Source organism: Pseudomonas sp. GD04019 (assembly GCF_029837695.1).
Classification (GTDB): Bacteria; Pseudomonadota; Gammaproteobacteria; order Pseudomonadales; family Pseudomonadaceae; genus Aquipseudomonas.
In genome coordinates, this window is sequence record NZ_JAOEEA010000001.1 from 220,303 (window position 1) to 277,973 (window position 57,671).

Genomic DNA, 57,671 nt, shown 5'->3' on the forward strand with positions numbered 1-57,671 from the left:
AGCGCAGCCAGCCGCAACGGCGCCTGCGCCTGGTGCTGGTGGGCGACGGCCCGTTGCGTGCGCAGCTGCAGGAGCAGTTGCCGGATGCCCTGTTCTGTGGCGTGCAGCGTGGCGATGTGCTGGCCGCGCACTATGCCAGTGGCGATCTGTTCCTCTTTCCCAGCCTCTCCGAGACCTTTGGCAACGTGGTGCTGGAGGCTCTGGCCTCGGGCCTGGCGGTGGTGGCCTTCGACCAGGCCGCGGCGGCCCAGCACATCCGCCACGGTCACAACGGCGCCCTCGCCACCCCGGGCGACGAGCAGGCCTTTATCGAGGCCGCGCGCTGGCTGCTGGAGGATGCCGAGCTCTTCCGCCGGGTGCGCCTGAACGCCCGCCAGCACGCCGGCAAGCAGGGCTGGCCGGCCATCGTCGAGCAGTTCGAGGAACACCTGCGGCAGGCCCGGCAGGTATAAAAAAAGCCCCGGTGTGCTGGGGCTTGGAAGGGCGCGTCAGAGACGCGCCGGGGTAAAGCGAATGCTCAGACCAGCTGCTTCAGGGCCTCGCGGCTGAACGGCAGGATGTCGCTCTCGCGGCCATCGCGTACCTTCACCGCCCAGTCCGGGTCGACCAGCAGGGCGCGGCCCACGGCCACCAGGTCGAACTCCTGCTTGTTCAGGCGCTCCAGCAGCTTTTCCAGGCTGGCCGGCTCGGCCACCTTGTCGGTGTTGACCATGAACTGCAGGAACTCGCCGTCCAGGCCCACGCTGCCCACGGTGATGGTCGGCTTGCCGGTCAGCTGGCGGGTCCAGCCGGCCAGGTTGAGGTCGCTGCCTTCGAACTCCGGCTCCCAGAAGCGGCGGGTCGAGCAGTGGAAGATGTCCACGCCGGCATCGGCCAGCGGCTTGAGGAAGGCGCCCAGCTCCTCGGCGCTCTGTACCAGGCGCGCGGTGTAGTCCTGCTGCTTCCACTGCGAGAAGCGGAAGATGATCGGGAAGTCCGGGCCAACGGCGGCACGCACGGCCTGGATCAGCTCGATGGCGAAGCGCGAGCGCTGGGCCAGGTCGCCACCGTATTCGTCGGTGCGCTTGTTGCTGCCTTCCCAAAAGAACTGGTCGATCAGGTAACCGTGGGCGCCGTGGATCTCCACGCCGTCCATGCCGATGGTCTTGGCGTCCAGGGCGGCCTGGGCGAAGGCGGCGATGACCTCATTGATGTCCTGCTTGGTCATGCCGTGCACCACGACATTGCCTTCCTTGATCTTCTCGCTCGGGCCGTAGCCCGGCACGCTGGCGTCCGGCTCCGTGCCGGCCTTGCGCACATTACCCACGTGCCACAGCTGCGGGACGATCTTGCCGCCTTCGGCGTGCACGGCATCGACCACCTGCTTCCAGCCGGCCAGGGCGTCTTCACCGTAGAAACGCGGTACATGCGGGTAACCGTTGGAGGCCTTGTGACCAACGGTGGTGCCCTCGGTGACGATCAGGCCGACACCGGCGGCGGCGCGACGACGGTAGTACTCGACCACCTTGGCATTGGGCACGCCGCCCGGGGAGAAGGAACGGGTCATCGGCGCCATGACCACGCGGGTCGGCAGTTCCAGGTTGCCCAGGCGGAAGGGCTCGAACAGGGCTTTAACGGTCATGGGTACTCCTTTGGGCCGGCCAGCTGACCGGTCGTCTCGTCAATGGGCAAAAAAACAGTCAGGGCCGCAGCAGCAGCTCCAGACGGTGAATGAAGGCTTCCAGCGGTTGCAGGCTGCGGCCGACCTTGAGGCGCGCCAGCACGCCCTGCCAGGCGTTGGCGATAAAGGTCGCCAGGTTCTCGCAATCCTCATGGGCGGCCAGCTCGCCGGCCGCCTTGGCCTGCTCCAGGCAGCCCTGCAGGATCTCCACCGAGGCCTGCTGGATGCGCTCGACCTCGGCGCCGATGGCCGGCAGCACTTCGCTCATCTCGAAGCTCAGGCTGCCGATGAAGCAGTGATATTCGGGTTGCTCCTGACGGCTGAAGTGCGCCAGCAGTTCGGCGTAGTAGCCGACGATACGTGCCCGCGGGCTCAGCGCCGGGTTGCTCAACGCTTCGGTGTAGCGCGTCAGGCGTGGTCCGTAGACGAACTCCAGGGCCTGCAGGGCGAAGTCTTCCTTGCTGGCGAAGTAGTGGTAGAAGCTGCCCTTGGGGATGCCGGCGGCCTGGACGATCTCCATCACGCCGGTGCCGTGGTAACCACGACGCGTCATCACCTCCGAGCCCTTGGCCAGGATCAGGTCACGCTTGTCGAGTCGGACTGTGTTGTTCATGGCGAAGAGCATATGACCGGTCGTCTCGCCCCGCCCAGCACTATTGATTCGGGTGATTGGGGGGCATGCGGAAGGCGGCGCTTCCCTCACCCTGGCCCTCTCCCGGAGGAAGAGGGGACTGACAACCTGCAACCTCAGCCCGTACCGGACACTGCCTTCCTCTCCCCTTGAGAGAGGGCAGGGGGTGAGGGCGCGTCGCTACAACCAGGTGACGTGCTGCTCCAGGGGGAAGCGCAGGCGCGGGTTGTACACGCCCTTCTCGCCCTGGCGTCCGACGGCCAGCAGCATGATCGGGATGGCCTGGCGCGGGATATCCAGCACCTTGCGCAGGCGCACCTCGTCGAAGCCTTCCATCGGGCAGCTGGCGTAGCCATGGCTCTGGAAGGCCAGCATCAGGTTCTCTGCCGCCAGCGCGGTGGATTTCACCGCCCAGATGCGCATGTCAGCCTTGCTGTTGGGTTTGCGCATCAGCGGCTTGCGCAGCGCGGCCAAGCGCACCAGCTGGCGCTTGAACAGGCCGAGCAGGCCCAGCGGGCCCTGGTTGTACTGGAATGGCGCGGTCTTGGCGTAGAAGCTGCGGATGCGCAGGGGCACCTCAGGCTCCGGCCAGTACTCCACCACATTGGCGCAGGCCTGCTTCCAGGTATCCGGACGGGCCAGCACGGCAATGATCAGCGGCGCCTTGGCCGCGCTCTGGCTCATGCACACCGGGTGCAACCGCGCCAGCAGCGCCGGATCGCGCACCACCTGAAAGCTCCACGGCTGCAGGTTGCAGGAGTTGGGCGCCAGTACCGCCAGCTCCAGGCAGTCGCGGATCACTTCGTCCGGCACCGCTTCGGCGGTGAAGCGGCGTACCGAGCGACGGCTCTCGATCAGCGCACGCAAGGCCTCGGGCGAGGCCGTGGGGCTGAGATCGTCAGGGGAGAAACTGGTCATCGCGGGCCTCCTCGGCAGATGCCCCGATTAGGCTATCGGGGTGCCGAGAGGGCAAGACGGCGGGGAGAGATCGGCCGGATGAATGGCGCAATCAGCCTAGGGCTTTTTCGATGGCCTGGATCAGCGCCGGATCGTCCGGCGTGGTGCGCGGCGAGAAGCGCGCCAGCACGCGACCGTCGCGGCCGACCAGAAACTTCTCGAAGTTCCAGGTGATGTCGCCGGGAAACTCGGCGCCCTCGCCCGCCAGCAGGCGATACAGAGGATGGCGACCGGGGCCGTTGACCTCCAGCTTGCTGCCCAGCGGAAAGGTCACCCCGTAGTTGAGGCTGCAGAACTCGCGGATCTCGTCTTCGCTGCCCGGTTCCTGGCCGGCGAACTGGTTGCACGGCAAACCCAGCACGGTGAAGCCGCGCTCGTGGTACTGCTGGTGCAGCGCTTCGAGGCCGGCGTACTGCGGAGTCAGGCCGCACTTGGAGGCGACATTGACCACCAGCACAAGCTGGCCCTTGTACGGCGCCAGTGGCAGATCCTGGCCATCCAGCGCGCGCAGATTGAGATCGTGAAAGGCACTCATGACTGACTCCTTGAGCCTGCGCAGGGGACAAAAAAGGCGCCCGTGGGCGCCTTTTCGGTTAACTCAGCTTAGCAGCCGGGGCCTGGCTTGGAACGACCATAAGTCGTATTGCTGGGCCCGATCACAGATCAGTGATGGTGGCCGCCTTCGCCATGGATGTGACCATGGGCGACTTCTTCGGCGCTGGCTTCGCGCACGTTGACCACCTTGACCTGGAAGTTCAGGCGCTGGCCGGCCAGCGGGTGGTTGCCGTCGACGACCACGTCGTCGCCGTCGATATCACGCACGGTGACGATCTGCATGCCGCCGTCCGGGCCGGAGGCGTGGAACTGCATGCCCACTTCCAGCTCGTCGACGCCCTCGAACATGCTGCGGTTCAGGGTGGCGACCAGTTCGGCGCTGTATTCGCCGTAGGCTTCGGCCGGCTCGATGGCCACGCTCAGCTCGTCACCTACCTGCTTGCCCTCGAGGGCCTTTTCCAGGCCGACGATGATGTTGCCCGCACCCTGCAGATACACCAGCGGGGCGCCGCCGGCGGAGCTGTCGATCACCTCACCGGCATCGTTGGTCAGGGTATAGTCGATGGAGACAGCCTTGTTGGCGGCGATCAGCATGGAGGGGAAACCTTTTGCTAGAGATTGGAAAGGGAGCAAGTTTACCCGCCATACCGGCCGAAAGCGACCGCGCGCCTGACGGACGGGACGCGCCGGCCATCCTGCTGCTGGGCTTTCACCAGGACGAGGATGGCCACTGGGTGGCCGACCTGTCCTGCGGCCATACGCAGCACCTGCGGCATCAGCCGCCGTGGCAGAATCGGGACTGGGTCATCGACCCCGTGCAGCGCCAGCGTCATCTGGGCCAGCCGTTCGCCTGTGGCTGGTGCGCGCAATCGAATAGGGAATAGTCATGCCGGCACGCAATATCCTGGTCATCAACTGCGGCAGCTCGTCGATCAAGTTCGCCCTGGTCAACGAGGCCCACTCGCAATTCACCCTCAGCGGCCTGGCCGAGCGCCTGGGCAGCCCGGACGCTGTGCTGCACTGGCAGCGCGGCGGCGAGAAGGACAGCCTGATGCTGCCCGGTGGCGACCACCGCACCGCACTGCATCAACTGCTGCCGCTGGTCCAGGGCGCCGCTGGCGGCAAGCTGCACGGCATTGGCCACCGGGTGGTGCACGGTGGCGAACAGTTCACTGCCGCCTGCCGCATCGATCCCCACAGCCTGCAGGCGATCCGCGCCACCGCACCGCTGGCACCGCTGCACAACCCGGCCAACCTGCTGGGCATCGAGGCGGCGCTCAAGCTGTTCCCCAATCTCACCCAGGTCGCGGTGTTCGACACCGCCTTCCACCAGAGCATGCCCGAGCATGCCTATCGCTACGCCGTGCCGGAGCACCTGTACCGCGAGCACGGCGTGCGCCGCTATGGCTTCCACGGCACCAGCCATCGCTTCGTCAGCCGCCGCGCGGCGGAGATGGCCGGGCTGTCCAGCGGCGACAGCAGCTGGCTGTCCGCCCACCTGGGCAATGGTTGCTCCACCTGCGCCATCGTCGATGGCAAGAGCCGCGACACCAGCATGGGCCTGACTCCCCTGGAAGGCCTGGTGATGGGCACCCGCAGCGGCGACATCGACCCCAACCTGCACGGCCACCTGTCCCGCACCCTGGGCTGGAGCCTGGAGCAGATCGACAACATGCTGAACAAGGACAGCGGCCTGCTCGGCCTGTCCGGCCTGTCCAACGACATGCGCAGCCTCGAGCAGGCCCGCGAGCAGGGCCACCCCGGCGCGACCCTGGCCATCGAGGTGTTCTGCTACCGCCTGGCCAAGTCCCTGGCCGCCATGAGCTGCGCCCTGCCCCAGCTGGACGGGCTCATCTTCACCGGCGGCATCGGCGAGAACTCGCCATTGATCCGCAGCAAGACGGTGGCCCACCTGAAGCTGTTGAATCTCGCCCTCGACAAGGAAGCCAACGCGCGCTGCATCCGCGGCGTCGCCGGCAACATCCAGGCCCACGGCCACTCACGGGTGCTGGTGGTGCCGACCAACGAGGAACGGCAGATCGCCCTCGACACCCTGGCCCTGCTCACCGCCTGACGGCGAGCGGTACGAACCAAGGAACGCCCATGCATACCTTCTTCATCGCCCCCACCGGATTCGGCGTCGGCCTCACTTCCACCAGCCTCGGCCTGGTCCGCGCCCTGCAGCGCGCCGGGCTGAAGGTCGGCTTCTTCAAGCCGATCGCCCAGCCGCATCCTGGCGACTCCGGCCCGGAGCGCTCCAGCGAACTGATCGCGCGCACCCACGGCCTGCTGCCACCCAAGTCGCTGCCACTGGCCCAGGTCGAGCGCATGCTCGGCGACGGGCATCTGGACGAGCTGCTGGAGGAAATCGTCAGCCTGCATCAGCAGGCCGCCCAGGGCATGGACGTGCTGATCGTCGAGGGCATGGTGCCGACCCGTCACGCCAGCTATGCCGCAAGGGTCAACGTGCACCTGGCCAAGAGCCTGGACGCCGAGATCATTCTGGTCTCGGCGCCGGAGGGCGAGGAGCCGGAAAACCTCACCGAGCTGTCCGACCGCATCGAGATCCAGGCCCAGCTGTTCGGCGGACCGAAGGACCCGAAAGTGATCGGTGTGATCCTCAACAAGGTGCGCCATCCGGAAGGCGTGGAGGCCTTCACCGAGCAGCTCGGTCAGCTCTCGCCGCTGCTGCGCGGCGGCGACTTCCACCTGCTTGGCTGCATTCCCTGGCAGGACGAGCTGAACGCCCCGCGCACCCGCGACGTGGCCGAATTGCTCGGCGCGCAGATCCTCAATGCCGGCGACTACGAACAGCGCCGCGTGCAGAAGATCGTGCTGTGCGCCCGCGCCGTGCCCAACACGGTGCAGCTGCTCAAGCCCGGCGTGCTGGTGGTCACTCCTGGTGACCGCGACGACATCATTCTCGCCGCCAGCCTGGCCTCGATGAACGGCGTGCCGCTGGCCGGCCTGATGCTGTGCAGCGACTTCCCGCCGGACCCGCGCATCCTCGAACTGTGCCAGGGCGCCCTGCAGGGCGGCCTGCCGGTGATGAGCGTGAGCACCGGCTCCTACGACACGGCGACCAACCTCAACCGGATGAACAAGGAAATCCCGGTGGACGACCGCGAGCGTGCGGAGAAGGTCACCGAGTTCGTCGCCGGGCATATCGACCACGACTGGCTCAAGCAGCGTTGCGGCACCCCGCGCGAACTGCGCCTGTCGCCGCCGGCGTTCCGCTACCAGCTGGTGCGCCGCGCCCAGGCCGCCAACAAGCGCATCGTCCTGCCGGAAGGCAGCGAGCCGCGCACCGTGCAGGCCGCCGCCATCTGCCAGGCCCGCGGCATCGCCCGTTGCGTGCTGCTGGCCAAACCGGAAGACGTACACAACGTGGCCAAGGCCCAGGGCATCGAGCTACCCGAGGGGCTGGAAATCCTCGACCCGGAGCTGATCCGCGAGCGCTACGTGCAGCCCATGGTCGAGCTGCGCAAAGGCAAGGGCCTCAACGCGCCCATGGCCCTGGCCCAGTTGGAGGACAGCGTGGTCCTCGGCACCATGATGCTGGCCCTGGACGAGGTCGACGGCCTGGTCTCTGGCGCCATCCACACCACCGCCAACACCATCCGCCCGGCCCTGCAGCTGATCAAGACAGCGCCCGGCTACAAGCTGGTGTCCTCGGTGTTCTTCATGCTGCTGCCGGACCAGGTGCTGGTGTATGGCGACTGCGCGGTGAACCCCGACCCCAACGCCGCCGAGCTGGCCGAGATCGCCCTGCAGAGCGCCGCCTCCGCCGAGGCCTTCGGCGTGCCGGCACGGGTGGCGATGATCAGCTATTCCACCGGCGATTCCGGCAGCGGCGCGGAAGTGGAAAAGGTGCGCGACGCCACCCGCCTGGCCCGTGAAACCAACCCCGCCCTGCTGATCGATGGTCCGCTGCAATACGACGCCGCCGCCATCGCCAGCGTCGGCCGGCAGAAGGCGCCGGACAGCCCGGTGGCCGGGCGCGCCACGGTGTTCGTGTTCCCCGACCTGAACACCGGCAACACCACCTACAAGGCAGTGCAGCGCAGCGCCGACTGCGTCAGCGTCGGCCCCATGCTGCAGGGCCTGCGCAAGCCGGTGAACGACCTGTCGCGCGGCGCTCTGGTGGACGACATCGTCTACACCATCGCCCTCACCGCGATCCAGGCAGTACGCGAAAGCTAAGGCCCTTCGTAGGCGGGTGGAGCCGACTCGGGTTTCACCCGTCTACGAGATGCTGCGCTAGAATCCGCCCGCCCGTCGCGCCTGGCCGGCAACGCCTGGCTGACCCTCAAGTCAACCGCAGCACTTGCCGTTCAGTGTACAAGCGTTAACCTTGGCGCCGGACCGACTTGCCGCAAGGAGTGCTGCAGGTATCTCGACCGCATCGGGGCGCACAGAAAGCCCCCTGACCAGGAGCCATTCGAGCCCATGCTGCAATTCCTGCCCGCCCCTCTGCGCGGTGTCATCAGCGCGCTGCTGTTGGCCCTCAATACCCTGATCTGCTGCTGGCCGCTGTTCGCCGTGGCGCTGCTCAAGCTGCTGCTGCCGATCCCGCCGATTCAGCGCGGCCTGCGCTTCGTGATGCACGGCATCGCCGAGTTCTGGATCAGCGTCAACAAGTTCTGGATGAACCTGGTGCGCGACACCCGCTGGGATGTCGAGGGCATTCAGGGCATGGACATGCGCCACTCCTACCTGGTGACCAGCAACCACCAGAGCTGGGTGGACATCCTGGTGTTGCAGTACCTGCTCAACCGGCGCATGCCGCTGCTGAAGTTCTTCCTCAAGCAGGAGCTGATCTGGGTGCCGGTGATCGGCCTGTGCTGGTGGGCGCTCGAGTTCCCGTTCATGAAGCGCTACAGCAAGGAATACCTGGCCAAGTACCCGGAGAAGCGCGGCCAGGATCTGGCCACCACGCGCCGCGCCTGCGCGCGCTACAAGAGCAACCCGGTGTCGGTGTTCAACTTCCTCGAAGGCACCCGCCTGACCCCGCAGAAGCACACCCAGCAACAATCGCCGTTCAAGTACCTGCTCAAGCCCAAGGCCGGCGGCATCGCCTTCGTGCTGGACGCCATGGGCGAGCAGCTGGACGCCATCGTCAACGTCACCATCCACTACCCGTCCGGCAATCCGGGCTTCTGGGACCTGCTCTGCGGCCGTCTGGACCAGGTGGTGGTGCGCTTCGACAAGCTGGCCATTCCCGCCGAATTCATCGGCCGCAACTACGACCAGGACGAGCAATACCGCCTGCAGTTCCAGCAGTGGGTCAATCAGCTGTGGCAGGCCAAGGACGCGCAGCTCGGCGAGCTGCACCAGCAGTTCCCCGGCCGCGGCTGAACCTCAGCGCACCACCAGCGGCGGCTCGTCGGGCCGCCAGCTGGTCCAATCCAGGCGCGGCGGGAACGCGCCGGCGCGCTCCACCGGCAGCCCCGGCGCCACCAGGAAGCCCTGCATGGTGGTGCAGTGATGAGCGATCAGCCAGTCACGCTGCTCCAGGGTTTCCACCCCTTCGGCAACCACTTCCAGCCCCAGGTGGCGTCCCAGGTCGATGATGGTGCTGACGATCGCCGCGTCCTTGGGCGAGTCGAGCATGTTGGCGACGAACAGCCGGTCGATCTTCAGGGTGTCCAGTTCGAAGTGGCGCAGGTAGGCCAGGGACGAGTAGCCGGTGCCGAAGTCGTCGATGGCGATGCGCACACCCAGCTCGCGCAGCTGGCGCAGCTGCTCGCGGGTGGTGTCGAGGTCCTGCATCAGCGCGCTCTCGGTGACCTCCACTTCCAGCTGTGACGGCTTGAGCTGGTGCAGCTCCAGCATCCGCCGCAGATCGTCCACCAGCTGCGGCATGCCGAACTGCACGGGACTGACATTGAGGCTGAGCAGCAGCTGCTCGCCGAACTGGGCGCGCCAGGCCCGGCACTGGCGGATGCCCTGGTTGAAGATCCAGTCGCCCAGGCGATTGATCAGGCGGGTCTCCTCCAGCAGCGGGATGAACACCCCCGGCGAGATGGTCCCGGCGACCCGGTGCTCCCAGCGCAGCAGTGCCTCGAAGCCACGCAGGCGACCGCTGGCCAGATCGATCTGCGGCTGGTAGACCAGCACGAAGTCGTCCTGCTCGATGGCCGTGCGCAGGCTCTCCTCCAGCATCAGTCGCGAGCGGGCGCGGCCGTTCATTTCCGGCGAGAAGAAACGGTACTGCTGGCGGCCGGCGCGCTTGGCCTCGTACATGGCCATGTCGGCCGAGCGCAGCAGGCCGTCCACCGTCTGCCCACATTCGGGGAAGCAGGCGATGCCGATGCTGGCGCCCAGGGTGACCTCCACGCCGTCCAACTGGTGGCGTACCGAGATCAGCTCGATCAGCTTCTCTGCCACTCGCGCCGCGTCCTCGGGATGGTCGAGGGTATCGAGCAGCGCGGTGAACTCGTCGCCGCCCATGCGCGCCACGATGTCGTAGGGGCGCAGGCAATGCTTCAACTGCTCGGCGACCTTGCGCAGTATCTGGTCGCCGGCATCATGGCCGAGGGAGTCGTTGATGCGCTTGAAACCGTCCAGATCCAGGTACAGCACCGCCATGCGCTTGCCGCTGCGGTCGACACGCGACAAGGCGGTGTCCAGCGCCTGGTGGAAGCCGCGGCGGTTGTACAGGCCGGTCAGCGCATCGGTGACCGCCTGGGATTCGAGCTGGGCGTGCAGGTTGCGCACCACCGACATGTCCAGGGCGATCAGCACCATGGAGTTCTGGTACTGCGGCAGTGGCGAGCAGGACAGCGCCGCCGGCAGATACCCACCCGCCAGGGTGCCGAGGACCGCGTCGTGGATGCGGTAGGTCTGGCCGGCACGCCAGTGCTGGTAGAACTCGCTGTCCTGCCATTCGCCGGGCATCTCCGGCGACTTGAGGTAGGACAGCAGCGCGCTGCCCTGCAGGTCCGCCACCTCGCCCTGGAGCATCTGCGCCATGGCCGGGTTGGCGAAGCGGATCAAGCCGTCCTTGTCGATCACCAGGATGCCTTCGGAAGCGTTGTCCAGCACCGAGGCATTGAAGGCCCGCTCGCGATCCAGCTGCTGGGTCAGCTGCAGCAGCTCGTGGCGATGGCGCTCCTGCTCCAGCAGGGTACCGATCTTGTGCTTGAGCACCTTGGGGTCGAAGGGTTTGAGGATGAAATCCACCGCACCGATGGCGTAACCCTGCAGCACCGAGGCCTCGGTGTGGGCGATGGCGGAGAGGAAGATGATCGGCGTATGCCGGGTATGGGGGCTACCACGCATCAGGCGGGCCACCTCGAAGCCGTCCATCTTCGGCATCTGCACGTCGAGCAGGACCAGGCCGACGTCCTCGTCCATCATGCAGCGCAGCGCCGCCTCGCCGGAATCGACGGTGCGCACGTTCCACTCGCCGTCGCCGAGCAGTGCCTCCATGGCCACCAGATTCTCCTCGCGGTCGTCGACCACCAACAGGATCTGCTGGTCTTCCAGCGCCTCAAGTTGCATCTGCGCCATGCAGCCCTCCTCTCCTCGGCATCGCCTTCCTCTCAGCCCCTCGCCTGGTGACGTGGTTGCGCCGACGCCGCCAGCCAGCGGTGGAGCATTTCCAGCAACTCCTGGCGCCCCACCGGTTTGGCCAGGTAGTCGTCGCAGCCAGCGGTGATGCACTTCTCGCGATCGCCCTTCATGGCATGTGCCGTGAGGGCTATGACCGGGACGCCGCAGCCACGTTCATCTTTCAGGATGCGGGTGGCGGTGTAGCCATCCATGTTGGGCATGGCCATGTCCATCAGCACCAGGTCGAAGGGCTCGCGGTCGAACGCCACCAGTGCCTCTTCGCCATCCTTGGCCGGCACCACCGCCAGGCCGAGTTCGTCGAGCAGGGCAGTCATCGCGTAGATATTGCGGATGTCGTCGTCCACCAGCAGCACGCGCTTGCCGGCCAGCTCCGAGCCATCGGCCTGGGGTTCGCGCACGGTGGAGAGGAAACCCTGCAGCGCGGCGCTGAGCGGGCTGAGGTCGTCGCCGCTCTTGCGCACCACCACCGCCGAGTAGCGGCGCAGGCGCTGCAAGTCCTGGCGGGTGATGTCCACGCCGGTGTTGATCACCACCTGGGCGTCCTGCAGGGCGCGGTCGCGATGCAGCGTCTCGAGCAGGTCGAAGCCATCCTGGTCGGGCAGGTCGAGGTCGATCACCAGGGCGTCGAAGACCTGTACGCCGTAGGCCTGGCGTGCCTGCTCGGCACTGGGCACGGCGGTGACGCGGAAGCCCATCTGGATCAGGTGCTCGCGGTAGTGCTCGCGCTCCACCTCCACGTCTTCCACCAGCAGCAGACTGCGGTCGGGCGAGCCGGCCAGGGCAATATCCTCGAATACCCGCTCCAGATCCTGGCGCGCCACCGGCTTGACCAGGTAACGCGTGCCGTCGCCATGCCAGTCCTGCGGTTGCGGCACGCAGGAGACGATGTGCACCGGCACGTCGCGGTACTGCAGCAGCCCGCGCAGGCGCCGATAGATCTGCCAGCCGCTGATGTCCGGCAGCAGGATGTCGAGGATCACCGCGACGAAGCGCTCGCTCTGCAACAGGCCGATGGCCTGCTTGCCGTTGCGGCAGTGCACGCTTGCGAAACCATGGGCCTGGGCCTCCTCGGCGATCACCGCGGCGAAGTTGGGATCGTCCTCGACGATCAGCACCGCCGGCCCGCTGCCGCTGCGCTGCGGCGTGGCACTGAGCGATTCGTCTTCCTTCTCCGCCGGGTTCAGCGCCACCACCGGCAGCCGCACGATGAAGCGCGAGCCCTGCCCCGGCGTGCTCTCCAGGCTGATCTGCCCACCCAGCACTTCCACCAGCTGGCGCGTGATGGCCAGCCCCAGGCCGGTGCCGCCGAAACGCCGACTGGTGGAGCCGTCGATCTGCTGGAAGGCCTGGAAGATGCGCTCGTGCTGCGCCGGGTCGATGCCGATGCCGCTGTCGCGCACCACGAACTGCAGGGTCTCGCGCTCGTCGTCGAGGGATACCGGCGAGTGGCCGATGCTCAGCTCCACATCGCCGTGCTCGGTGAACTTGAGCGCGTTGGACAGCAGGTTGCGCAGGATCTGCTGCAGGCGCCCACGATCGCTGTGGATCACCCGCGCCACGCCCGGCTCCAGGTGGGTGAGCAGGCGCAGCCCCTTGATCTCGGCCATCGGCCGCAGGCTGGAGTCCAGTTCCACCAGCAGATCATGGATGTTCAGCGGTTCGAGCTTGAGCTGCACGCGGCCGGCCTCGATCTTGGCCAGGTCGAGCACGTCGTTGATCAGTTGCAGCAGGTCGTTGCCGGCCTTGTAGACGATGTCCGCGTGCTTGACCTGTTTCTCGGTCAGGTTGCCGGCCAAGTTGTGGCGCAGCTGTTCGCTGAGGATCAGGATGCTGTTGAGCGGCGTGCGCAGCTCGTGGGACATGTTGGCGAGGAATTCCGACTTGTAGCGGTTGGCCAGGGCCAGCTGCTCGGCCTGCTCGCGCAGGCGCTGCTCGGCGGCCTTGCGCTCGCTGATGTCGATGATCACCGCCTGCACCAGGCGCTCGCCGTCGGCACGGATCGGCGACAGGCCGACTTCCAGGGGAATCAGGCGACCGTCGCGGTGCTGGCCGAACAGCTCGCGGTTGCCACCCATGCGCCGCGGCGACGGGTCATTGATGAAGCCGTTGCGCAGGTTCGGGTGCTGGGCACGGGCGGCTGCCGGCAGGAGCATCTCCACCGGCTGGCCGAGCATCTCGGCGCGCTCATAGCCGAACATCTGCTCGGTCTGGCGGTTGACCATGCTCAGCCGGCCCTGGCCGTCGACCAGCACGATGGCGTTGGGCGAAGCCTCCACCACCAGGCGGAAACGCTCTTCGGCGGCCTTGCGCTCGCTGATGTCGATGATCACCGCCTGCACCAGCATCTCCTCGCCGACGCGGATCGGCGCCAGCCCGACCTCCAGGGGAATCAGGCGACCATCGCGGTGCTGGCCGAACAGCTCGCGGTTGCCGCCCATGCGCCTTTGCTCGGGGGCCTTCATGAAGGCCTGGCGCATGGCCGGGTGGCCCTGGCGCAACTGTTCCGGCAGCAGGCGCTCCACCGGCTGGCCGAGCAGTTCGTCGCGCTCGTAGCCGAATAGCAGCTCCACCTGGCGATTGACCATGACCACCTTGCCGCTGCCATCGACCAGCACGATGGCATTGGGCGAGGCCTCGACCACCAGGCGAAAGCGCCCCTCGCTCTCGCGCAGCTGTTGGCGCTGCCGCTCGCTGTCGCCCAGGGCGCGGTCGCGCAGGAACAGGAAGCCGCCGACCAGCAGCGACAGCAGCAACGCGGCCAGCAGGCCGGTGCCCAGGCTGATCGGCAGGTCGCCATTGTTCAACGTCGCCTCATAAGCCGCGGTACTGCGCACCCGCAGCTGCCAGGCGCGACCGTAGATATCGAGCTGGCGAAGGGCCTCGAAGCGCGGGGTGTGGGAGATCGCGCCATTGCGCGAGAGCAGCGGATTGCCGGCATCCTCCGGGTCGACCAGCTCGATCTCGAATTGCGCGGCGTTGTTGCCGAGGATGCCGTGCATCAGGTCGGCCATGCGGAACGAGCCGGAAACCATGCCCAGCATGGCCTGCCGGCGCTCCTCGACCGTACTCAGCGGGGTATTGAGGCGGAATACCGGCAGGTAGAGCAGCACGCCGGTCTGCACATCCTTCTCGGTCTCCTGCTTGAGCTTGAGCGGCCCGGTGAGCGCCGCCTCGCCGCTGTCACGGGCCGCCACGATCGCCGTGCGCCGGGTTGCCTCGCTGTACATGTCGAAGCCGAGCACGCGGCGGTTGCGCCAGTCCAGCGGGTTGATGAACTCGATCACCATGTAGGCTTCGCGCTCGCCCGACGGGTAGGTCTGGAAGTCGCTGCGCCCCGCCGCGCGCGCCTGCTCGACGAAGGCGCTCAGCTCGCCGGCACGCAGGTAGCGCCCCCAGGCCAGGGCCTGGATGCCGGGGTAGTGATCCTGCAGTTGCAACTGATCGGTGGCGCGCTGCCACTCGGCGTCGGAGACCTGGTCGCTGCCGGCCATCAGTCCGGCCATGCCGCGCAGCACCATCTCGTAGGCGCGCATGCGCTCGCGCACGCTGAGTTCGACGCCGTCCACCGCCAGGGCGAAACGCTGCTCCTGGGCCTGACGGTTGCTGTGTTCGAGGGTGCGCCATTGCCAGAACACCAGGGCACCGAGACCGATCAGCAGGACCAGGCTGATCAGCAGAGGGATCCAGGGTTTGCGGGAGTGGAAGATGGGAGCGGCGCCGTCCATGAAGTCTCCTGATCCTGCCCCGGCACGCCTCGTTCACCTTGGGCGCGCCGACTCACACGCGGCTGAGCACGTCGTCTGCTGAGAGTGTAGTCAGGAATTTACCTAGGTAGACCCGCACGACAGACGGCATTTGGCCACCATCAGCAACGCGAAAGGCCCCTCGCGGGGCCTTTCCTTTTCCAGCGTGAAATCAGTACTGGGCGCCGGGCAACGGACGCAGTGTGACTTCGACGCGGCGGTTCTGCGCGCGACCATCGGCCGAGGCGTTGCTGGCGACCGGCTGATCCGGGCCGGCACCACGGGTGCTCAGGCGCGAGGCATCCACGCCCTGAGCCATCAGGTAGTTGGCCACGCTCTGCGCGCGACGCTGCGACAGGCCCATGTTGTAGGCATGGTTGCCGGTGCTGTCGGTGTGGCCGACGATCTCGATGCTGTTCTGGTTGTACTGGCGGAAGGACGTGGCCAGATTGTTCAGCGGGCTGTAGAAGCTGCTGGCGATGTCCGCCGAGTCGGTGGCGAAGGTGATGTTGCCGGGCATGATCAGTTGGATGGTGTCGCCCTGGCGCTGCACCTCCACGCCGGTGCCCTCCATGCTGCGACGCAGTTCTTCTTCCTGCTTGTCGGCGTAGTAGCCGTAACCGGCACCGGCGGCACCGGCCACCGCGGCGCCGATCAGCGCGCCCTTGCCGCGGTTGTCGTGGTTGATCGCGGCACCGGCCACGGCGCCGGCCAGCGCGCCCAGGCCACCGTACTTGGCGGTCTTGTTCACGCCTCCGGAGCTCTGTTGGGGCTGATTTTCATAGGGATTCTGCGAGGCACAGCCAGTCAGCAGCGCCAACAACAGGGCGGCGAGAGTCAGGCGTGAGGGGGTAGACATGGGAATACTCCTGGAGCGGGGTTGGCAGTCGCACGGACCGGCAACGGGTTAGAGCGAAGCGGCAGACAAAGATTCCCGGTCAGGCGCGAATGAACGGATTCTCGCGCATCTCGTCACCCAGGCGGGTATCCGGGCCGTGGCCGGTTACCACGGTGGCGTCCTCGTCCAGGGTGTAGAGGCGCTTGATCGAGCGCTCGATGGTGGCGTAGTCGCCGCCCCACAGGTCGGTGCGACCGATGCCACGACGGAACAGGGTGTCGCCGGCGATCAGCAGCTTGGCCTCGGGGAACCAGAAGCTGGTGGAGCCGGGCGTGTGTCCAGGGGTGTGCAGGGCCACGCCGCAGCCGCAGGCCAGTTCCTCGTCGTCAGCCAGCCACTGGTCCGGCGCCGGCACCGGAGTGTAGGGCACGCCGAACATCTGGCACTGCATCTCCAGGTTGTCCCAGAGGAACTGGTCTTCCTTGTGCAGGTGCAGGCTGGCGCCGGTCTTCTCCTTCATCTGCCCGGAGGCGAGGAAGTGGTCGAGGTGCGCATGGGTGTGGATGATGCTGACCACCTTGAGGCCGTGGGCCTCCAGACGCGCCATGATCAGGTCCGGGTTGCCGCCCGGGTCGACGACTATGGCCTTCTTGCTCACCGGGTCGCCGATGATGGTGCAGTTGCACTGCAGCGGGCCGACCGGGAAAGTCTCGCGGATCAGGCTGGGTTGCGGTGTGGTAGTCATCTGGCGGTTTCCTCGGTTGGCACGGGCCGCGCACGATAATCCTTCGGTGCCCTACCCGTCCATTTGCGGAAGGCCCGGCGGAAGTTGGACGGGTCGCTGAAGCCCAGCAGCAGGGCGATCTCGAACAGCGGCAGGTGGGTGGTCTCGAGGTATTGCAGGGCCAGGCGCTTGCGTACCTCGTCCAGCACTTGCTGATAACTGGTGCCGGCGGCGGACAGATGCCGGCGCAGGCTGCGCCCGCTGGTGTGCAAGGCGCTCGCGGCGCTATCGAGATTGGGAAAGTCGCCGGGGCGGGCCAGCAGCAGGCGGCGCAGGCGACTGAGCAGCCCCTCCTGCACATCCAGGGTGGCCAGCAGCGCCTCGCACTGCTGCTCGCACATCTGCATGGTGGCCGGGTTGGCCAGAGCCATGGGGCGATCCAGATAGTGACGCGGCAGGCGGAACCAGTGCCAGGGCTGATCGAACTGGGCCGGCACGCCGAAGGCTTCGCCGTAGCGCGCGGCATGTTCGGGGGCGGGATAGGCGAAGCCGACTTCCACGCCCTGCGGGCGCTCACCGAGCAGGAACTGGGCAATGCCGTACAGGCTGCCGAACAGGCCCTCGGCGGCGAAGCGACCGAGCACCCCCAAGGGAATCGACTCGCTGGCGCGCAGCTCCAGCGAATCCTGGTTGTCCACCAATTCCAGCTCGAAGGTCAGCCCCAGCACCCGGTAGTACCTGAGTGCGAACTGCACGGCACGCCCGAGGTTGGCGCTGGACAGCAGGGCGTAGCCGAGAATGCCGTGGGCCGAGGCGTTCAGGCGCAGGCCGAGCAGCAGGCCCAGCGCCGGCTCGTCGCACAGCAGCAAGGCGGCACCGGCCAACTGGTGAAAGTCGGCCAGAGACAGCCTGCCGGTAGGGTTGAGCAGCAGCTGCGCACGCAAGCCGGCGGTGCCGAGCAGGCGCTCACGCTCGACACCGAACTCGCCGGCCAGCTGCAGCAAGGCCTCGGCATAGGTGATCGGCACCAGTTCGGAATGCAGGTTCAGGGGTTTGCTCATCAGCGTTCGCCGCAATCGCCAGTGGCCGGATATGACCTGAATATTGGCTGAAGATAACCTTGTCCGCGAAAAGCCGGCAAGCCCATAGTCCGACCACGTCATAACAACAAGATGGGAGGCCGTATGCACAGCCCCACCCCGCACGACCTGCAGATCACCCCGCGCCAGCCCGAGTTCAACCTGCCCTCGCCCTGGGCTCGCCACTGGCACGGCGGCGACGCGTTCAAGAGCCATTTCTTCGACGCCATGTCGCTGCTGTTTCCCGATGGCGAGCGCTTCTTCATCGACTCGGTGCGCGCCTACCGCGACCAAGTGACCGACCCGCAGCAGTTGGCGCAGATTCGTGGTTTCATCGGCCAGGAAGCGCACCACAGTCGCGAACACCAGCATTACAGCGACGCCCTGCGCGCCAGCGGCTATGACCTGGACTACCTGGAGCGTCGCCTGAAACGGCGCCTGGCCTTCGTGCGCAAGCACCTGCCGCCCAAGGTTCACCTGGCGGCCACCACGGCAGTGGAACATCTGACCGCGATCATGGCCGACGCCATCCTGCAGAACCCCGACTGGCTGGCAGGCGCCGACCCGGACATGGCCCGTCTGTGGCGCTGGCACGCTCTGGAGGAGAGCGAGCACAAGGCAGTAGCCTTCGACCTCTACCAGCAAGTCTGCGGGCAACTGTGGATGCGTCGCCGCGCCATGCTGCAGAGCACCTTCTTCTTCACTCTGGATACGATCAAGGGCCTGGTGCACATGCTGCGCCGCGACGGGCTGCTGGCGAGCTGGCGAATCTGGCGCGACGGCCTGGTTTGGCTATGGGGTAGCCGCGGCATCCTGCGCCCGCTGGTACGCGCCTACTTCGACTTTTACCGGGCGGACTTCCACCCCTGGCAGCACGACAACCTGCAGCTGATCCTGGAGAAACGCCGCGAGTTCGACTCCGTGGCCGAGGTCAGCTGAGCAGGCCCAGGCTCTTGGCCCTGGCCACCGCCTGGGTGCGGCGCTCGACGCCGAGCTTGCTGTTGATGTGGCGGGCGTGGGTCTTGACCGTGTGCAGGGAGATGAACAGGCGCTCGCTGATCTCCTGGTTGGAGCAACCCAGGGCGATCAGGCGCAGCACCGCCAGCTCGCGGGTGCTGAGCGCTTCGGTCGCTCCGCCGGGCAGCGGCTCGGCCTCGACTTCCGCCGGCAGGCGCTGGCGCAGGGCCTCGCTCAACGGCGTCGGCGGCGCCGTCTGCAACTGCGCCCGCAGCCATGTCGGCTGGTGGGCGAGCAGCTCGTAGAACGGCAGCAGCGTACCGCCCCGGGCGGTCTCGAAGCTGGTCAGCAACTGCTGCTGGGCGTCGCGCTCGCGCCCACCGGCAAACAGCAGCAGACTCAACTGCACTTGGGCGAATACGCCCAGCAACTGCCCGCCCTGGGCCTGGGCACGCAGCACCAGGGCGCGCAGGCGGCGCTCGGCGGCCTCGGGCTGACCCTGGCGGCGCTCCAAGGCCGCGCGCTGCAGCTCGATATGCAGCGGCAACTGCGGATGGAATTCCGGCGCCGCGGCCGCCTGTTCACCGCCATAGGTTTCCGCCAGGCGCAGCAGCCAGGCGTTGGCAAGGTCGACCTGGCCCTGGCTGAGCCACAGCTCGCACTTGGTCACGGTGATCATCGCCAGGTAATACACCGGCGGCACATCCCAGATATGCATCAGGCGCTCGGCCTCGGCCAACTGGGCGAAAGCTTCATTGAAACGACCCGCCCTGCCCTCCTGGCTGGCCAGGATGCAGTAGCCGATCAGCAGGCTGATATCTCGGCAGCTGCGCGCCTCGGCGATGCCGGCCTGCAGGCGGCAGCTGGCCTCCTCCGGCTGCAAACGTAGGGCGAGCAGGAAACCTTCATAGAGGGTCAGGCGCGCGCGCACTGCATAGACACGCTGCTGCGACAGGCCGCGCAGACGCTCCAGCCCGGCACGCACCTCTTCCAGCGCGCGCAGTATCTCGCCGCGGGCCAGCAGGACGCGGCCACGATCGTAATGGCAGAAGGCCTCGAACAACGGGTTGTCCTGACGCTGGGCCAGCTCCAAAGCCTCGCGATTGAGGCCACGCGCGCGCCACAGGTCGCCACGCACCACCGCCAGGTTGGCCAGAGTGGAGAGACACAGCAGCCGCGAGCCGTAGTGTTGCGCCGGCATGCCGGCCAGGGCCTGGGTGCAATAGAGTTCGGCCTTCTGGCTGTCGCCACGGCCACGGGCGATCACTCCGCTGACGGCCAGCCACTGGGCCAACAGCGATTGCTGCTCGGCGGGCGTCGGCGCCGGCAGGAAGCGCACCAGGTGATCGGCCAGATCCTCCGCCGCATCCAGCTGGCAGGCCAGTGCCAGGGCCCAGCTGTACAGCAGGATCAGTCGCGGCGTGCTGGTGAGCAGGCTGTCCGGAAGGTCCATCTTCCAGCGCAGCAGCATGGCCACGTTCTGCTCGGCCAGCAGGTGTTCTTCGGAGAAGTTCTGCACCAGGCTGGCCGCCACGTCCGGCTGCCCGGCACGCAGTGCCTGCTCGACCGCCTCGTCCAGTTGGCCCTGACTGCTGAACCAGCGGCAGGCACGCAGATGCAGGCGTGCCGGAGGCTGCGACAGCTGGCTGGCCGGATTGGCACGCAGCAAGTCGGAAAACAGGTGGTGATAGCGGAACCAGCGACCCTGATCGTCCAGCGGCACCAGGAACACCTGATGGGCCTGCAGGTGCTGGAGGATGGCGGTGCTGTCGTGGCTGTCGCGCACCGCATCGCACAGTTCGGCGCAGAAGCGCTCCAGGCAGGCGGTGTCATAGAGAAACGCTTGCAGCTCGGGAGGCTGCCGCTCGATCACCTCTTCCAGCAAGTAATCGCGGATCATGCCCTGGGCGCCGTGCAGATCGCGCTCGCCCTCGCTGGCGGCCAGCAGCCACAGGCGCAACCCGGCAACCCAGCCCTCGCTGCGCTGCAGCAGGCTATCCAGCGCCTCGCCGGGCAACTCGGCACCCTGGGCGCAGAACAGCTCGCGGGTCTCGTCCAGAGTCAGGCGCAGGTCCTGCTCCTGCAGCTCCAACAGCTGCCGCGACAGGCGCAGACGCGCCAGATGCCAGTCGGGACGCTGGCGGCTGGTCACCAGCACCAGCATGCCGGCCGGCAGATGGTTGAGGAAGAACTGCAGGCAGCGATCCAGTACCGCGCCCTGAGCCAGATGGTAGTCGTCCAGTACCAGCAACAGTGGATTGTGTGGATCGAGGTACTCGCCCAGTTCGTCGAGCAGGCCGTCCAGCCATTCCTCGAAGGCGAAGGGCTGATGACGCTGACGCATCTTCAGCATGCCCAGGGCCTCGTCGCCAATCCGCGGGAAATGCTGGCGCAGCCCCTCCAGCAGACGCTCGAGGAAGCGCCCGGGATCGCTGTCGCGACGATTCAGGCTCAGCCACAGGCTCTGCCACTGGGCGGGCAGACGCTCGCAGAACTCCACCGCCAGGGAACTCTTGCCAAAGCCGGCCGGGGCGCAAACTAGCAGCAGGCGACCGTTCATGCCCTGTTCCAGACGCTCGCACAGGCGCGGCCGACGCACATGGCCAGCCGGTAGCGGAGGTCTGAAGAAACGTGGCTCGCCGGTGGAAACCGGGACGCTGGCAAGGCCGGGCGAGCTGGAAAGATCGGTCACTGGGGGCGGTCTGGGCTGGACGTGAAATGCCCGCAGCCTATCCCCTTGCGCCGCGCATTTGAAGCCCAGCCCGTCCGCCACAAAAGAAAAAGCCGGCGCGAGGCCGGCTTTTTCAGGGGTGGAGCGAGGATTAACGCACGCCGGCCTGACGCAGAGCAGCCGGGGTGTAATCGGTGGTAGCGGCCTTGTAGTTGAAGTCGTAGGACTGTTTCTCCTCGTTCTTCATGCCCAAGGCCAGGTAGCGACCGGAGATGATGTCGTGCAGGGTTTCCACGGTGTACCACGGCACTTGCTTGTCGTAGTAGTACTGGGAATGAGCCTCGGCGACACGCCACAGGGCGCCACGACCGTCGTAGTGGTCGATGACCGCGGCCTGCCAGCTGTCCTCGTCGATGAACACATCACGCTTGGCGTAGATGTGACGCTCGCCGGCCTTCAGGGTACCAGTCACGTGCCAGACGCGGTGCAGCTCGTAGCGAGTGTGCTCCGGGTTCAGGTGGCCAGCCTTGATGATGTCGGCGTATTTCAGCTTCGGCGAGTCCAGCTTGTAGGAGTTGTACGGAATGTAGATCTCCTTCTTGCCGTTCAGCTTCCAGTCGTAACGGTCAGGAGCACCGTTGTACATGTCGAAGTTGTCGGAAGTACGCAGACCGTCGGCAGCGGTACCCGGACCGTCGTAGGACACCTGCGGAGCACGGCGCACGCGGCGCTGACCGGCGTTGTACAGCCAGGCCAGACGCGGCTCCTTCACCTGGTTCAGGGTCTCGTGGACCAGCAGAACGTTACCGGCCAGACGAGCCGGAGCGGTTACGCGCTGCTTGAAGTAGAACAGGATGTTGCTCGGCTTGCTCGGATCGTAGTCAGTCAGGCTGGTCGGGAAGGTGAACTCATCCTGGAAGTAAACCAGGCTGTAGGAACCGTTGGCCTGCGGAGTAGCCTGGGTCACCAGACGACGCACGCTGCCACCGCGATAGCGGGTGATCTGGTTCCAGATCGCTTCCAGGCCGTTCTGCGGGATCGGGAAGGGGTAGGCGGTCTTGAAGCCTTCCAGACCGTTACCACCTTCGACCAGCTTGGTGGTGGTGGCGTTGGCCTTCACGTCGTCCAGCACGCTCTGCGGGGCAGTGGCGGAGCGATGGGTCGGGTACACCGGGATCTTGAAGCTGTCCGGGTAGCGCTTGAACATGGCCTGCTGACCGGGGGTCAGCTTGTCCTTGTACTGATCGACGTTCTGCGCGGTGATGGTGAACAGCGGCTGCTCACTGGCGAAGGGGTCGGACAGGAAGCCACGATCATCAGCGGTGCCGGCGTTCTGCGGCAGACCGCCGGTCCACTCGGGGATAGAACCATCGGCATTACCGGCCTTCTCTGCGCCCAGCGGAGTCAGGGTGGTGCCGAGCTTGGCGGCTTCATCGGCAGAAACGGCAGCCATTACGCTGGTGGCCAGCATGGAAAGCGCCAGGACACCGGATTGCAGCATGTACTTTGTTGTTTTCATTTGCATGTGTTTCCTCAGAGGATCCTGGTCGCTTAGAAGCTGGCGCCGACGCTAAAGGCTACGAAGTCACGGTCAATCGAGGTGTTGTAGTCGCCACCGAAGAAGTCGGTGTAGGACAGGTTGGCCGTGTAGGTGTTCTGGTACTCGGCTTCGAGACCAAGACTGACAGCCTTACGACCTTCTTCGAAGTTGGCACCCGGACCTGGGGAGTAGCCATCCACGTCATGCGACCAGGCCACGCTCGGACGCAGGTTGATACCGGCGAACACGTCCGGGTAATCCCAGATGGCACGGGTACGATAGCCCCAGGAGCTGTGGGTGGTGAAGCCGTCGTCGTTGCAGTCCTTGGTAGCGTTGCTGTAATCGGGATTACCTACGGCACCGGCGACGGTGACATTGTTCAGACGCTCACAGGTCCCATTCGGTAGCTCGCCCGGGCCGAAGACTGGATCACGACCGTAACGAGCGTCGCTGGTGTGCTCCAAGCCGCCAACGAAGGTCATACCGACCTCACCCACCAAGGTCAAACGGCTGGCACCCATCACCTGATCGAAGAAGTGTGTGAAGGTGGTCTGAATCTGGGTAACTTCCTTACGGTTGTAGCCATGGCGAGTTGCCCCCGGAGCAGCGCTTAGCACAGAAGCATCAGCGTAAGGGTTAGCTACTGAAGGGTTATTCAGTGGACGTACAGCCGAATACAGAACGTCAGTGGTATTCAGCGCAACCGGGGCGTTCGGACGATAACTGACCTCACCGCTCCACGCTGTACCTGTAGGCAGAGTGGTGGAGAAACTCAAACCGTACAGACGAATATCCTCCGGATACTCCATGAAGTAGCTCGAGTTACCGGCAACAGCCAACGCGGAAGCGGAACCACCACTAACACCAAGAATGGAGTTGGCTACGTTATATACCGCTTGATCCGGAGCTTGCGCGCTAAGGATCGGCGCACGGCTGTGATAGTTCATGGCATAGGCGCCGAACTCAGTATCCAGTGGCTCGAAGAAATAGCGGAACGCCAAGCCCCACTGCCCGCTATCACGCGCATCGTGATCGCCAGATCGAGCGACCAGATTTCCTTCCGAGTCGATGTCCAGAGCAGTCAGACCGCGAGAAGTCAGAAGCGGGTTCAGTACGCCATTAACCAAAGCAGTGTTATTGGTCAGCAGACGCAGATTGTCATCGCAGCCATCCGCCGCAACGTCAACCTGAGAGAAGAAGGTGCCGCAGTTGTCGACTACGGTCTGCTCCCACTCCAGTTGGTAGAAGGCTTCCATGGACAGGTTGTCGGTCAGGCTCTGAGAAACGTAGAACATGTTGACCGGAATCAGACCTTCCTTGATCTCGGCACCCGGACGACGGAACGCGGCCACGTCCACCGGGTTCACGGCGTTTATGCCGTTCTGAATGAAGGTACTCTCACCCCAGCTCACAACCTGCTTACCAAAACGCACGGAGCCTGGCTGATCGGCGATGGCGTAGTTGTGATAAACGAAGGCGTCGAGGATTTCGGCACCGGAAGCCTGAGCGCCTTCCTTGCGGTTGGAGTCGTCAATGTCCTTGAACAGACGGTTCTCATCCTTCAGCTCGAAGTCGTACCAGTACTTGCCACGGACAAATACGCCGGTGTCGCCGTACTTCAGTTCGAGGTCGTGGATACCCTTGAAGATCTTCGAGAAGGTCTCACCCTTCTTGAAATTCAGACGACCGTCGTCGGTGGTCTGCGACAGGCCCTGGCCGCCGTTGTTGACACCGATCAGATCGGGATCGGCACTGCGAACCGACCAGCTGGCCCCCACGGACAGCGAGGAATCGAGCTGACCTTCAATCTCACCGATATTGAAGGTGACACCGAAAGCCGGGGCAGCGAGGGTTGAGGCAAGGCTGACTGCCAGAGGCAGCTTGGCCATACGCCAGAACGGTTTAGTGGTTGTCATCGACGCTACTCCATGTGTTTTTTGTTATGGATGCCGCGGACTATAGCTACCACCCCCCTAGGCTTGATCCCCCTAAAGTGTGATTTCCAGTCCCCAGCCTCTCTAGACCGGCCGGTCACGCAGTAGCGAGCCGGCCAGATTCATCACGCGACAGCAATTAACAAGCCAAGCGTTTGCTCTGATCGGACGCAAAAAGGCTATGCGCCCCCGCCCTCAGGGCTCACAGCGTAGACAGGAATGCACTCCCCGCCGCCTGCCACTGCGCGATATCAAGACGAATTCGCTTCTTATCCAACTTCCCCACACTGGTTTTGGGAATATCGGTAACAAGTGCGATCTGACTGGGTATCGCCCACTTGTTGATGCAGCCCTGCTCCACGAAAGGCTTGAGGTGCTCCTTGAGGCCCTTGGCATCCAGGCTCTGGCCATCGCGCAGCACCAGCAGGGCGAAGGGACGCTCGCCCCACTGCGGATCCGGCATGCCGACCACCGCCACTTCGCGCACAGCCGGATGACGGCTGATCAGGTCCTCCAGCTCCAGGGATGACAGCCACTCGCCGCCGGTCTTGATCACGTCCTTGATGCGATCGCGGATATCGATGTAACCGAGATCATCCAAGGTGGCGACGTCACCGGTATGCAGCCAGCCGTGCTCCCACAGCTCCGCGCTCTTTTGCGGCTCGTTGAAATAACCCATGGTCAGCCAGGGCGCGCGCAGCACCAGCTCGCCCTGGGTCTCGCCGTCCGCCGGTAACAGCTGGCCGTCCGGCCCCATCAGCGCGGCCTCCACCAGCGGCACCGGCACTCCGGCCTTGATGCGGTAGGTGATCTGTTCGCTCTCGCTGCCGGCCTTGAGTTCTTCGTTGATGTGGGCGCAAGAGATCAGCGGGCAAGTCTCGGACATGCCATAGGCTGCGGTGAGCTGGATGCCACGCGCCTTGGCTGCCTCGTACAGGGCGCGATTGAGTGCGCTGCCGCCGATGATGATCTTCCAGCCACCGAAGTCCTGGCCCTGCCCCGCCTTGGCGTTGAGCACCATCTGCAGGATGGTTGGTACGCAGTGGGAGAAGGTGACCTTTTCCTTCTGCCACAGTTGTACCAGCAGCTCGGGATCGTAGCGCCCCGGGTAGACCTGCTTGATGCCGAGCATGGTGGCCGCGTAGGGAATGCCCCAGGCGTGCACATGGAACATCGGCGTGATCGGCATGTACACGTCATTGGTACCGAGCAGACGCACGCTGTCCACGCTGCCCAGCACACTGGCCTCGGCCAGGGTGTGCAGCACCAGCTGGCGATGGGTGAAGTACACGCCCTTGGGGTTACCGGTGGTACCGGTGGTGTAGAAGGTGGTAGCCACGGAGTTCTCGTCGAAATCCTGGAAGTCGTACTTCGGGCTAGCGGCCGCCAGCAGGGTCTCGTACTCGCCGACCAGATTGGGCAGCTCGGCGGTCTTCTCGGCGCCATCGGTGAGAAGAAGGGTCTTCTCCACCGTCGCCAGCTGGCTCTCGATGCCCTTGTACAGCGGCACGAACTCGCTGTTGACCAGCACGAACTTATCCTCGGCATGGTTCATGGTGTAGAGGATCTGGTCGGCCGACAGGCGAATATTGATGGTGTGCAGCACCGCCCCGATCATCGGGATGGCGAACATGCATTCCAGGTAACGGTGGCTATCCCAGTCCATCACCGCCACGGTGTCACCGGCCTTCACTCCGGCATCGCTCAACACATTGGCCAGGCGTGCCACCCGCTCGTTGAAGGTGGCGTAGCTGTAGCGCAGCTGGTCGCGGTAGACGATCTCGCGGGTCTTCTCGTAGCGGCTGCCGGAGAGCAGCAGGCGCTTGATCAGCAGCGGAGCCTGGTTGGCGTTTTCTGTCGGCGGGATGACACGGGTCTGCAGCATGGCGGTAACCTGTTGTTCTGCGTTTTTGTTGGTCGACAATCTAAAACCGCTCTGCCGCCGGCTTAATCCACCCAAAGAATGATTTTCCCAATGACTCTTTGGCCATCTTGGGTCACGCAGTAGAATCGACTCATACCTGCCGTCCCGGCTTCACTCTCCAGAGGTAATACCGATGTCCGATATCGTCATCGTCAGCGGCGCCCGCACCCCCATGGGTGGTTTCCAGGGCAGCCTGTCCAGCATCCCCGCCGTGGATCTGGGGGCCGCCGCCATCCGCGAGGCCGTGGCCCGTGCCGGTATCCACCCCACCGATGTCCAGGAAGTGATCATGGGCTGCGTGCTGCCCGCCGGCCTCAAGCAGGGCCCGGCCCGCCAGGCCTCGCTGAACGCCGGCCTGCCGTCCGCCACCGGCTGCACCACCATCAACAAGCTGTGCGGCTCCGGCATGAAGGCCGTGATGCAGGCCTTCGACGCTCTCAAGGCCGGCAGCAACCAGGTGATGGTCGCCGGCGGTATGGAAAGCATGTCCAACGCGCCGTACATCATCGAGAAGGCCCGCAGCGGCCTGCGCATGGGCCATGGCGAAATCAAGGACCACATGTTCTTCGACGGTCTGGAAGACGCCCGCACCGGCCGCCTGATGGGCTCCTTCGCCCAGGAGACCGCCGACAAGTACGGCATCACCCGCGAGGAGATGGACGCCTACGCCATCGAGTCGCTGAAACGCGCCCAGGCCGCCATCCAGAGCGGCGAGCTGGCCAGCGAGATCGTTCCGGTCACCGTCACTAGCCGCAAGGGCGAAGTGGTGGTGAAGGACGACGAGCAGCCGCTGACCGCCAACCTGGACAAGATCCCCGGCCTCAAGCCGGCGTTCAAGAAGGAAGGCACTATCACCGCCGCCAACGCCAGCTCGATCTCCGACGGCGCCAGCGCCCTGGTGCTGATGACCGCTGACGAAGCAACCAAGCGCGGCCTCAAGCCGCTGGCCAGGATCGTTGCCCACGCCACCCAGAGCCAGGACCCGAGCGAGTTCACCATCGCGCCGATCGGCGCCATGAGCAACCTGTTCAAGAAGACCGGCTGGAGCAAGGAAGACGTCGATCTGTACGAGATCAACGAAGCCTTCGCCATGGTCACCATGCTGGCCATGCGCGAGCACGGCCTGGACCATGCCAAGGTGAACGTCTACGGCGGCGCCTGCGCCCAGGGCCACCCGGTCGGTTCCACCGGCTCGCGCCTGATCGTCACCCTGATCAACGCCCTGCGCAACAAGGGCGGCAAGCGCGGCGTGGCCTCGCTGTGCATCGGCGGCGGCGAAGCCACCGCCGTGGCCATCGAGCTGCTGTAAGTCACGCGCCAATGAAAAGCCCCGCCTAGGCGGGGCTTTTTTATGGGCGACTGCTCAGCGCAGCTCGGTAAAGGCCAGCTTGATCCCCAGCCCCACCAGCACCGCGCCCATCAGGCGATCGAACCAATGGCCCATACGCGCGAAGCCGGCGCGCACCCGGCGCTGACTGAACAGCAACGCCACCGGACAGAACCAGATCGCCGTGGCGAACGCCAGGTACACGCCGTAGCCGGCCTGCACCGCCAGTGGCGTGTGCGGGTTGATCACCACGGTGAACAGCGAGAGGAAGAACAGCGTGGCCTTGGGGTTCAGGCCATTGGTCACGAAGCCCGTCACGAAAGCCGCACGCGGCGAACGCTCGACGCCGTCGCCGGCTACTTCCAGGCTGCCCGGCGCCGCCGGCTTGGCACGCAGCGCCTTGATACCGATATAGAACAGGTAGGCCGCGGCCAGCCATTTCAGCGCGTTGAACAACACGATGGACTGCGACACGATCAGGCCGATGCCCAGCAGCGAGTAGGCCACATGCACGAAAATGCCGGTGCCCACGCCCAGTGCCGTCCAGGTGCCGGCGCGGCGGCCGTGGGCCACGCTCTCGCGCACCACGACGGCGAAGTCCGGCCCCGGGCTGGCCACGGCCAGCAGATGGATCAGCGCCACGGTGAGAAATTCCGCCCAGTACATGCGACCTCCGGAGGGTGGGAATCGGTAACAGAGGCTGGCAACCTTACGCCACTGCAACGCATCCAGACAGGTACAGCTGATGAGCAATAGCGCCCGCGCGGTCTTTCTCGACCACGCCTCCCTCGATCTCGGCGACCTCGACCTGACGCCGCTGCGCCAGGCATTCGGTGAGCTGGTCCTGCACGACGCCTCCACCAGCGAACAGGCCGCCGAACGCCTGCAGGGCGCCCAGGTAGCGATCAGCAACAAGGTGCGCCTGGATGTCGCCACACTGGCCGCCTGCCCCGAACTGAAACTGATCCTGGTCGCCGCCACCGGCACCAACAACATTGACCTGGCCGCCGCCCGCGAGCGCGGTATCACCGTCGCCAACTGCCAGGGCTATGGCACCGCCTCGGTGGCCCAGCACACACTGATGCTGCTGCTCAACCTCGCCACCCGCCTGCCCAACTATCAAGCGGCGGTACGCGACGGTGCCTGGCAACGCTCCAGCCAGTTCTGCCTGCTGGATTTCCCGATCATCGAACTGCAGGGCAAGACCCTCGGCATCCTCGGCCATGGCGAGCTGGGCGGCGCCTTTGCCCGCCTGGCCGAGGCACTGGGCATGCGCGTGCTGTATGGCGCCCTGCCCGGCCGCCCGCCCCGCACCGATCGCCTGCCGCTGGCCGAGCTGCTACCGCAGGTCGACGCTCTCAGCCTGCATTGCCCGCTGACCGAGCAGACCCGCCACCTGATCGGCGCCGCCGAGCTGGCGCTGATGAAACCCCAGGCGCTGCTGCTCAATACCGCCCGCGGTGGACTGGTCGACGAACAGGCGCTGGCCGACACCCTGCGCGCCGGCCACCTGGGCGGTGCAGCCTTCGACGTGCTCAGCGAGGAGCCGCCGCGTAACGGCAATCCGCTGCTGGCGCCGGACATCCCGCGCCTGATCATTACCCCGCACAATGCCTGGGGCAGCCGCGAGGCCCGCCAGCGCATCGTCGGCCAACTGTCGGAGAACGTCCGCGCCTTCTTCGCCGGCGCCCCCATCCGTGTGGTCAGCGGGTAAACTACGCGCCTTTTTCACCCGGAGATCGCCATGGACCCACGAAGCGAGGTGCTGTTGCGCCAGGCGGAGCTGTTCCAAGGCGATCTGCTGCTGGCCGGCCTGCCGGCGGACGACCTGCTCGGCCAGCTGCCGCGCGCTCATGGCTGGAGCTGGCATGCCGGCGAGCAGAACACCCTGGGCGCACGCTTCGCCGGGCGCAGCCATTTTGGCACCGGCGTGCCCGAGCGCTCCTTCGCTGGCGCGGTACTGTTCCTGCCCAAGTCCCGTGAACTCACCGATTATCTGCTGCAGGCCCTGGCTGCGCGCCTGGCCGGCCACGAGCTGTACCTGGTCGGTGAGAAGCGCGGCGGCATCGAGCGTGCCGCCAAGCAACTGGCCGTCTACGGCAAGCCGCGCAAGCTGGACAGCGCCCGCCACTGCCAGCTGTGGCAGGTCACGGTGGACAACGCGCCGGCCGCACCCGATCTGCATGCCCTGGCCCAGCGCTTCGAATTGCCCCTGAGCGACGGCCCGCTGCAAGTCATCAGCCTGCCCGGCGTGTTCAGCCACGGCCGTCTGGACCGTGGCAGCGCACTGCTGCTGGAACAGCTGGAGGGTCTGCCGCAGGGCCGCCTGCTCGACTTCGGCTGCGGCGCCGGCGTGCTCGGCGCCACCCTCAAGCGCCGCTATCCGCAGAGCCAGCTGACGCTGCTCGATGTCGACGCCTTCGCCATCGAGAGCAGCCGCCTGACCCTGGCGGCCAACGGCCTGGAGGCCGAGGTGATCGCCGGCGACGGCATCGATGCCGCGCCGCAAGGCCTGGCCGCCATCGTCAGCAACCCGCCGTTCCACACCGGCGTACATACCGACTACCAGGCCAGCGAGCATCTGCTGCGCCAGGCAGCCCGGCACCTGGACAAGGGTGGCGAGCTGCGCCTGGTGGCCAACAGTTTCCTCAAATACCCGCCGCTGATCGAACAGCACCTGGGGCCCTGCAAGACCCTGAGCGAAGGCGACGGCTTCCGCATCTACAGCGCCCGCCGCGGCTGAACCCTCTCCAAGACCCCATTCGAGCGTCCGCCCCCGGGTCGACGCTCCGGAGCCATTTTTCGTGACCGACAGCAGTACCCAGCAACCGCATCTGCATCGCGCCCTCAAACCGCGCCACCTGAACATGATCGCCATCGGCGGCTCGATCGGCACCGGCCTGTTCGTCGCCTCCGGTGCCACGGTGGCCAGCGCCGGTCCGGGCGGCGCCCTGCTGGCCTATGCGCTGATCGGGGTGATGGTGTACTTCCTGATGACCAGCCTCGGCGAAATGGCCGCGCACATGCCGGTATCCGGCTCGTTCAGCACCTATGGCAGCCGTTTCGTCGACGAGGGCTTCGGCTTCGCCCAGGGCTGGAACTACTGGTACAACTGGGCGGTGACCATCGCCGCCGAGCTGGTGGCGGCGCAGCTGATCATGAGCTTCTGGCTGCCGGAGGTACCGGGCCTCTACTGGAGTGGTCTGTTCCTCGGCCTGATGTTCCTGCTCAACTTCGTCTCGGTGAAGGGCTTCGGCGAGAGCGAGTTCTGGTTCGCCCTGATCAAGGTGCTGGCCGTGGTGGTGTTCATCGGCATCGGCCTGGCCACTATCCTTGGCATCATGGGCGGCATGGAGTCGCCCGGCTTCAGCAACTTCACCGCCGGCGACGCCCCCTTCGTGGGTGGCCTGCAGGCCATGGTCGGGGTGGCGATGATTGCCGGCTTCTCGTTCCAGGGCACCGAGCTAATCGGCATCGCCGCTGGCGAGTCGGAGAACCCGCGCAAGAACATCCCCATCGCCATCCGCCAGGTGTTCTGGCGCATCCTGATGTTCTACATCCTGGCGATCTTCGTGATCGGCATGCTGATCCCCTACACCGACCCCAGCCTGCTGCAGAACGATGCCAGCGACATCAGCGTGTCGCCCTTCACCCTGCTGTTCGAACGCGCCGGCTTCGCCGCCGCGGCCAGCGTGATGAACGCGGTGATCCTCACCGCCATCCTCTCGGCCGGCAACTCCGGCATGTATGCCTCGACCCGCATGCTCTACAACCTGGCCAAGCAGGGTAAGGCGCCGCGGCTGTTCGCCCGCCTGTCCGCCAGCGGCGTGCCGCGCAACGCGCTGTACGCCACCACGCTGGTCGGCGCGCTGTGCTTCTTCACCTCCATCGTCGGCGACAGCACCCTGTACACCTGGCTGCTCAATACCTCGGGCATGTGCGGCTTCATCGCCTGGCTGGGCATCGCCGTGTCGCACTACCGCTTCCGCAAGGGCTACCTGGCCCAGGGTGGACGCCTGGAAGACCTGCCCTACCGGGCCAAGCTGTTCCCCTTCGGCCCACTGTTCGCCTTCGCCCTGTGCCTGGCCATCACTCTGGGGCAGAACTACCAGGCCTTCGTCGGCGAGCACATCGACTGGGCCGGCCTGGTCGCGACCTACATCAGCCTGCCGCTGTTCCTCGCCATCTGGTTCGGCTACCGCCTGAAGCACGGCAGCCGCCTGGTGCGCTACAGCGAGATGGATGTGCGCGGCGGCGACGACTGAACTTGCCCCGCGCGGGCGGCTTGGGCACAATGCGCGCCGTCCTAGGGGAGTAGTCTCCCGTGAGCGTCAGCTCACCCGGCGTGCGTCAACACACTTGCTCCGCAGAGCATGGCGCATGCGACCCGCGGCCTGACAGGGCTGGGGTTTGACAAGACCTATGACACGCACACCTCACCCGGGGCGGGGAGGTAGTACGTGTCATAGAACAGTCGAACCCGCCCCTTAGGAATGCTTGATGTTGGAATCCCTGTTCGTCCCCACCGGAATCGTCGCCCTCGCCGAAATCGGTGATAAGACGCAGCTGCTCGCCCTGCTCCTCGCCGCACGCTTCCGCCGTCCCTGGCCGATCATCTGGGGCATCGTCCTGGCCACCCTGGCCAACCATTTCGCCGCGGGCGCCGTGGGTAACTGGATCGCCGGCTTCTTCTCGCCGACCACCCTGAGCTGGGTACTCGCCGCCTGCTTCGCTGCCGTGGCCCTATGGACGCTGATCCCGGACAAGCTGGACGATGACGAGGAATCCCATCTCAAGCGCTTCGGCCCTTTCCTCACCACGCTGATCGCCTTCTTCCTCGCCGAGATGGGCGACAAGACCCAGATCGCCACCGTGATGCTGGCGGCACAATATCCGGACTTCCTCATGGTGGTGATCGGCACCACCCTGGGCATGCTGATCGCCAACGTGCCGGTGGTACTGATGGGCAACTTCGCCGCCGATCGTCTGCCGCTGGCGCTCATTCGTCGCCTGGCCGCCCTCGCCTTCGCCGCCCTGGCCATCTATGTAGCCTGTCAGGCACTAGGGTTCGTCGGCGGCCTGTGATCACGGGCCACGAGAACTGGCACACAAACGGGGCGTGTATCGCGTCGCAGTACTGAGTAATCTGTGCAACGAGTTGCGCAGCGCCAGTGCTGAAGGAGCAGTACATGTCCCTGGATGAAATGAAGAAACGCGTGCGCCAGCACATCGATCTGACCTGGAACCGCGGGCGCCTGGCACTTGCCGAGCAGATGCACAGCCCGGACTTCCTCTACAAGAGTTCGTTCATCGGCCGCCCGCTGAGCAGCGCCGCCTTCGCCCAGATGGTGCAGGACATCCGCAACGCCATGCCGGACATGGAAGTGGTGATCGAGGACTGCATCGCCGAAGGCAACAAGGTGGTGACCTGGAGCACCCTGATCGGCACCATCGAGAAGCCGGCCCTGGGCTATCCGCCCAGCGACAAGGTGCTGAGCATCTCGGCCATGGCCTTCTGGACCCTGGCGCCGAACGGCGATATCCGCGAGATCTGCACCATGTTCGACATGGAGAGCTTCCGCGCCCAGCTCGGCCTGGAGACCCGGCCCTTCGCCGAGAAGGCCCTGCCCTGATATGACAACGGCGCCCTGGGGCGCCGTTTTCGTTACTGCCTGGCCTGCTGGTAGAGCGGCATCACCTTAGGGATGGCCGCCTGCAGCGCCGCGATGCGGCTGCTCGACGACGGGTGGGTGCTCATGAACTCGGGCGGCGCCCCGCCACCGGCCTTGCTCATCTTCTGCCACAGGCTGATCGCCGCGTTCGGGTCGTAGCCGGCGCGTGCCGACAGCTCCAGGCCGATGATGTCCGCCTCGTTCTCGTTGGAGCGGCTGTTGGGCAGGGTCATCAGATACTCCACCCCGGTATCGGCCATCTGCTTGCCGGCCTCACCCAGCCCGAGCAGGGCCGAACCCACCTGGGTCGCCAGCTGCGTGCCATAGGCCTTGGACATGGCCTCGCGGCTGTGCTCGCGCAGGGCGTGGGCGATCTCGTGGCCCATCACTGCCGCCAGCTCGGCATCGGTCAACTGCAGCTGCTCGATCAGGCCGCTGTAGACGATGATCTTGCCGCCCGGGCCGCAGTTGGCATTGAGCTCCTTGCTGTCGATCAGGTTGACCTGCCAGTCCCACTGCGCCGCGTCGGCGCGGAACACCGGGGCCTGGGCGATCAGGCGACGGGCGACGGTCTGGACCCGTTGTGCATTTCGGCTGCTCTTGTCCAGCACGCCCTTGCTGGAGGCCTCGCTGAGGGTCTGCTGGTAGGCCTGGGAATACATGCTGTCGACTTCCTGGGCCGAGAGCATGCTGAACATGTACTGCTTGCGCTCCACGCCCACCGCGCCGCCGCTGGTGGTATTCACGGCCTGGCAGGATGCCAGCAGGGAAAGGCTGGCCAGGGCAGTCAGGCGAAACAGGCTGTGCATATCGAGTCTCCGGGTAATACAGGCGCCGTATGCTAGGTCGCCAGACGCAGCAGGACAATGCTCCCGCTTGCACTCTGACCATCGGCCATCTTTGCTAGTTGCAGAGGCGGTTAATGCTTTAGCGTTGGACAGCCGATAAGCCAGGGACAGGCACAACCCCGACGATGTGGAGTCCCTATGCGCTTCAAGTCCATCCAGTTTTCCGTGGTCGTCCTGGCGGGCGCCAGCGTACTGGCCGTTGTCGTGGCACTGGTGCTCTACGCCCTGTTCGCCGGCTCACGCACCCAGGCCCTGGTACATGAACGCACCCAGGGCCTGCTCGAGCAGGTCATCGACCAGCGCCTGGTCGCCCTGGCCGAAGCCCAGGTCGGCAAACTGCAGCGCCAGTTCGAGGCGCCCATGACCCTGTCCAAGTCGCTGGCCACGCTGAACAGCCAGATGGCGCCGGGTGCGGATGGTGTAGCCAAGGTCAGCCTGAGCCGCGACGAGCTGTCGACGCTGGTGGGTGTCTACCTGGAAAAGAATCCCGAGCTGATCGACCTGTACATCGGCTGGGAACCCAACGCCTTCGACCAGGACGACGACCTCTACGCCGGTCAGGAAGCCAGCGGTTACGACGCCACCGGACGCTTCATGCCCTGGTGGTACCGCGACGGCGGGCAACTCAAGGTCGCCCCGCTGACCGCCGTGCAGATGGAGAGCGAGAAGCTGCTGCCCACCGGCGTACGCGAGGGCGAGTACTACCTGTGCCCCAAGGCCAGCAAGCAGCCCTGTGTGGTCGACCCGGCCTCCTACGACTTCGGCGGCAAACAGGTACTGGTCTCCTCGTTCAACGCACCGATCCTGGTCGATGGCCAGTTCAAGGGCGTGGTCGGCAACGACATGGCCCTGGACTTCATCCAGGGCCTGCTGACCAGCGCCAACGGAGAACTCTACGAGGGGGCCGGCGAACTGGCACTGATCGCCGCCAATGGCACCCTGATTGCCGCCACCAAGGACGCCACGCTGGTCGGCCAGCCCGCCACCGAGGTCCTGGACGCGGAGCTGCTGGAGCGTCTCAAGCAGAGCAGCGGCAGCGAACCGATCCTCAAGCAGGATGATGAGCAGCAACTGTTCGAGCTGCTGCTGCCATTCCAGGTGGCCGGCACGTCCACCCGCTGGACCCTGGCCATCACCCTGCCGACCTCGGCGGTGTTCACCGACCTGCAGCAGCTGCAGGCCGGCCTGGCCGAACAGGCCAACGAAGACACCTTCGGCATGGCCCTGGTCGGCCTGCTGATCGCCGCGCTCGGCCTGCTGGTGATCTGGTTCGTCGGCTACGGCATCGCCCGCCCCCTGAAGGACATGGCGGCCATGCTCGACGACATCGCCAAGGGCGACGGCGACCTCACCGTGCGCCTGCAGGTGGACCGTGCCGACGAGCTGGGCCAGATCGCCAGCGGCTTCAACACCTTCCTCAACAAGCTGCAGAACATGATCCGCGACGTGGTCACCTCGGTGCAGAAGGTCAGCGACTCCTCTGAGCACACCGCCGACATCGCCATCCGCACCAACCAGGGCGTGCAGCGGCAGATGGCCGAGATCGACCAGGTCGCCACCGCCGTGCACGAGATGACCGCTACCGCTCAGGACGTGGCGCGCAACGCCACCCAGGCGGCGGAAGCGGCCAGCCACGCCGACCGCTCGGCCAACGATGGCAAACGCATCGTCGAGGGCACGGCCAAGGCGATTTCCGCCCTGGCCGGCGAGATCGGTCGCGCCGTGGGCGTGGTGCAGACCCTGGCCAAGGACAGCGAGAACATCAACGCCATCCTGGTGGCCATCCGCGGCATCGCCGAGCAGACCAACCTGCTGGCGCTCAACGCCGCCATCGAGGCGGCGCGGGCTGGCGAGCAGGGCCGCGGCTTCGCCGTGGTGGCCGACGAGGTGCGTAACCTGGCGCAGAAGACCCAGCAGGCCACCGAAGAGATCCAGAGCATGATCCAGCAGCTGCAGCATGGCACCCGCGAGGTGGTGACCGTGATGGAGCAGAGCCAGGCGCGCACCGACGACAGCGTGCAGCAGGCGCAGATCGCCGCCTCGGCGCTGGAGAACATCACCCAGGCGGTATCGGTGATCAACGACATGAACACCCAGATCGCCAGCGCCGCCGAGGAACAGAGCGCGGTGGCAGAGGATATCAATCGCAACGTCACCAATATCGGCCAGGTGGCCGCCGAGGTGGCGGGTGGCGCCGACGAGGCCAGCGGCGCCAGCGCTGAGCTGACCAAGTTGGCCGAGCAGCAGCGGCGGTTGATCAATCAGTTCCGGGTGTAAGACGGGAAATAGCGAGGTATCACCCGCCTACCATTGCATCAGACGGTAGCCCGGACTTCAGTCCGGGGCTGGCTGCATGCCCGGACTGAAGTCCGGGCTACAACGCTGTCAGGCCTTGTGCGCCCAGCGCTGGCGCAGCCACTCCAGGTCTTCCGGGCGGGTGATCTTCAGATTGTCCGCCCGTCCCTCCACCAACTTCGGCGCCTGTCCGGCCCACTCCAGGGCCGAGGCCTCGTCGGTGATGGCCACACCGGCCACCAGCGCATCGGCCAGGGCCCGATGCAGGGCGGCAAAGCGGAACATCTGCGGCGTATAGGCCTGCCAGATCAGGCTGCGATCCACCGTCTCGGCCACCCGACCATCGGCACCCGCGCGCTTGAGCGTGTCGCGGGCCGGCACGGCGAGCAGGCCGCCGACCGGATCGTTTGTCAGCTCACCGAGCAGTTGGTCCAGGTCGCTGCGCGCCAGATTGGGCCGCGCGGCATCGTGCACCAGCACCCAGTCGTCCGGTTGCGCGCCCAGCTCCAGCAGCTGCAGCAGACCAGCCAATACCGAGTCGGCACGCTCGATACCACCAGCGGCGCGGCAGATGCGCGGGTCATTGGCACAGGCCAGGGTCGGCCAGAAAGGATCGTCCGCTGCCAGGCTGAGCACCAGGCCCTTGAGACGCGGATGATCGAGGAAACAGTTGAGGCTGTGTTCGAGGATGGTCCGCCCGGCCAACTGCAGATACTGCTTGGGGCGGTCGGCGCGCATGCGCGAACCGATACCGGCGGCGGGGATCACCACCCAGAAGGCGGGAAGCTCGTGCGGGTTCATTCGGCCAGTTGGTAGAGGGTCTCGCCCTCTTTGACCATGCCCAGCTCGTGGCGGGCGCGCTCTTCCACGGTCTCGGTGCCTTTCTTCAGCTCCAGCACCTCGGCCTCGAGGATGCGGTTGCGCTCGAGCAGGCGCTCGTTCTCGCCCTGCTGATCGGCGATCTGGCGCTTGAGCTCGGTTACTTGCGCCAGGCTGCCCTCACCAACCCACAGGCGATACTGCAGGCCGGCCAGCACCAGCACGAGGGCGACGAACAGCCAGTAGGGAGCTTTCGACATCGGTACAGAAATATCCATATGAAAAGGGCAGCTTGCGCTGCCCTTTTACCATTTCTAGCCCAACTACTGAAAACGTCGCGAGCGACGGTCAGGCTAGGCGAAATTGGGTGAGGCTGCGGAGTTTACATGCAGTAAATGAGCAAGCCGAACCCGATTTCAACAACGCCTGACCGAGCGCAGCAGTTTTCAGCCGCGGAACTCGGCGCGGCCGCGATACGGCGCCTTTCCGCCCAGTTGCTCTTCGATACGCAGCAGCTGGTTGTACTTGGAGACGCGGTCGGAGCGGCACAGGGAGCCAGTCTTGATCTGACCAGCGGCGGTGCCTACGGCCAGGTCGGCGATGGTGCTGTCCTCGGTCTCACCGGAGCGGTGCGAGATCACGGCGGTGAAGCCGGCGGCCTTGGCCATCTGGATGGCTTCCAGGGTCTCGGTCAGCGAGCCGATCTGGTTGAACTTGATCAGGATCGAGTTGCCGATCTTCTCGTCGATACCGCGCTTGAGGATCTTGGTGTTGGTGACGAACAGGTCGTCGCCGACCAGCTGCACCTTGTCGCCGATCTTGTCGGTCAGGACTTTCCAGCCAGCCCAGTCGGACTCGTCCATGCCGTCTTCGATGGAAATGATCGGGTAGCGCTGGGTCAGGCCGGCCAGGTAGTCGGCGAAGCCTTCGGCGCTGAATACCTTGCCCTCGCCTTCCAGGTCGTACTGGCCGCCCTTGAAGAACTCCGAGGAGGCGCAGTCCAGGGCCAGGGTGATATCGTCACCCAGCTTGTAGCCGGCGTTGGCCACTGCTTCGGCGATGGCGGCCAGGGCGTCTTCGTTGGAGGCCAGGTTCGGCGCGAAGCCGCCCTCGTCACCCACGGCGGTGTTCAGGCCACGGGCCTTCAGCACGGCTTTGAGGTGGTGGAAGATCTCGGCGCCCATGCGCAGGGCGTCGGCGAAGTTCTTGGCGCCGACCGGCTGAACCATGAACTCCTGGATGTCGACGTTGTTATCGGCGTGCTCGCCGCCGTTGATGATGTTCATCATCGGTACCGGCATGGAGTAGACGCCCGGGGTGCCGTTGAGGTCGGCGATGTGCGCGTACAGCGGGACGCCCTTGGCCTGAGCGGCGGCTTTGGCGGCGGCCAGGGACACGGCGAGGATGGCGTTGGCACCCAGCTTGCCTTTGTTCTCGGTGCCGTCGAGGTCGATCATGGCCAGGTCGAGGGCCTTCTGCTCGCGGGCGTCTTTGCCCAGCAGCAGGTCACGGATCGGGCCGTTGATGTTGGCCACGGCGTTCAGCACGCCCTTGCCCAGGTAGCGGCTCTTGTCGCCATCGCGCAGTTCCAGCGCTTCACGGGAACCGGTGGAGGCACCGGACGGCGCGCAGGCGCTGCCGATGATGCCGCCTTCGAGGATTACATCGGCTTCTACGGTGGGGTTGCCACGGGAGTCGAGAACCTCACGGCCCTTGATGTCGACGATCTTTGCCATTCTTGCTAGCTCCAACAGTTGAAAGGTGCGTGAACGAGGGGCTTATGCCGTCTCGATCGGGGCAAAACTTTTGACCAGATCATCCAGCTGCTTGAGCTGGGTGAGGAAGGGTTCCAGCTTGTCCAGGCGCAGAGCGCAAGGACCGTCGCACTTGGCGTTGTTCGGGTCCGGATGGGCCTCGAGGAACAGGCCGGCCAGGCCCTGGCTCATGCCGGCCTTGGCCAGGTCGGTGACCTGGGCACGGCGGCCGCCGGCGGAGTCGGCACGCCCGCCCGGCATCTGCAGGGCATGGGTGACGTCGAAGAACACCGGGTAGTTGAACTGCTTCATGATGCCGAAGCCGAGCATGTCCACCACCAGGTTGTTGTAACCGAAGGAGGAACCGCGCTCGCAGAGGATCAGTCGATCGTTACCGGCCTCTTCGCACTTGGCCAGGATGTGCTTCATCTCCTGGGGCGCGAGGAACTGGGCCTTCTTGATGTTGATCACGGCGTTGGTCTTGGCCATGGCCACCACCAAGTCAGTCTGCCGGGAGAGGAAGGCCGGCAGCTGGATGATGTCGCAAACCTCGGCCACCGGAGCAGCCTGATGCGGCTCGTGCACGTCGGTGATCACCGGCACGCCGAAGGTCTTCTTCACTTCCTCGAAGATCTTCATGCCCTCTTCCAGGCCCGGGCCGCGGAAGGAGGTGACGGAGGAACGGTTGGCCTTGTCGAAGCTGGCCTTGAACACGTAGGGGATACCGAGTTTCTCGGTCACCCGCACATACTCTTCGCAGGCCTGCATGGCCAGGTCGCGCGATTCGAGGACGTTGATGCCGCCGAACAGCACGAACGGCTTGTCGTTGGCGATCTCGATATCGCCGACCTTGATGATCTTCTGGGTCATGTCCTTTGCCTTATGCCTTGCCGGCCTGCTTCAGCGCGGCCTTGACGAAGCCGCTGAACAGCGGGTGGCCGTCACGCGGGGTGGAAGTGAATTCCGGGTGGAACTGGCAGGCGACGAACCACGGATGATCCGGAGCCTCGACCACTTCGACCAGTGCACCGTCGGCGGAGCGACCGGTGATCTTCAGGCCGGCCTGCTCCAGTTGCGGCAGCAGATTGTTGTTCACTTCGTAGCGGTGGCGATGGCGCTCGACGATCACGTCCTTGCCATAGCACTCGCGCACATTGGAGCCGCCGATCAGCTGGCAGTCCTGGGCGCCCAGGCGCATGGTGCCGCCCAGGTCGGAAGCGTCGGTACGCGTCTCGGTAGCGCCGGTGGCGTCCTGCCACTCGGTGATCAGGCCGACAACCGGATGGCCGCTGTTCTGGTCGAACTCGGTGGAGTTGGCGTCCTTCCAGCCCAGCACATTGCGGGCGTACTCGATCACCGCGACCTGCATGCCGAGGCAGATGCCCAGGTAGGGAATCTTGTTCTCACGGGCGTACTGCACGGTCTTGATCTTGCCTTCCACGCCGCGCAGACCGAAGCCGCCCGGCACCAGGATGGCGTCGACGCCTTCCAGCTTGGCGGTGCCTTCGTTCTCGATCTCCTCGGAGTCGATGTAGCGCAGCTTGACCTTGGTACGGTTCTGGATGCCGGCATGGCCCATCGCCTCGATCAGCGACTTGTAGGCATCCAGCAGCTCCATGTACTTGCCGACCATGGCGATGGTGACTTCCTTCTCCGGGTTCAGCTTGGCATCGACCACGCGGTCCCACTCGGAGAGGTCGGCCGGGTTGCATTGCAGGCCGAAGCGCTCGACGACGATGTCGTCCAGGCCCTGGGCGTGCAGCACCGACGGAATCTTGTAGATGGTGTCGACGTCTTCCAGGGCGATGACCGCACGCTCTTCGACGTTGGTGAACAGGGCGATCTTGCGACGCGAGGCCAGGTCGATCTCGTGATCGGAGCGGCACACCAGCACGTCCGGCTGCACGCCGATGGAGCGCAGTTCCTTGACCGAATGCTGGGTCGGCTTGGTCTTGGTCTCGCCGGCGGTCGCGATGTACGGCACCAGGGTCAGGTGCATGAACATGGCGCGCTTGGCGCCCAGCTCCACACGCAGCTGGCGGGCCGCTTCGAGGAACGGCTGGGACTCGATGTCGCCCACGGTGCCGCCGATCTCGACCATGGCCACGTCGGCGTCGCCGGCGCCCTTGATCACGCGGCGCTTGATCTCGTCGGTGATGTGCGGGATCACCTGGATGGTGGCGCCCAGGTAGTCACCACGGCGCTCCTTGCGCAGCACGTCTTCGTAGACGCGGCCGGTGGTGAAGTTATTGTTCTTGGTCATCGTGGTGCGGATGAACCGCTCGTAGTGGCCCAGGTCGAGGTCGGTCTCGGCGCCGTCGTGGGTGACGAACACCTCACCGTGCTGGAATGGGCTCATGGTGCCCGGATCGACGTTGATGTAGGGGTCCAGCTTGAGCATCGTGACCTTCAGGCCCCGCGCCTCCAGGATGGCCGCCAAAGAAGCCGAGGCGATGCCTTTCCCCAAAGAAGAAACAACACCGCCCGTGACGAAGATGTAGCGCGTCATGAAAAATCCTAGAAGTCAGCGTTCAAGCGGTCAGCGCCGCCGGGGTAAAAGCGCAGGCCGGTCCTTGACCAACCTGAAATAAGCATGCCACTGCGGGTTCCGAGGGAGCCCACAGAAGCAGTAACAAGACGGGAGCGTAGTCTACCGGAAAGGCCCTTTCAGCTCAAACCTTGTGCGTTGGTCGGCGGCAGCCAGTGCAGCCGCCACTCTCCCGACGGCGGACCATCCAGGCCCGGCAGGTTGGCCACGGCCAGCAGCTCGTCGCCGCGATACAGCAGCGGCAGGCGCCCGCGCACAAAGGCCGGCACACCGCGCTCGTTGAGCAGACGCTTGAGATCACGATGACCACGACCCGCCAGCATCATGACCTCGCCGCCCTGGCGATAACGCACTTGCAGCGGAGCGGCAGGCCCTGCGCCCCACAATTGCACCGAACCATTGCCGGGCAAGCGCAGCGGCTGCGCCGGATCGGCCCAGGTTGCGGGCTGCGGCGGTTGTTGCAGCCACTCGCCGGAAAGCCACCACAACCGCCCGTCGGCGCGCCTCAGCTCGCCGCCATCCAGGCGCCAAAGCGCAGCGGCATCCGCCGCCGCATCGCGCAGATCGCTCCAGCCTGCCCAATGCTCGCTATCCGGCATCCGGCTATAAGGTGCCAACCAGTGACGCAGCACGTTGCGCTGACGCGCCTCGGACAACGAGATCAGGGGCTGCAGCTGCACAGATGGCAGATTCAGCCAATCGAACGCCTCCGAACCACGCGCAGCGGCCAGGTCCTGCTCGGCCAGTTCGGTGAGCAGATGCTCGGCCTCGCGCATATGCTCGGCGGTCCGCGCCAGGCTGGCACCGGCCTGCGGCCAGTGGCGCGCCAGTGCGGGCACTACCTCACGACGCAGGAAGTTGCGCGCCAGCCCGGTATCGGCATTGGAGGGGTCCTCCACCCAACGCAGGTCATGCTGACGGGCATAGGCCTCCAGCTGCGCGCGCGACACCCGCAACAGCGGGCGTACCAGCCACCCCACTGCGAGACGGCGAACCGCCGGCATGCCGGCCAGGCCACGCACGCCGGCGCCACGCAGCAGGCGGAACAACAGGGTCTCGGCCTGATCGTCACGGTGCTGGCCGGTCAGCAGGATCTCGCCCGCCCCCATCTGCCGCGCGAACGCGGCATAACGCGCCTCGCGCGCCGCACGCTCCAGACTGGCGCCGCCATCCACCTGCACCCGCTCGATACGCAGCGGCACGCCCAGCTCGTCACAGAGCGACTGACAGTGGGCCGGCCAGCTATCGGCGATGGCCTGCAAGCCGTGGTGAACGTGCACGGCCGCCAGCGGCGGCAGCGCCTCGCGCTCGCGCAGGCGCGCCAGCATGTGCAGCAGCACGGTCGAATCCAGCCCGCCGGACAGCGCGACGCGCCAGGTCGGCGCGCCACGCCAGGGAGCCAGTGAAGCGAGCAGGGAAGTTTCGAGTGCGGTCATGCCGCCAGCTTAAACAACAACGGGCCCGAAGGCCCGTGGTCGATGCATGACGCCAATCAGGCGATGCCGTAGCTCATCAGGCGCTCGTAGCGGCGCTCGAGCAGCTTGGCGCTGTCCAGCTTGCGCAGCATGTCGAGCTGCTCGACCAGCTCCGTGCGAATCGACTGGGCGGTGGTGGCCGGATCGCGATGGGCGCCGCCCAGCGGCTCGGCGATCACCTTGTCGACGATGCCCAGCCCCTTCAAACGCTCGGCGGTGATGCCCATGGCCTCGGCCGCGTCCGGCGCCTTCTCGGCGGTCTTCCACAGAATCGAGGCGCAACCTTCCGGCGAGATCACCGAGTAGGTGGAGTACTGCAGCATGTTCAGCTGGTCGCATACGCCGATGGCCAGCGCGCCGCCGGAACCGCCCTCGCCGATCACGGTAGCGATGATCGGAGTCTTCAGGCGCGCCATCACACGCAGGTTCCAGGCGATGGCCTCGCTCTGGTTGCGCTCCTCGGCATCGATGCCCGGGTAGGCACCCGGCGTGTCGATAAAGGTCAGGATCGGCAGCTTGAAGCGCTCCGCCATCTCCATCAGGCGGCAGGCCTTGCGGTAGCCCTCTGGGCGCGGCATGCCGAAATTGCGGCGCACCTTCTCGCGCACTTCGCGGCCCTTCTGGTGGCCGATGACCATCACCGGCTGGCCGTCCAGGCGCGCGGTACCGCCGACGATGGCGGCGTCATCGGAGAAATGCCGGTCGCCGTGCAGCTCGTCGAACTCGGTGAAGAGGTGCTCGATGTAGTCGAGGGTGTAGGGACGGCGCGGGTGGCGCGACAGCTGGGAAATCTGCCAGCTGCTGAGGTTGCCGAAGATGGTCTCGGTCAGCGCGCTGCTCTTGTCCTGCAGGCGGGAAATCTCGTCGCTGATATTCAGCGCATTGTCGTTGCCCACCAGGCGCAGCTCTTCGATCTTGGCTTGCAGGTCGGCAATCGGCTGTTCGAAGTCGAGGAAGTTCGGGTTCATAGGCGTCCGTCTAGCATCGGCGGCCCTGGGGCCGGGCGGTGTTCCATGTGGCGCCTACCTTAAGGGATAGTGCGCCCGTGGTCGAGGCCGAACGCGGCAGGCCGGAGGCCCGCCGTTCAGCGGTATTGGAGGAAGACGTTGTCTTTGCCGAACTGGTCACGCAGGGCCTGGATCAGGTTGTCAGCCGGGTCGATACGCCATTGCTCGCCGAACTGCAGCACCGCCTTGGCCTCGCTGCCGCTGTAGTCCAGGGTCAGCGGGCAGGCGCCCTTGTGCTTGCCGAACAGCTCGCCCAGCCAGCGCAGACGGTCGCCCTGCAGCGCCTCGCGCGGGGCACGAATGCGCAGGCTCTCGGCCAGGCCGGTGCGCGCTTCTTCCAGGCTCATCACCCGCTTGGCGCGCAGGCGCAGGCCACCGGAGAACTCGTCATTGCTCACCTCGCCTTCGACCACCACCAGGGCGTCGGTCTGCAGCAGCGCCTGGGCGCTGGCGAAGGCATCGGCGAACAGCGAGGCCTCGATCCGCCCCGAGCGGTCGTCGAGGGTGATGAAGCCCATCTTGTCGCCCTTCTTGTTCTTCATCACCCGCAGCGCCACGATCAGACCGGCGATGGTCTGGGTGTCGCGGGCCGCGCGCAGCTCGACGATGCGCTGGCGCGCGAAGCGGCGCACCTCGCCCTCGTATTCGTCGATCGGGTGGCCGGTGAGGTACAGGCCGAGGGTGTCCTTCTCGCCCTTCAGGCGCTCCTTGATCGACAGCTCGCGAGAGTTGCGATGGTTGACGTAGAGGTCCGCCTCCGGCTCGGCGAACACGCCGCCGAACAGGTCCATGTGGCCGCTGTCGTGGCTGCGCGCGGTCTGCTCGGCGGCCTGCACCGCCTCTTCCATGGCCGCCAGCAGCACCGCGCGGTTGCGGTCGACGCTGGCCTGGTAGGCCTTGAGCTCATCCTGGTAGTAAGGACCGAGACGATCCAGCGCGCCGGAACGCACCAGTGCCTCCAGGGTGCGCTTGTTGATGCGCTTGAGGTCGACGCGGTTGCAGAAGTCGAACAGGTCCTTGAACGGACCGCCGGAGGCTCGGCACTCGACGATGGCCTCCACCGGCCCTTCGCCCACGCCCTTGACCGCGCCCAGGCCGTAGACGATGCGCCCGTCTTCGTTGACGGTGAACTTGAATTCCGAGGTATTCACGTCCGGCGCGTCGAGGCGCAGCTTCATGCTGCGGCACTCCTCGATGAGGATCACCACCTTGTCGGTGTTGTGCATATCCGCCGACAGCACCGCAGCCATGAAGGGGGCCGGGTAGTGCGCCTTGAGCCAGGCGGTCTGGTAGGAGACCAGGCCGTAGGCGGCGGAGTGGGATTTGTTGAAGCCGTAGCCGGCGAACTTTTCCACCAGGTCGAAGATGTTGCCCGCCAGGTTGGCATCGATACCGTTGCCCGCACAGCCTTCGATGAAGCCGCCGCGCTGCTTGGCCATCTCCTCGGGCTTCTTCTTGCCCATGGCGCGGCGCAGCATGTCTGCGCCACCGAGGGTGTAGCCCGCCATCACCTGGGCGATCTGCATCACCTGTTCCTGGTACAGGATGATGCCGTAGGTGGGCTTGAGCACCGGCTCGAGGCCGGCGTACTGGTAGTCCGGGTGCGGGTAGGACAGTTGCTCGCGGCCGTGCTTACGGTTGATGAAGTCGTCCACCATGCCCGACTGCAGCGGGCCGGGGCGGAACAGCGCCACCAGTGCGATCATGTCTTCCAGGCAGTCGGGCTTGAGCTTCTTGATCAGCTCCTTCATGCCGCGGGATTCGAGCTGGAACACGGCCGTGGTCTCGGCCTTCTGCAGCATCGCGTAGGTCGGCTTGTCATCCAGCGGGATGAAGTCGATGTTGATCAGTTCGTCGTCCGACGCACCCTCGCGCTTCTGGATGCGATGGATGGTCTCCATTGCCCACTTGATGATGGTCAGTGTCCGCAGGCCGAGGAAGTCGAACTTCACCAGGCCGGCCGCCTCCACGTCGTCCTTGTCGAACTGGGTGACCAGGCCGCCGCCCTCTTCATCGCAGGAAGTCGGTGCGAAGTCGGTCAGTTTGGTCGGCGCGATCACCACGCCACCGGCGTGCTTGCCGGTACCGCGCACCACCCCCTCGAGCTTGAGGGCCATGTCCCAGATTTCCTGGGCTTCCTCGTCGGCCTTGAGGAAGTCGCGCAGCACCTCTTCCTGCTCGTAGGCCGCCTCCAGGGTCATGCCGACCTCGAACGGGATCATCTTCGACAGGCGGTCGGCCAGGCCGTAGGACTTGCCCTGCACCCGCGCCACGTCACGCACCACCGCCTTGGCCGCCATGGAACCGAAGGTGATGATCTGGCTCACCGCATTGCGGCCGTACTTCTCGGCCACGTAGTCGATCACCCGGTCGCGGCCGTCCATGCAGAAGTCGACGTCGAAGTCGGGCATGGAAATACGTTCGGGGTTGAGGAAGCGCTCGAACAGCAGGTCATAGGCCAGCGGGTCGAGGTCGGTGATCTTCAGCACGTAGGCCACCAGCGAGCCGGCGCCCGAACCCCGGCCCGGGCCGACCGGCACGCCGTTGTTCTTCGCCCACTTGATGAAGTCCATCACGATGAGGAAGTAACCGGGGAAGCCCATCTGGATGATGATGTCGAGCTCGAAGTTCAGGCGGTCGACGTAGACCTGGCGCTTCTCCTCGTAGTTGGGTGTGGTGTCCTTCGGCCAGAGCACGGCCAGGCGTTCTTCCAGGCCCTCGAAGGACGCGTGGCGCAGGTAGTCGTCGATACCCATGCCGTTGGGCGTGGGGAAGTCCGGCAGGAAGTACTTGCCCAGCTGCACGTCGATGTTGCAGCGCTTGGCGATCTCCACCGTGTTTTCCAGCGCCTCGGGCAGGTCGGCGAACAGCTCGGCCATCTCCTGCGGCGTCTTGAGGTATTGCTCCTCGGAGTAGTTGCGCGGGCGACGCGGATCATCCAGGGTGCGGCCCTCGCCAATGCACACGCGGGTCTCGTGGGCCTCGAAGTCGCCGGGCTTGAGGAACCGCACATCGTTGGTCGCCACCAGCGGCACGCCAGTGCGCGTGGCCAGCGCCACCGCGGCATGCAGGTGTTCCTCGTCATTGACCCGGTTGGTGCGTTGCACCTCCAGATAGAAGCGTTCCGGGAACACTTCCAGCCATTCGTTGAGCAGCGCCTCGGCGCGCCCCGCCTCGCCTGCCAGCAGGGCCATGCCCACTTCGCCCTCACGGGCGCCAGACAGAGCAATCACGCCTTCGGCAGCTTCCTTGACCCAGTCGCGCTGGATGATCACCAGGCCGTTGTCCTGACCCTCGGCCCACCCGCGGGAAATCAGTTCGGTGAGGTTGCGATAGCCCTGAGGATTCATCGCCAGCAGGGTCAGCCGCGACAGAGGGCCGTCCTCCTCCACACTGGCCAGCCAGATATCGGCGCCGCAGATCGGCTTGATACCCGCGCCCATGGCGGTCTTGTAGAACTTCACCAGCGAGCACATGTTGCTCATGTCGGTGACGGCCACCGCCGGCATGCCGGCCCCGGCCACGGCCTTGACCAGCGGCTTGACCCGCACCAGCCCGTCGACCAGGGAAAACTCGGTGTGCAGGCGCAGATGGACGAAGGTAGCGGTCATGACAATCCCGTTGGTGACACAGAAACGATAAGGCCCGGATTGTACCGGGCCTCGACTTAAACAACAGCTTGCGAACCCGCCGCGCGGCGCTTATTCGATCCCTTCCAGCACATTGCGCACTGGCGCGAAGGAGCGCCGATGAATGGGTGTGGCGCCCAGGCGCTTCAGGGCCTCGAGATGCACCGGCGTCGGATAGCCCTTGTGCCCGCCGATGCCGTAGCCCGGGTAAAGCTTTTCCATCTCGGCCATCTCGCGATCACGACTGACCTTGGCCAGGATCGACGCCGCCGCGATGGCCGGCACCTGGGCATCGCCACCCACCACCGGGGCGCTGGGCACCGCCAGCTTAGGGCAGCGATTGCCATCGATCAGCGCCAGTTTCGGCGTGACGCTCAAGCCTTCCACCGCGCGCTGCATGGCCAGCATGGTGGCATGCAGGATGTTCAGCTGGTCGATCTCCTCCACCTCGGCACGGGCGATACACCAGGCCAGGGCCTTCTCGCGAATCTCGTCGAACAGTTTCTCGCGACGCGCTTCGCTGAGCTTCTTCGAGTCGTTGAGCCCGGCGATCGGCCGAGCCGGATCGAGGATCACCGCGGCGGTGACCACCGGCCCGCACAGCGGACCGCGACCGACTTCGTCGACACCGGCGACCAGCTCCTCGACCAGGGCGAAATCCAGTCCGAGCTGCATCAGGCCTGCCTCACCAGCTTGAGCAAGGCATCGGCGGCCTGCTCCGAGGCATCCTGGCGCAGGGCGCGATGAATCACGTCGAAGCCCAGGGTCTGCACCGCGCCATCGTCCAGCAGCGGCGCCAGGGTCTGGGCCAGAGCGTCGGGAGTCGCGGCGTCCTGGATCAGCTCCGGCACCAGCATGCGCTCGGCCAGCAGGTTGGGCAGCGAGATGTAAGGACTTTTCACCAGGCGCTTGAGGATGCGGTAGGTCAGCGGCGCCACCTTGTACGCCACCACCATCGGCCGCTTATGCAGCAGGGCTTCGAGAGTGGCGGTACCGGAGGCGATTAGCACCGCATCGCAGGCGGCCAGGGCCTCGTGGGAGCGGCCGTCGAGCAGGCGCAGCGGCAGGTTGCGCCCGGCGAGCATGGCTTCCAGCTGGGCGCGGCGCTCGGCGTTGGCGCAGGGCAGCACGAACTGCACACCCGGCCGCAACGCGCGCAGCCGCTCGGCGGCATCGAGGAACAGCTCGCCCAAGCGAGAGACTTCGCCACCGCGACTGCCTGGCAACAGGGCAACCACGGTGTCTTCCGGCGCCAAACCCAAGGCTTCGCGCGCACCCTCGCGATCGGCCTGCAGCGGGATGGTGTTGGCCAGCGGGTGGCCGACGAAACGCACCGGCACCTGGTGATCCAGGTAGAAGCGCGCTTCGAAGGGGAACAGCGTCAGCATCAGGTCGCAGGCCTCGCGGATCTTCAACACCCGCTTCTGCCGCCAGGCCCAAACCGAGGGGCTGACGTAGTGCACGGTCCTGATCCCGGCCTGGCGTAGCTTGAGTTCCAGCGTCAAGTTGAAGTCCGGAGCATCGATGCCGATGAACACATCCGGCTTGGCGGCGATCAGCTCCCTGATCAGGCGTTTGCGGCGGCCCAACAGCTCACGCAGGCGGCCGAGCACCTCCACCAGGCCCATGACCGCCAGACGCTCCATGGGGAAGCTCGACACCAGACCCTCGGCCTCCATGCGCGGACCGCCGACGCCGATAAATTCGACTTCCGGATGCTTGGTCTTGAGCGCCTGCATCAGGCCGGCACCGAGGATGTCACCGGAGGCCTCGCCAGCCACCAGCGCAACGAGAAGGGGACGGCTCATGGTCAGCGGGTGATGCCGCGGGTCGAGGCCTGGACAGAATCGCGGAACACCGCCACTTCCGGGAACTGCGCGGCGGACTCGGCCAGCTCGGCCAGCGCCTGCTCGACGGTCAGCCCCTGGCGGTAGACCACCTTGTAGGCGCGCCGCAGGGCGGCGATGGCCTCGGCACTGAAACCACGACGGCGCATGCCCTCGAAGTTCATGCTGCGCGCCTCGGCTGGATTGCCGAACACGGTGACATAGGCCGGTACGTCCTTGCCGATGGCCGTGCCCATGCCGGAGAAGCTGTGGGCACCGATGCGGCAGAACTGGTGGACCAGGGTGAAGCCGGAGAGGATCGCCCAGTCGTCCATGTGCACATGGCCGGCCAGCGCGGTGTTGTTGACCAGAATGCAGCGGTTGCCGATCACGCTGTCGTGACCGATGTGCACGTAGGCCATCAGCAGGTTGTGGTCGCCGATGGTGGTCTCGGAACGATCCTGCACGGTGCCACGGTGAATGGTCACGCCTTCGCGAATCACGTTGTGATCGCCGATCACCAGCCGGGTCGGCTCGCCGTTGTACTTCAGGTCCGGGGTGTCTTCACCGACCGAAGAGAACTGGTAGATCTTGTTGTGCTTGCCGATGACGGTCGGGCCCTTGAGGATCACATGCGGGCCGACCACCGTACCCTCGCCGATTTCCACATCAGGTCCAATGATCGACCAGGGGCCGACCTGAACGTCATCCGCCAGCTTGGCCGACGGATCGATGATGGCGCGAGGGTCGATCAAACTCATAGCTTGCGTTCCGCACAGATGATTTCGGCCGAGCAGACTTCCTTGCCATCGACGCTGGCCTGGCAGGCAAATTTCCAGATGCTGCGCTTGACGCTGAGGAACTTGGCCTCGAGCACCAGCTGGTCGCCCGGCATGACCGGCTGGCGGAAGCGCAGCTTGTCGGAGCCGACGAAGTAATACAGGGTGCCATCTGCCGGTTTCACGTCGAGCATCTTGAAGCCGAGGATGCCGGCCGCCTGGGCCATGGCCTCGATGATCAGCACACCCGGCATGATCGGATGCTCGGGGAAGTGACCGTTGAAGAATGGCTCGTTGATGCTGACATTCTTGTAGGCGCGAATGGTCTTGCCTTCGATATCCAGCTCGGCGACGCGATCTACCAGTAGAAACGGGTAGCGGTGCGGCAGATATTCGCGAATCTCGTTGATGTCCATCATTTGCAGAAAGCCTGTACTAAAAAAAGGGGCGTGCCCGAGGCACGATCAGGCATCAGATGAGACCTGATCGTCCGGGGTCACGGCGGCGAGGCGCTTTTCCAGCTCGCGCAGGCGCCGCGCCATGTCGTCCAGTTGACGGATGCGGGCGGCGCTCTTCTTCCAGTCACCCGCAGTCTGCATGGCAGTACCGGAAGAATAGGCGCCCGGCTCGGTGATCGAGCGGGTGACCATTGTCATGCCGGTCACGAACACGTTGTCACACACTTCGATGTGGCCAACCATGCCGACGCCACCGGCGATCATGCAGTGCTTGCCGATCTTGGTGCTGCCGGAAATACCGACGCAACCCGCCATGGCGGTGTGGTCGCCAACCTGCACGTTGTGCGCGATCATGATCTGGTTGTCCAGCTTCACGCCGTTGCCGATCACGGTGTCGGCCAGGGCACCACGATCGATGGTGGTATTGGCCCCGACTTCCACGTCGTCACCCAGCACCACGCCGCCAACCTGGGCGATCTTCAACCACACACCCTTCTCGTTGGCGAAGCCGAAGCCCTCGCCACCGAGCACGGCGCCGGACTGGATGACCACGCGCTTGCCGATTCTCACATCGTGGTAGAGGGTAACGCGCGGTGCCAGCCAGCCGCCCTCGCCCACCACGCTACGCGCACCGATCACACAGTGGGCACCGATGGTAACGCCGGCACCGATCTGTGCACCGCTCTCGATCACCGCATAGGCGCCGATGCTGGCACTCGGATCAACCTGAGCATCGGCAGCGATCAGCGCAGTCGGATGCACACCGGCAGCCGCGACGGGCTTGCTATCGAACAGATGGGAAAGCTGGGCGAAGGCCAGATAGGGGCTAGCCACCAGCAGAGCGTCGCCAGCATAGCCTTCGGCATCGGCGGCGGTCAGCAGCACCACACCGGCTCGGGTCTCGGCCAGGAACTTGCGGTACTGCGTATTGGCCAGGAAACTCAGCTGATCGGGGCCGGCGTCCTGCAGGGTCGCCAGACCGCGAATCGGCTTGTCCGCGGCGCCACGCAGAGTGGCGCCGAGACGCTCGGCCAACTGGCCGAGGGTGAAGACCACGGCGCTCATGCTCAGCGCTGCGAGTTCATGCGCTGAATGACCTGACGGGTGATCTCGTACTGCGGCTTGACGTCGACCACGGCGCCACGCTCCAGCACCAGGTCATAGCTGCCCTGCTTGATCACTTCCTCGACGGCCTTGTCCAGCTTCGGCTTGAGCTGCTTGAGCATGTCGCGGTCGGAGATCGCCTTGGCCTCGTTCAGTTCCTTGGACTGGAACTGGAAATCGCGGGCCTTCTGCTTGAACTCCAGCTCCAGGCGCTCACGCTCGGCCTGCTGCATCTTCTCGGCATCCTTAACCAGACGATCCTGGATACGCTTGGCGTCGGCTTCCAGCTGCTTGAGCTTGTTCAGCTGCGGGCCGAACTTCTTCTCGGCATCCACGGCATATTTCTTGGCGGCATCGGACTCGAGCAAGGCCATCTGATAGTTCATCACCGCGATTTTCATCTCGGCGAAGGCCGGGGTTGCCATCAGGGTGGCGGCAACCAGAACCAGTTGAGTCAACTTACGCACGATGCACTCCTGCAACAAAACACTGTTGTCTAGCAAATTAGAAGGTTTGGCCCAGAGAGAACTGGAATATCTGCGGATCGGAATCGTCCGGCTTCTTGATCGGTGCCGCCAGACTGAAGCTCAGCGGGCCCAAAGCGGTGACCCAGGTCACCCCGACACCAACGGAGCTGGCCAGTTGGCTCGCATCGATACTGCCGCAACCGCTGGTGTTCATGCTCTGAGTAGAGGCTGTCTTGGTCGGGCAATCGGTGAGGAACACGCTACCGACATCCCAGAACAGCACGGTACGCAGCGAACGCTGGTCCTTCACGAATGGCAGCGGGAACAGGTATTCCACACCACCCTGGATCAGCACATTACCACCGTAGGGCAGCGGATCCTGATCATCGGTATAACGGCCGTCGGCCCCCGGGCCAGTGCCTTCACCACCCGGAATCGGGTTGCCGTTAGCGTAACGAGCCACACTCGGCGTACTGCGCGGCCCCAGGGTGCTGTCCTCGAAGCCACGCACGGAGTTGAAGCCGCCGGCATAGTAGTGCTCGTAGAACGGCAAGCCGTTGGTCGAACCATAGCCATCGCCATAGCCCAACTCTGTATGGAAGCGCAGCGCTGTCGACTGGGTCAAAGGTGCGAACTTCTGGCCGCGGTAGTCGAGCTTGAAGAACGACAGATCGCTGCCCGGCACAGTGCTTTCAAGCACCAGGCTCTGGGAATGGCCACGGTTGGCCAGCACGCCACGGTTAAGAGTCGACTCGGACCAGCCGATGGAAGCCTTGAGGTTGAGGAAGCTGTCGCCCTCCTCGTCGATGAAGGCGAGGATCTCGTCGACGGTGTAGTCGCCGGTGTCCAGCGAGTCCTGTTGAATGGTCAGGCCATAATTCAGGCGCGCAGTCTCGCTGATCGGGTAGCCGATGCTGATGCCGGCGCCCAGACTGTCCACCGAGTAGCTGGACACGTCGTAGTCCAACTCGTCGTAGTCGGTGGTGCGGTAGAAGGCGTTGTAACCCAGGCTGACGCCGTCGACTGTCCAGTAGGGGTCGACGAAGCCGAAGTTGTAGCGGGTCTGGTATTCGGAGCGGGTCAGGCCGACGCTGACCTTGTTACCGGTACCCAGGAAGTTGTTCTGGCTGATCGAACCACCGAGGATCAAGCCGGCGTTCTGGGCGAAGCCGACGCTGGCGGTGATCGAGCCGGATGCCTGCTCTTCCACGCTGTAGTTGACATCGACCTGGTCGTCGGTGCCCGGCACCTGCGGGGTCTCGACGTTGACTTCCTTGAAGTAGCCCAGACGCTCCAGACGGGTCTTGGACTGGTCGATCAGGTAGGTCGAAGCCCAGCCGCCCTCCATCTGACGCATCTCGCGACGCAGCACTTCGTCTTCGGTCTTGGTGTTGCCACGGAAGTTGATGCGGTTGACGTAGGCGCGCTTGCCCGGGTCGACCACGAAGGTGATGGCGACGGTCTTGTCCGCATCATTGGGCTGCGGCACGCCGTTGACGTTAGCGAAGGTGTAGCCTTCGTTGCCCAGGCGGCGGGTGATCAGCTCGGAGGTGGTGGTCATCACCTTGCGCGAGAAGGTCTGCCCTTCCTTGACCAGGAGTAGCTTCTTCACTTCCTCTTCCGGCACTTTCAGGTCGCCGGAGAGTTTGACTTCGCTGACGCTGTACTTCTCGCCTTCTTCGACGTTGACGGTGATGTAGACGTGTTTCTTGTCCGGGGTGATGGATACCTGGGTGGAGGAGATATCCATATTGATGTAGCCGCGGTCCAGGTAGTAGGAGCGCAGGCGCTCCAGGTCACCGGACAGTTTTTCGCGGGCGTACTTGTCATCGTTCTTGAAGAACGACAGCCAGTTGGTGGTCTTCAGCTCGAACAGGGCAGTGAGGTCCTCGTCCGGGAAGACACTGTTACCAACCACGTTGATGTGCTGGATGGCGGCGACCGAACCCTCGTTGATGGTGATCTTCAGCGCCACGCGGTTACGCGGCTGGGGAATCACTTCGGCTTCGATCTCGGCGGAGTAGCGACCCTGGGCCACGTACTGGCGCAGCAGCTCGTTGCGCACGCCTTCCAGGGTGGCGCGCTGGAAGATCTCGCCCTCGGCCAGGCCGGACTGCTGCAGGCCCTTCATCAGGTCTTCGGTGGTGATCGCCTTGTTGCCTTCGATCTCGACGGTGGAGATCGACGGACGCTCGACCACGCTGATCACCAGCACGTCGCCTTCGCGGCCGAGCTGGATATCCTGGAAGAAACCGGTCTTGAACAGAGAACGGGTGGCATCCACCAGACGGCGATCGTCGACCTGATCACCGACATTGAGCGGCAGAGCGCCGAACAGGCTGCCGGCGGAAACCCGCTGCAGGCCGTTAACGCGGATGTCTGTGATGGTGAAGGACTCGGCGTGAACTTCGGCGATCATCAGGGCGGCGAGGACCGCAGGTAGCAGCAGACGTTTCATGAAGTCCTTTCTTATTCCAACTGATAATAAAGAAACTGCCGCGATACGCGGCAGATTCGGAATTCAGCTATTCGTTACAGACGACTCAAGTCATTGACCAGGGCCAGCAACATCACCCCAAGCACCAGACTGATACCGATCTGAATGCCCCAACCCTGCACCCGCTCGGACAGCGGACGACCACGCGCCCACTCGACCAGGTAGAACAGCAAATGCCCCCCATCCAGAACGGGAATGGGCAGCAAATTGAGAACCCCCAAGCTAATGCTCAGATAGGCGAGGAAATTGAGGAAATCCGCCACGCCGGACTGAGCCGAAGCGCCCGCCACTTTAGCAATGGTTATCGGCCCACTCAAGTTTTTTACCGACAGCTCGCCGAACAGCATTTTCTTCAGCGAATCAAGGGTTAGCACCGTCATGCCCCAGGTACGGCGCAGGCTCTCGGTGACCGCATCGAGCGGACCGAAACTGACTTCGTGCAGCATCTGCGCGGGCCATTTGCCGCCCTTCACCCCCACGCCCAGGTAACCGCCACGAGCCCTGCCTTCGCCGCGAGCCCCGAGCGTCACTGGCAATTCAAGCTGCTGACCATCGCGCTGCAGACGCAGGGTCACCTGATCGCCGGCACGCGTACGCACCCAATCGACCACTTGCTGCCATTCATCCAGGCGCTGATCGTCCAGCGCCAGCAGGCGGTCGCCCAGACGTACGCCAGCCTTCTGCGCCGGACCTTCCGGATCGAGTTCGTTGACCACCGGCTGAACCGCCGGGCGCCAAGGGGTGATACCAAGAGATGCCAGCGGCTCCGGCTCGTCGACGCCACGCAGCCAGTCACGCAGCACCAGCTGCCGCTCGGCAACCAGAGTTGAGCCCTGCTCGCGCACCTGCAACTGGACGACACCGCTCTCGCCGAGGCGACGCACCAACTGCAGATTGACCGCCGACCAGCCCGGCGTGCTCTCGCCATCCACCGCCACGATTTCCTGGCCCACGCGCAGCCCCGCCGCCGCCGCCAGGCTTTCCGGCTCAACTTGGCCGATCACCGGGCGCACCTGCTGCGAGCCGAGCATGGCGATGATCCAGAAGAACAGGATGGCGAGCAGGAAGTTGGCGATAGGACCGGCAGCGACTATGGCAATACGCTGCTTGACCGATTTGCGATTGAAGGCCTGATCGAGCTGTTCGAGCGGTACATCGCCCTCGCGCTCGTCGAGCATCTTCACGTAGCCACCCAGAGGAATGGCCGCCACCATGAACTCGGTGCCATGACGGTCGTGCCAGCGCACCAGCGGCGTGCCGAAGCCCACGGAGAAGCGCAGCACCTTGACGCCGCAGCGCCGCGCCACCCAGAAATGGCCGAACTCGTGGAAGGTGACCAGCACACCGAGCGCGATCAGAGTGCCGAAGATCATGTACAACCCGCTCATTCCATCTTCCTCCGGGTCAGCGCCCGTGGCGATTCAACCAGTCAACTGCCAGGGCTCTGGCCTGGGCATCCGCCGCCAGCACCGCATCCAGGTCGGCGACCACGGTCGATGCCTGGCGATTCAGGGTGTCCTCGATGATACGCGCGATCTCCGGGAAGCGGATGCGCCGTTCGAGAAACGCCGCCACTGCTACCTCGTTGGCCGCATTGAGCATCGCCGGCGCGCTGCCGCCGGCCTCTGCAGCCTGGCGCGCCAGGCGCAGGCAGGGGAAACGCTGCTCGTCGGGATGCTGGAAATCCAGGCGGGCAACGGCGAATAGGTCCAGTGGCGCCACCCCCGAGTCGATCCGCTCTGGCCAGGCCAAGGCATTGGCGATGGGCGTGCGCATATCCGGGTTACCCAGCTGGGCCAGCACCGAGCCATCCACGTAGTCGACCAAGGAATGGATCACGCTCTGCGGGTGGATCACCACCTCGACCTGCTCGGGACGCGCATCGAACAGCCAGCAGGCCTCGATCAGCTCCAACCCCTTGTTCATCATGCTCGCCGAATCCACGGAGATCTTGCGCCCCATGGACCAGTTCGGATGAGCACAGGCCTGTTCCGGCGAGACGTGCTCCAGCTCGCTCAGCGGTGTTTCGCGGAACGGCCCCCCGGAAGCGGTCAGCAGGATGCGGCGCACACCGACCGCACCTAGGCCACGCGCGTAATCGCCGGGCAGGCACTGGAAGATCGCATTGTGTTCGCTATCAATCGGCAGCAGCGTGGCGCCATGCTCGCGCACTGCCCGCATGAAGAGGTCGCCGGACATCACCAGCGCCTCCTTGTTGGCCAGCAGCACCTTCTTGCCGGCGCGCACGGCCGCCAGGGTCGGCTTGAGACCAGCGGCGCCGACGATGGCGGCCATCACCGCATCCACTTCCGGATGGGCAGCCACTTCACACAGACCACCCTCCCCCGCCAGCACCCGTGTCGACAGGCCGGCAG

The 57,671-nt window shown here is 65.3% G+C and carries 46 protein-coding genes and 1 riboswitch (2 of these 47 only partly in view); of the genes, 13 read left to right on the forward strand and 33 right to left on the reverse strand.

Annotated elements, in window-relative coordinates; genetic code table 11:
* Window positions 1–452, forward strand: partial view of a glycosyltransferase family 1 protein gene (locus N7607_RS01095; protein ID WP_279866705.1) — the 3' portion only. 691 nt of this gene lie to the left of the window's left edge; 452 of the gene's 1,143 nt are visible here — the last part of the coding sequence; its start codon lies beyond the left edge, outside the window; its stop codon occupies window positions 450–452.
* Window positions 453–517: 65 nt separating this feature from the next.
* Here N7607_RS01095 and N7607_RS01100 read toward each other — a convergent pair whose 3' ends face one another.
* From N7607_RS01100 to N7607_RS01120, 5 genes are all read right to left on the reverse strand, one after another.
* On the reverse strand, window positions 518–1,621 hold the full coding sequence (locus N7607_RS01100) for an NADH:flavin oxidoreductase (protein ID WP_279866706.1): 1,104 nt from the start codon (window positions 1,619–1,621) through the stop codon (window positions 518–520).
* 58 nt (window positions 1,622–1,679) lie between these two features.
* A complete protein-coding gene (locus tag N7607_RS01105) occupies window positions 1,680–2,285 on the reverse strand; it encodes a TetR/AcrR family transcriptional regulator (RefSeq protein ID WP_279866707.1) in 606 nt (201 codons plus the stop codon).
* A gap of 186 nt (window positions 2,286–2,471) precedes the next feature.
* Window positions 2,472–3,209 carry a nitroreductase family protein gene (locus N7607_RS01110; RefSeq protein WP_279866708.1) on the reverse strand — a complete coding sequence of 246 codons (738 nt, stop codon included), beginning with the start codon at window positions 3,207–3,209 and terminating at the stop codon, window positions 2,472–2,474.
* A gap of 91 nt (window positions 3,210–3,300) precedes the next feature.
* The gene (locus N7607_RS01115; RefSeq protein WP_137974368.1) at window positions 3,301–3,783 is read right to left on the reverse strand and encodes a glutathione peroxidase; all 483 of its coding nucleotides are present in this window, start codon (window positions 3,781–3,783) and stop codon (window positions 3,301–3,303) included.
* A gap of 128 nt (window positions 3,784–3,911) precedes the next feature.
* Window positions 3,912–4,397, reverse strand: coding sequence for a peptidylprolyl isomerase (locus N7607_RS01120; protein WP_192396806.1), 486 nt, complete (start codon window positions 4,395–4,397; stop codon window positions 3,912–3,914).
* Window positions 4,398–4,447: 50 nt separating this feature from the next.
* Between N7607_RS01120 and N7607_RS01125 the strand changes: the two genes are divergently transcribed.
* The 4 genes from N7607_RS01125 (at window position 4,448) to N7607_RS01140 (ending at window position 9,161) form a co-directional block, all read left to right on the forward strand.
* Entirely contained in the window at window positions 4,448–4,687 is a 240-nt protein-coding gene (locus N7607_RS01125) for a DUF3565 domain-containing protein (RefSeq protein WP_279866783.1), read from the forward strand.
* Between the two features lie 2 nt (window positions 4,688–4,689).
* Complete coding sequence (locus N7607_RS01130) at window positions 4,690–5,877, forward strand: acetate kinase (protein WP_279866709.1); 1,188 nt, start codon at window positions 4,690–4,692, stop codon at window positions 5,875–5,877.
* A gap of 29 nt (window positions 5,878–5,906) precedes the next feature.
* On the forward strand, window positions 5,907–8,006 hold the full coding sequence (pta, locus tag N7607_RS01135; protein ID WP_279866710.1) for a phosphate acetyltransferase: 2,100 nt from the start codon (window positions 5,907–5,909) through the stop codon (window positions 8,004–8,006).
* Between the two features lie 246 nt (window positions 8,007–8,252).
* Window positions 8,253–9,161: an acyltransferase gene (locus N7607_RS01140; RefSeq protein WP_279866711.1), complete on the forward strand. Its 909-nt coding sequence runs from the start codon at window positions 8,253–8,255 to the stop codon at window positions 9,159–9,161.
* A 3-nt stretch (window positions 9,162–9,164) separates the two neighbouring features.
* Here N7607_RS01140 and N7607_RS01145 read toward each other — a convergent pair whose 3' ends face one another.
* The 5 genes from N7607_RS01145 to N7607_RS01165 form a co-directional block, all read right to left on the reverse strand.
* Window positions 9,165–11,318 (reverse strand): EAL domain-containing protein, encoded by a 2,154-nt coding sequence (locus N7607_RS01145; RefSeq protein ID WP_279866712.1) that lies wholly within the window; start codon window positions 11,316–11,318, stop codon window positions 9,165–9,167.
* Between the two features lie 32 nt (window positions 11,319–11,350).
* Window positions 11,351–15,106, reverse strand: coding sequence for a CHASE domain-containing protein (locus N7607_RS01150; RefSeq protein WP_279866713.1), 3,756 nt, complete (start codon window positions 15,104–15,106; stop codon window positions 11,351–11,353).
* A 190-nt stretch (window positions 15,107–15,296) separates the two neighbouring features.
* The gene (locus N7607_RS01155; protein ID WP_279866714.1) at window positions 15,297–15,983 is read right to left on the reverse strand and encodes an OmpA family protein; all 687 of its coding nucleotides are present in this window, start codon (window positions 15,981–15,983) and stop codon (window positions 15,297–15,299) included.
* Window positions 15,984–16,062: 79 nt separating this feature from the next.
* Entirely contained in the window at window positions 16,063–16,707 is a 645-nt protein-coding gene (locus N7607_RS01160) for an MBL fold metallo-hydrolase (RefSeq protein ID WP_279866715.1), read from the reverse strand.
* The gene (locus tag N7607_RS01165) at window positions 16,704–17,747 is read right to left on the reverse strand and encodes an AraC family transcriptional regulator (protein ID WP_279866716.1); all 1,044 of its coding nucleotides are present in this window, start codon (window positions 17,745–17,747) and stop codon (window positions 16,704–16,706) included. The genes N7607_RS01160 and N7607_RS01165 overlap by 4 nt, the downstream gene beginning before the upstream one ends.
* Before the next feature lie 123 nt (window positions 17,748–17,870).
* Here N7607_RS01165 and N7607_RS01170 point away from each other — a divergent pair, with 123 nt between their 5' ends.
* Window positions 17,871–18,704, forward strand: a complete 834-nt coding sequence (locus tag N7607_RS01170) for a metal-dependent hydrolase (RefSeq protein ID WP_279866717.1) — start codon at window positions 17,871–17,873, stop codon at window positions 18,702–18,704.
* On the opposite strand, the gene N7607_RS01175 is transcribed toward N7607_RS01170, so the two are convergent.
* The 4 genes from N7607_RS01175 to N7607_RS01190 all read right to left on the reverse strand — a co-directional run bounded on the left by N7607_RS01175 (window position 18,697) and on the right by N7607_RS01190 (window position 26,752).
* Window positions 18,697–21,414, reverse strand: a complete 2,718-nt coding sequence (locus N7607_RS01175) for a LuxR C-terminal-related transcriptional regulator (RefSeq protein WP_279866718.1) — start codon at window positions 21,412–21,414, stop codon at window positions 18,697–18,699. The genes N7607_RS01170 and N7607_RS01175 overlap by 8 nt on opposite strands.
* Window positions 21,415–21,544: 130 nt before the next feature.
* Window positions 21,545–22,912 (reverse strand): DUF1329 domain-containing protein, encoded by a 1,368-nt coding sequence (locus tag N7607_RS01180; RefSeq protein ID WP_279866719.1) that lies wholly within the window; start codon window positions 22,910–22,912, stop codon window positions 21,545–21,547.
* Between the two features lie 32 nt (window positions 22,913–22,944).
* Window positions 22,945–24,849 (reverse strand): DUF1302 domain-containing protein, encoded by a 1,905-nt coding sequence (locus N7607_RS01185; protein ID WP_279866720.1) that lies wholly within the window; start codon window positions 24,847–24,849, stop codon window positions 22,945–22,947.
* 220 nt (window positions 24,850–25,069) lie between these two features.
* Complete coding sequence (locus N7607_RS01190; RefSeq protein WP_279866721.1) at window positions 25,070–26,752, reverse strand: fatty acid--CoA ligase; 1,683 nt, start codon at window positions 26,750–26,752, stop codon at window positions 25,070–25,072.
* Window positions 26,753–26,924: 172 nt separating this feature from the next.
* Here N7607_RS01190 and N7607_RS01195 point away from each other — a divergent pair, with 172 nt between their 5' ends.
* Entirely contained in the window at window positions 26,925–28,100 is a 1,176-nt protein-coding gene (locus N7607_RS01195; protein WP_279866722.1) for an acetyl-CoA C-acyltransferase, read from the forward strand.
* 54 nt (window positions 28,101–28,154) lie between these two features.
* On the opposite strand, the gene N7607_RS01200 is transcribed toward N7607_RS01195, so the two are convergent.
* On the reverse strand, window positions 28,155–28,784 hold the full coding sequence (locus N7607_RS01200; protein ID WP_279866723.1) for a LysE family transporter: 630 nt from the start codon (window positions 28,782–28,784) through the stop codon (window positions 28,155–28,157).
* A 79-nt stretch (window positions 28,785–28,863) separates the two neighbouring features.
* On the opposite strand from N7607_RS01200, the gene N7607_RS01205 reads away from it, so the two are divergent.
* The 5 genes from N7607_RS01205 to N7607_RS01225 all read left to right on the forward strand — a co-directional run bounded on the left by N7607_RS01205 (window position 28,864) and on the right by N7607_RS01225 (window position 33,751).
* Entirely contained in the window at window positions 28,864–29,832 is a 969-nt protein-coding gene (locus N7607_RS01205; protein ID WP_279866724.1) for a 2-hydroxyacid dehydrogenase, read from the forward strand.
* 30 nt (window positions 29,833–29,862) lie between these two features.
* Complete coding sequence (locus N7607_RS01210) at window positions 29,863–30,861, forward strand: class I SAM-dependent methyltransferase (RefSeq protein ID WP_279866725.1); 999 nt, start codon at window positions 29,863–29,865, stop codon at window positions 30,859–30,861.
* 61 nt (window positions 30,862–30,922) lie between these two features.
* Entirely contained in the window at window positions 30,923–32,383 is a 1,461-nt protein-coding gene (locus tag N7607_RS01215; protein WP_279866726.1) for an amino acid permease, read from the forward strand.
* Between the two features lie 32 nt (window positions 32,384–32,415).
* Window positions 32,416–32,529: riboswitch (yybP-ykoY riboswitch) on the forward strand.
* A gap of 92 nt (window positions 32,530–32,621) precedes the next feature.
* A complete protein-coding gene (locus N7607_RS01220) occupies window positions 32,622–33,203 on the forward strand; it encodes a TMEM165/GDT1 family protein (RefSeq protein WP_279866784.1) in 582 nt (193 codons plus the stop codon).
* A 104-nt stretch (window positions 33,204–33,307) separates the two neighbouring features.
* Window positions 33,308–33,751, forward strand: a complete 444-nt coding sequence (locus tag N7607_RS01225; protein WP_279866727.1) for a ketosteroid isomerase-related protein — start codon at window positions 33,308–33,310, stop codon at window positions 33,749–33,751.
* A gap of 32 nt (window positions 33,752–33,783) precedes the next feature.
* On the opposite strand, the gene N7607_RS01230 is transcribed toward N7607_RS01225, so the two are convergent.
* Window positions 33,784–34,599, reverse strand: coding sequence for a M48 family metallopeptidase (locus N7607_RS01230; RefSeq protein WP_279866729.1), 816 nt, complete (start codon window positions 34,597–34,599; stop codon window positions 33,784–33,786).
* Between the two features lie 177 nt (window positions 34,600–34,776).
* On the opposite strand from N7607_RS01230, the gene N7607_RS01235 reads away from it, so the two are divergent.
* Complete coding sequence (locus N7607_RS01235) at window positions 34,777–36,915, forward strand: methyl-accepting chemotaxis protein (protein ID WP_279866730.1); 2,139 nt, start codon at window positions 34,777–34,779, stop codon at window positions 36,913–36,915.
* Window positions 36,916–37,023: 108 nt separating this feature from the next.
* On the opposite strand, the gene ispD is transcribed toward N7607_RS01235, so the two are convergent.
* The 17 genes from ispD to ispC all read right to left on the reverse strand — a co-directional run.
* Entirely contained in the window at window positions 37,024–37,734 is a 711-nt protein-coding gene (gene ispD / locus N7607_RS01240) for a 2-C-methyl-D-erythritol 4-phosphate cytidylyltransferase (protein WP_279866731.1), read from the reverse strand.
* The gene (ftsB, locus tag N7607_RS01245; protein WP_137974343.1) at window positions 37,731–38,012 is read right to left on the reverse strand and encodes a cell division protein FtsB; all 282 of its coding nucleotides are present in this window, start codon (window positions 38,010–38,012) and stop codon (window positions 37,731–37,733) included. Before ftsB ends, ispD begins: the two co-directional genes overlap by 4 nt.
* Window positions 38,013–38,198: 186 nt before the next feature.
* Window positions 38,199–39,488, reverse strand: a complete 1,290-nt coding sequence (gene eno, locus N7607_RS01250) for a phosphopyruvate hydratase (RefSeq protein WP_279866732.1) — start codon at window positions 39,486–39,488, stop codon at window positions 38,199–38,201.
* A 42-nt stretch (window positions 39,489–39,530) separates the two neighbouring features.
* Complete coding sequence (kdsA, locus tag N7607_RS01255; protein ID WP_279866733.1) at window positions 39,531–40,376, reverse strand: 3-deoxy-8-phosphooctulonate synthase; 846 nt, start codon at window positions 40,374–40,376, stop codon at window positions 39,531–39,533.
* A gap of 10 nt (window positions 40,377–40,386) precedes the next feature.
* Complete coding sequence (locus tag N7607_RS01260; protein WP_279866734.1) at window positions 40,387–42,015, reverse strand: CTP synthase; 1,629 nt, start codon at window positions 42,013–42,015, stop codon at window positions 40,387–40,389.
* Window positions 42,016–42,173: 158 nt separating this feature from the next.
* On the reverse strand, window positions 42,174–43,490 hold the full coding sequence (gene tilS / locus N7607_RS01265) for a tRNA lysidine(34) synthetase TilS (RefSeq protein ID WP_279866735.1): 1,317 nt from the start codon (window positions 43,488–43,490) through the stop codon (window positions 42,174–42,176).
* 56 nt (window positions 43,491–43,546) lie between these two features.
* On the reverse strand, window positions 43,547–44,497 hold the full coding sequence (locus tag N7607_RS01270; protein ID WP_279866736.1) for an acetyl-CoA carboxylase carboxyltransferase subunit alpha: 951 nt from the start codon (window positions 44,495–44,497) through the stop codon (window positions 43,547–43,549).
* Window positions 44,498–44,613: 116 nt separating this feature from the next.
* Window positions 44,614–48,147 (reverse strand): DNA polymerase III subunit alpha, encoded by a 3,534-nt coding sequence (gene dnaE / locus N7607_RS01275; protein WP_279866737.1) that lies wholly within the window; start codon window positions 48,145–48,147, stop codon window positions 44,614–44,616.
* 90 nt (window positions 48,148–48,237) lie between these two features.
* Window positions 48,238–48,840 (reverse strand): ribonuclease HII, encoded by a 603-nt coding sequence (rnhB, locus tag N7607_RS01280; protein WP_279866738.1) that lies wholly within the window; start codon window positions 48,838–48,840, stop codon window positions 48,238–48,240.
* A complete protein-coding gene (gene lpxB / locus N7607_RS01285) occupies window positions 48,840–49,973 on the reverse strand; it encodes a lipid-A-disaccharide synthase (RefSeq protein WP_279866739.1) in 1,134 nt (377 codons plus the stop codon). Before lpxB ends, rnhB begins: the two co-directional genes overlap by 1 nt.
* A gap of 2 nt (window positions 49,974–49,975) precedes the next feature.
* On the reverse strand, window positions 49,976–50,752 hold the full coding sequence (lpxA, locus tag N7607_RS01290) for an acyl-ACP--UDP-N-acetylglucosamine O-acyltransferase (protein WP_279866740.1): 777 nt from the start codon (window positions 50,750–50,752) through the stop codon (window positions 49,976–49,978).
* On the reverse strand, window positions 50,749–51,189 hold the full coding sequence (fabZ, locus tag N7607_RS01295) for a 3-hydroxyacyl-ACP dehydratase FabZ (RefSeq protein WP_192396774.1): 441 nt from the start codon (window positions 51,187–51,189) through the stop codon (window positions 50,749–50,751). The genes lpxA and fabZ overlap by 4 nt, the downstream gene beginning before the upstream one ends.
* A 45-nt stretch (window positions 51,190–51,234) precedes the next feature.
* Window positions 51,235–52,293, reverse strand: a complete 1,059-nt coding sequence (gene lpxD, locus N7607_RS01300; protein ID WP_279866742.1) for a UDP-3-O-(3-hydroxymyristoyl)glucosamine N-acyltransferase — start codon at window positions 52,291–52,293, stop codon at window positions 51,235–51,237.
* 2 nt (window positions 52,294–52,295) lie between these two features.
* Window positions 52,296–52,799 carry an OmpH family outer membrane protein gene (locus N7607_RS01305; protein ID WP_279866743.1) on the reverse strand — a complete coding sequence of 168 codons (504 nt, stop codon included), beginning with the start codon at window positions 52,797–52,799 and terminating at the stop codon, window positions 52,296–52,298.
* Between the two features lie 37 nt (window positions 52,800–52,836).
* Window positions 52,837–55,257 carry an outer membrane protein assembly factor BamA gene (bamA, locus tag N7607_RS01310; protein WP_279866744.1) on the reverse strand — a complete coding sequence of 807 codons (2,421 nt, stop codon included), beginning with the start codon at window positions 55,255–55,257 and terminating at the stop codon, window positions 52,837–52,839.
* A gap of 74 nt (window positions 55,258–55,331) precedes the next feature.
* The gene (gene rseP / locus N7607_RS01315; protein WP_279866745.1) at window positions 55,332–56,684 is read right to left on the reverse strand and encodes a sigma E protease regulator RseP; all 1,353 of its coding nucleotides are present in this window, start codon (window positions 56,682–56,684) and stop codon (window positions 55,332–55,334) included.
* A 16-nt stretch (window positions 56,685–56,700) separates the two neighbouring features.
* Window positions 56,701–57,671: the 3' portion of a 1-deoxy-D-xylulose-5-phosphate reductoisomerase gene (ispC, locus tag N7607_RS01320; protein WP_279866746.1), read on the reverse strand. 220 nt of this gene lie beyond the right edge of the window; 971 of the gene's 1,191 nt are visible here — the last part of the coding sequence; the start codon falls outside the window, past its right edge; it ends in the stop codon at window positions 56,701–56,703.

Coding starts and splice junctions, on each gene's coding strand:
- lpxA (WP_279866740.1), bottom strand. CDS start 50,752: ATGAGTTTGATCGACCCTCGCGCCATCATCGATCCGTCGGCCAAGCTG.
- N7607_RS01100 (WP_279866706.1), bottom strand. CDS start 1,621: ATGACCGTTAAAGCCCTGTTCGAGCCCTTCCGCCTGGGCAACCTGGAA.
- N7607_RS01205 (WP_279866724.1), top strand. CDS start 28,864: ATGAGCAATAGCGCCCGCGCGGTCTTTCTCGACCACGCCTCCCTCGAT.
- N7607_RS01185 (WP_279866720.1), bottom strand. CDS start 24,849: ATGACAACCACTAAACCGTTCTGGCGTATGGCCAAGCTGCCTCTGGCA.
- eno (WP_279866732.1), bottom strand. CDS start 39,488: ATGGCAAAGATCGTCGACATCAAGGGCCGTGAGGTTCTCGACTCCCGT.
- N7607_RS01210 (WP_279866725.1), top strand. CDS start 29,863: ATGGACCCACGAAGCGAGGTGCTGTTGCGCCAGGCGGAGCTGTTCCAA.
- N7607_RS01190 (WP_279866721.1), bottom strand. CDS start 26,752: ATGCTGCAGACCCGTGTCATCCCGCCGACAGAAAACGCCAACCAGGCT.
- fabZ (WP_192396774.1), bottom strand. CDS start 51,189: ATGATGGACATCAACGAGATTCGCGAATATCTGCCGCACCGCTACCCG.
- N7607_RS01110 (WP_279866708.1), bottom strand. CDS start 3,209: ATGACCAGTTTCTCCCCTGACGATCTCAGCCCCACGGCCTCGCCCGAG.
- N7607_RS01150 (WP_279866713.1), bottom strand. CDS start 15,106: ATGGACGGCGCCGCTCCCATCTTCCACTCCCGCAAACCCTGGATCCCT.
- N7607_RS01170 (WP_279866717.1), top strand. CDS start 17,871: ATGCACAGCCCCACCCCGCACGACCTGCAGATCACCCCGCGCCAGCCC.
- N7607_RS01155 (WP_279866714.1), bottom strand. CDS start 15,983: ATGTCTACCCCCTCACGCCTGACTCTCGCCGCCCTGTTGTTGGCGCTG.
- N7607_RS01260 (WP_279866734.1), bottom strand. CDS start 42,015: ATGACGCGCTACATCTTCGTCACGGGCGGTGTTGTTTCTTCTTTGGGG.
- N7607_RS01230 (WP_279866729.1), bottom strand. CDS start 34,599: ATGCACAGCCTGTTTCGCCTGACTGCCCTGGCCAGCCTTTCCCTGCTG.
- lpxD (WP_279866742.1), bottom strand. CDS start 52,293: ATGAGCGCCGTGGTCTTCACCCTCGGCCAGTTGGCCGAGCGTCTCGGC.
- lpxB (WP_279866739.1), bottom strand. CDS start 49,973: ATGAGCCGTCCCCTTCTCGTTGCGCTGGTGGCTGGCGAGGCCTCCGGT.
- N7607_RS01180 (WP_279866719.1), bottom strand. CDS start 22,912: ATGAAAACAACAAAGTACATGCTGCAATCCGGTGTCCTGGCGCTTTCC.
- N7607_RS01130 (WP_279866709.1), top strand. CDS start 4,690: ATGCCGGCACGCAATATCCTGGTCATCAACTGCGGCAGCTCGTCGATC.
- N7607_RS01235 (WP_279866730.1), top strand. CDS start 34,777: ATGCGCTTCAAGTCCATCCAGTTTTCCGTGGTCGTCCTGGCGGGCGCC.
- N7607_RS01195 (WP_279866722.1), top strand. CDS start 26,925: ATGTCCGATATCGTCATCGTCAGCGGCGCCCGCACCCCCATGGGTGGT.
- rnhB (WP_279866738.1), bottom strand. CDS start 48,840: ATGCAGCTCGGACTGGATTTCGCCCTGGTCGAGGAGCTGGTCGCCGGT.
- N7607_RS01225 (WP_279866727.1), top strand. CDS start 33,308: ATGTCCCTGGATGAAATGAAGAAACGCGTGCGCCAGCACATCGATCTG.
- kdsA (WP_279866733.1), bottom strand. CDS start 40,376: ATGACCCAGAAGATCATCAAGGTCGGCGATATCGAGATCGCCAACGAC.
- N7607_RS01165 (WP_279866716.1), bottom strand. CDS start 17,747: ATGAGCAAACCCCTGAACCTGCATTCCGAACTGGTGCCGATCACCTAT.
- tilS (WP_279866735.1), bottom strand. CDS start 43,490: ATGACCGCACTCGAAACTTCCCTGCTCGCTTCACTGGCTCCCTGGCGT.
- N7607_RS01115 (WP_137974368.1), bottom strand. CDS start 3,783: ATGAGTGCCTTTCACGATCTCAATCTGCGCGCGCTGGATGGCCAGGAT.
- ispD (WP_279866731.1), bottom strand. CDS start 37,734: ATGAACCCGCACGAGCTTCCCGCCTTCTGGGTGGTGATCCCCGCCGCC.
- bamA (WP_279866744.1), bottom strand. CDS start 55,257: ATGAAACGTCTGCTGCTACCTGCGGTCCTCGCCGCCCTGATGATCGCC.
- N7607_RS01145 (WP_279866712.1), bottom strand. CDS start 11,318: ATGGCGCAGATGCAACTTGAGGCGCTGGAAGACCAGCAGATCCTGTTG.
- N7607_RS01160 (WP_279866715.1), bottom strand. CDS start 16,707: ATGACTACCACACCGCAACCCAGCCTGATCCGCGAGACTTTCCCGGTC.
- N7607_RS01200 (WP_279866723.1), bottom strand. CDS start 28,784: ATGTACTGGGCGGAATTTCTCACCGTGGCGCTGATCCATCTGCTGGCC.
- rseP (WP_279866745.1), bottom strand. CDS start 56,684: ATGAGCGGGTTGTACATGATCTTCGGCACTCTGATCGCGCTCGGTGTG.
- ftsB (WP_137974343.1), bottom strand. CDS start 38,012: ATGTCGAAAGCTCCCTACTGGCTGTTCGTCGCCCTCGTGCTGGTGCTG.
- N7607_RS01120 (WP_192396806.1), bottom strand. CDS start 4,397: ATGCTGATCGCCGCCAACAAGGCTGTCTCCATCGACTATACCCTGACC.
- N7607_RS01270 (WP_279866736.1), bottom strand. CDS start 44,497: ATGAACCCGAACTTCCTCGACTTCGAACAGCCGATTGCCGACCTGCAA.
- dnaE (WP_279866737.1), bottom strand. CDS start 48,147: ATGACCGCTACCTTCGTCCATCTGCGCCTGCACACCGAGTTTTCCCTG.
- N7607_RS01140 (WP_279866711.1), top strand. CDS start 8,253: ATGCTGCAATTCCTGCCCGCCCCTCTGCGCGGTGTCATCAGCGCGCTG.
- N7607_RS01105 (WP_279866707.1), bottom strand. CDS start 2,285: ATGCTCTTCGCCATGAACAACACAGTCCGACTCGACAAGCGTGACCTG.
- pta (WP_279866710.1), top strand. CDS start 5,907: ATGCATACCTTCTTCATCGCCCCCACCGGATTCGGCGTCGGCCTCACT.